The sequence below is a fragment of the Micromonospora sp. CPCC 205546 genome (assembly GCF_036902715.1).
Classification (GTDB): domain Bacteria; phylum Actinomycetota; class Actinomycetes; order Mycobacteriales; family Micromonosporaceae; genus Micromonospora.
This window is the reverse complement of sequence record NZ_JBAKHL010000040.1, coordinates 1-55,369: the sequence shown is the minus strand read 5'-3', so window position 1 is coordinate 55,369 and position 55,369 is coordinate 1. Positions and strand designations below refer to the sequence as shown.

At 75.0% G+C, this 55,369-nt stretch carries 58 protein-coding genes and 1 pseudogene (1 of these 59 cut by a window edge); 33 read left to right on the top strand and 26 right to left on the bottom strand.

Annotation, left to right across the window (positions count from 1 at the left end; genetic code table 11):
- Together V6U77_RS19375 and V6U77_RS19370 are read right to left on the bottom strand one after the other, a co-directional pair.
- Positions 1–454, bottom strand: partial view of a DUF1206 domain-containing protein gene (locus tag V6U77_RS19375; RefSeq protein ID WP_334607734.1) — the 5' portion only. 368 nt of this gene lie to the left of the window's left edge; 454 of the gene's 822 nt are visible here — the first part of the coding sequence; it begins with the start codon at positions 452–454; the stop codon falls past the left edge of the window.
- Positions 455–515: 61 nt separating this feature from the next.
- Complete coding sequence (locus V6U77_RS19370; protein ID WP_334607733.1) at positions 516–881, bottom strand: hypothetical protein; 366 nt, start codon at positions 879–881, stop codon at positions 516–518.
- 89 nt (positions 882–970) lie between these two features.
- Here V6U77_RS19370 and V6U77_RS19365 point away from each other — a divergent pair, with 89 nt between their 5' ends.
- Together V6U77_RS19365 and V6U77_RS19360 are read left to right on the top strand one after the other, a co-directional pair.
- Entirely contained in the window at positions 971–2,197 is a 1,227-nt protein-coding gene (locus V6U77_RS19365; RefSeq protein WP_334607732.1) for a cysteine desulfurase-like protein, read from the top strand.
- Entirely contained in the window at positions 2,194–2,481 is a 288-nt protein-coding gene (locus tag V6U77_RS19360) for a GNAT family N-acetyltransferase (RefSeq protein WP_334607731.1), read from the top strand. The genes V6U77_RS19365 and V6U77_RS19360 overlap by 4 nt, the downstream gene beginning before the upstream one ends.
- An 87-nt stretch (positions 2,482–2,568) precedes the next feature.
- Here the strand turns inward: V6U77_RS19360 and V6U77_RS19355 are convergent, their stop codons facing one another.
- Positions 2,569–4,065, bottom strand: coding sequence for a glycoside hydrolase family 3 protein (locus tag V6U77_RS19355; protein WP_334607729.1), 1,497 nt, complete (start codon positions 4,063–4,065; stop codon positions 2,569–2,571).
- Positions 4,066–4,243: 178 nt separating this feature from the next.
- Here V6U77_RS19355 and V6U77_RS19350 point away from each other — a divergent pair, with 178 nt between their 5' ends.
- Together V6U77_RS19350 and V6U77_RS19345 are read left to right on the top strand one after the other, a co-directional pair.
- Positions 4,244–4,366 (top strand): hypothetical protein, encoded by a 123-nt coding sequence (locus tag V6U77_RS19350; protein WP_334607728.1) that lies wholly within the window; start codon positions 4,244–4,246, stop codon positions 4,364–4,366.
- Positions 4,367–4,460: 94 nt separating this feature from the next.
- Positions 4,461–5,411, top strand: a complete 951-nt coding sequence (locus V6U77_RS19345) for a TIGR03557 family F420-dependent LLM class oxidoreductase (RefSeq protein WP_334607727.1) — start codon at positions 4,461–4,463, stop codon at positions 5,409–5,411.
- A 53-nt stretch (positions 5,412–5,464) separates the two neighbouring features.
- Here the strand turns inward: V6U77_RS19345 and V6U77_RS19340 are convergent, their stop codons facing one another.
- Complete coding sequence (locus tag V6U77_RS19340; RefSeq protein WP_334607726.1) at positions 5,465–6,274, bottom strand: hypothetical protein; 810 nt, start codon at positions 6,272–6,274, stop codon at positions 5,465–5,467.
- A gap of 121 nt (positions 6,275–6,395) precedes the next feature.
- On the opposite strand from V6U77_RS19340, the gene V6U77_RS19335 reads away from it, so the two are divergent.
- From V6U77_RS19335 to V6U77_RS19325, 3 genes are all read left to right on the top strand, one after another.
- Positions 6,396–6,674 (top strand): hypothetical protein, encoded by a 279-nt coding sequence (locus V6U77_RS19335; protein ID WP_334607725.1) that lies wholly within the window; start codon positions 6,396–6,398, stop codon positions 6,672–6,674.
- Positions 6,675–6,780: 106 nt separating this feature from the next.
- A complete protein-coding gene (locus tag V6U77_RS19330) occupies positions 6,781–8,412 on the top strand; it encodes a RecQ family ATP-dependent DNA helicase (protein WP_334607724.1) in 1,632 nt (543 codons plus the stop codon).
- Positions 8,413–8,479: 67 nt separating this feature from the next.
- The gene (locus V6U77_RS19325; RefSeq protein ID WP_334607723.1) at positions 8,480–8,983 is read left to right on the top strand and encodes a hypothetical protein; all 504 of its coding nucleotides are present in this window, start codon (positions 8,480–8,482) and stop codon (positions 8,981–8,983) included.
- A gap of 129 nt (positions 8,984–9,112) precedes the next feature.
- On the opposite strand, the gene V6U77_RS19320 is transcribed toward V6U77_RS19325, so the two are convergent.
- Positions 9,113–9,886 (bottom strand): ABC transporter permease, encoded by a 774-nt coding sequence (locus V6U77_RS19320; RefSeq protein WP_334607722.1) that lies wholly within the window; start codon positions 9,884–9,886, stop codon positions 9,113–9,115.
- Positions 9,879–10,841, bottom strand: coding sequence for an ATP-binding cassette domain-containing protein (locus V6U77_RS19315; RefSeq protein WP_334607721.1), 963 nt, complete (start codon positions 10,839–10,841; stop codon positions 9,879–9,881). Before V6U77_RS19315 ends, V6U77_RS19320 begins: the two co-directional genes overlap by 8 nt.
- A 96-nt stretch (positions 10,842–10,937) precedes the next feature.
- Here V6U77_RS19315 and V6U77_RS19310 point away from each other — a divergent pair, with 96 nt between their 5' ends.
- Positions 10,938–11,696 (top strand): TetR/AcrR family transcriptional regulator, encoded by a 759-nt coding sequence (locus V6U77_RS19310; RefSeq protein ID WP_334607720.1) that lies wholly within the window; start codon positions 10,938–10,940, stop codon positions 11,694–11,696.
- A 112-nt stretch (positions 11,697–11,808) separates the two neighbouring features.
- Positions 11,809–12,849 (top strand): helix-turn-helix domain-containing protein, encoded by a 1,041-nt coding sequence (locus V6U77_RS19305; protein WP_334607719.1) that lies wholly within the window; start codon positions 11,809–11,811, stop codon positions 12,847–12,849.
- Positions 12,850–12,989: 140 nt separating this feature from the next.
- On the opposite strand, the gene V6U77_RS19300 is transcribed toward V6U77_RS19305, so the two are convergent.
- The 8 genes and pseudogenes from V6U77_RS19300 to V6U77_RS19265 all read right to left on the bottom strand — a co-directional run bounded on the left by V6U77_RS19300 (position 12,990) and on the right by V6U77_RS19265 (position 21,657).
- Complete coding sequence (locus tag V6U77_RS19300; protein ID WP_334607718.1) at positions 12,990–13,973, bottom strand: DNA topoisomerase IB; 984 nt, start codon at positions 13,971–13,973, stop codon at positions 12,990–12,992.
- Positions 13,957–14,910: a glycosyltransferase family 9 protein gene (locus V6U77_RS19295; protein WP_334607717.1), complete on the bottom strand. Its 954-nt coding sequence runs from the start codon at positions 14,908–14,910 to the stop codon at positions 13,957–13,959. The genes V6U77_RS19300 and V6U77_RS19295 overlap by 17 nt, the downstream gene beginning before the upstream one ends.
- The gene (locus tag V6U77_RS19290; protein ID WP_334607716.1) at positions 14,907–15,608 is read right to left on the bottom strand and encodes an SDR family oxidoreductase; all 702 of its coding nucleotides are present in this window, start codon (positions 15,606–15,608) and stop codon (positions 14,907–14,909) included. The genes V6U77_RS19295 and V6U77_RS19290 overlap by 4 nt, the downstream gene beginning before the upstream one ends.
- 92 nt (positions 15,609–15,700) lie before the next feature.
- Positions 15,701–17,173 (bottom strand): annotated as a pseudogene (locus V6U77_RS19285) (PfkB family carbohydrate kinase); the annotation flags it as partial.
- On the bottom strand, positions 17,170–17,832 hold the full coding sequence (locus V6U77_RS19280) for a D-sedoheptulose-7-phosphate isomerase (protein ID WP_442934460.1): 663 nt from the start codon (positions 17,830–17,832) through the stop codon (positions 17,170–17,172). The pseudogene V6U77_RS19285 and the gene V6U77_RS19280, both read right to left, overlap by 4 nt.
- Positions 17,832–19,049 (bottom strand): glycosyltransferase, encoded by a 1,218-nt coding sequence (locus tag V6U77_RS19275; protein WP_334607715.1) that lies wholly within the window; start codon positions 19,047–19,049, stop codon positions 17,832–17,834. Before V6U77_RS19275 ends, V6U77_RS19280 begins: the two co-directional genes overlap by 1 nt.
- Positions 19,034–20,011 carry a glycosyltransferase gene (locus V6U77_RS19270; RefSeq protein ID WP_334607714.1) on the bottom strand — a complete coding sequence of 326 codons (978 nt, stop codon included), beginning with the start codon at positions 20,009–20,011 and terminating at the stop codon, positions 19,034–19,036. Before V6U77_RS19270 ends, V6U77_RS19275 begins: the two co-directional genes overlap by 16 nt.
- A complete protein-coding gene (locus V6U77_RS19265; RefSeq protein ID WP_334607746.1) occupies positions 20,008–21,657 on the bottom strand; it encodes an HAD-IIIA family hydrolase in 1,650 nt (549 codons plus the stop codon). Before V6U77_RS19265 ends, V6U77_RS19270 begins: the two co-directional genes overlap by 4 nt.
- 282 nt (positions 21,658–21,939) lie before the next feature.
- Between V6U77_RS19265 and V6U77_RS19260 the strand changes: the two genes are divergently transcribed.
- From V6U77_RS19260 to V6U77_RS19250, 3 genes are all read left to right on the top strand, one after another.
- Positions 21,940–22,368, top strand: coding sequence for an SRPBCC family protein (locus tag V6U77_RS19260; protein ID WP_334607713.1), 429 nt, complete (start codon positions 21,940–21,942; stop codon positions 22,366–22,368).
- Positions 22,365–23,366 carry an SDR family oxidoreductase gene (locus V6U77_RS19255; protein ID WP_334607712.1) on the top strand — a complete coding sequence of 334 codons (1,002 nt, stop codon included), beginning with the start codon at positions 22,365–22,367 and terminating at the stop codon, positions 23,364–23,366. The genes V6U77_RS19260 and V6U77_RS19255 overlap by 4 nt, the downstream gene beginning before the upstream one ends.
- A gap of 118 nt (positions 23,367–23,484) precedes the next feature.
- Positions 23,485–24,252, top strand: a complete 768-nt coding sequence (locus V6U77_RS19250) for a polyprenol monophosphomannose synthase (protein WP_334607711.1) — start codon at positions 23,485–23,487, stop codon at positions 24,250–24,252.
- 673 nt (positions 24,253–24,925) lie between these two features.
- On the opposite strand, the gene V6U77_RS19245 is transcribed toward V6U77_RS19250, so the two are convergent.
- Positions 24,926–26,530: a phytoene desaturase family protein gene (locus V6U77_RS19245; RefSeq protein ID WP_334607710.1), complete on the bottom strand. Its 1,605-nt coding sequence runs from the start codon at positions 26,528–26,530 to the stop codon at positions 24,926–24,928.
- A 70-nt stretch (positions 26,531–26,600) separates the two neighbouring features.
- Between V6U77_RS19245 and V6U77_RS19240 the strand changes: the two genes are divergently transcribed.
- A complete protein-coding gene (locus V6U77_RS19240) occupies positions 26,601–28,034 on the top strand; it encodes an aldehyde dehydrogenase family protein (RefSeq protein WP_334607709.1) in 1,434 nt (477 codons plus the stop codon).
- A gap of 64 nt (positions 28,035–28,098) precedes the next feature.
- On the opposite strand, the gene V6U77_RS19235 is transcribed toward V6U77_RS19240, so the two are convergent.
- Positions 28,099–28,500, bottom strand: coding sequence for a ChaB family protein (locus V6U77_RS19235; protein WP_334607708.1), 402 nt, complete (start codon positions 28,498–28,500; stop codon positions 28,099–28,101).
- 160 nt (positions 28,501–28,660) lie between these two features.
- Here V6U77_RS19235 and V6U77_RS19230 point away from each other — a divergent pair, with 160 nt between their 5' ends.
- From V6U77_RS19230 to V6U77_RS19215, 4 genes are all read left to right on the top strand, one after another.
- Positions 28,661–29,641 carry a YihY/virulence factor BrkB family protein gene (locus V6U77_RS19230; RefSeq protein WP_334607707.1) on the top strand — a complete coding sequence of 327 codons (981 nt, stop codon included), beginning with the start codon at positions 28,661–28,663 and terminating at the stop codon, positions 29,639–29,641.
- A gap of 72 nt (positions 29,642–29,713) precedes the next feature.
- Positions 29,714–30,130, top strand: coding sequence for a DUF2795 domain-containing protein (locus V6U77_RS19225; protein WP_334607706.1), 417 nt, complete (start codon positions 29,714–29,716; stop codon positions 30,128–30,130).
- Between the two features lie 52 nt (positions 30,131–30,182).
- Positions 30,183–30,644 (top strand): SRPBCC family protein, encoded by a 462-nt coding sequence (locus V6U77_RS19220; protein ID WP_151455771.1) that lies wholly within the window; start codon positions 30,183–30,185, stop codon positions 30,642–30,644.
- A gap of 94 nt (positions 30,645–30,738) precedes the next feature.
- Positions 30,739–30,999 carry a hypothetical protein gene (locus V6U77_RS19215; RefSeq protein WP_334607705.1) on the top strand — a complete coding sequence of 87 codons (261 nt, stop codon included), beginning with the start codon at positions 30,739–30,741 and terminating at the stop codon, positions 30,997–30,999.
- A gap of 42 nt (positions 31,000–31,041) precedes the next feature.
- On the opposite strand, the gene V6U77_RS19210 is transcribed toward V6U77_RS19215, so the two are convergent.
- The gene (locus tag V6U77_RS19210) at positions 31,042–32,238 is read right to left on the bottom strand and encodes an MFS transporter (protein WP_334607703.1); all 1,197 of its coding nucleotides are present in this window, start codon (positions 32,236–32,238) and stop codon (positions 31,042–31,044) included.
- Positions 32,239–32,392: 154 nt separating this feature from the next.
- Here V6U77_RS19210 and V6U77_RS19205 point away from each other — a divergent pair, with 154 nt between their 5' ends.
- Positions 32,393–32,605: a hypothetical protein gene (locus V6U77_RS19205; protein ID WP_334607702.1), complete on the top strand. Its 213-nt coding sequence runs from the start codon at positions 32,393–32,395 to the stop codon at positions 32,603–32,605.
- A 26-nt stretch (positions 32,606–32,631) separates the two neighbouring features.
- On the opposite strand, the gene V6U77_RS19200 is transcribed toward V6U77_RS19205, so the two are convergent.
- Positions 32,632–33,081 (bottom strand): hypothetical protein, encoded by a 450-nt coding sequence (locus V6U77_RS19200; protein WP_334607701.1) that lies wholly within the window; start codon positions 33,079–33,081, stop codon positions 32,632–32,634.
- Positions 33,082–33,243: 162 nt separating this feature from the next.
- On the opposite strand from V6U77_RS19200, the gene V6U77_RS19195 reads away from it, so the two are divergent.
- The gene (locus tag V6U77_RS19195; protein WP_334607700.1) at positions 33,244–33,621 is read left to right on the top strand and encodes a DUF6401 family natural product biosynthesis protein; all 378 of its coding nucleotides are present in this window, start codon (positions 33,244–33,246) and stop codon (positions 33,619–33,621) included.
- A 179-nt stretch (positions 33,622–33,800) separates the two neighbouring features.
- Here the strand turns inward: V6U77_RS19195 and V6U77_RS19190 are convergent, their stop codons facing one another.
- Entirely contained in the window at positions 33,801–34,670 is an 870-nt protein-coding gene (locus V6U77_RS19190; RefSeq protein WP_334607699.1) for a mechanosensitive ion channel family protein, read from the bottom strand.
- 188 nt (positions 34,671–34,858) lie between these two features.
- Here V6U77_RS19190 and V6U77_RS19185 point away from each other — a divergent pair, with 188 nt between their 5' ends.
- The 3 genes from V6U77_RS19185 (at position 34,859) to V6U77_RS19175 (ending at position 39,099) form a co-directional block, all read left to right on the top strand.
- A complete protein-coding gene (locus tag V6U77_RS19185) occupies positions 34,859–36,985 on the top strand; it encodes an ATP-binding SpoIIE family protein phosphatase (protein ID WP_334607698.1) in 2,127 nt (708 codons plus the stop codon).
- Between the two features lie 41 nt (positions 36,986–37,026).
- Positions 37,027–37,704 carry an HAD family hydrolase gene (locus tag V6U77_RS19180; RefSeq protein ID WP_334607697.1) on the top strand — a complete coding sequence of 226 codons (678 nt, stop codon included), beginning with the start codon at positions 37,027–37,029 and terminating at the stop codon, positions 37,702–37,704.
- Between the two features lie 105 nt (positions 37,705–37,809).
- The gene (locus V6U77_RS19175; protein WP_334607696.1) at positions 37,810–39,099 is read left to right on the top strand and encodes a cation:proton antiporter; all 1,290 of its coding nucleotides are present in this window, start codon (positions 37,810–37,812) and stop codon (positions 39,097–39,099) included.
- A 24-nt stretch (positions 39,100–39,123) separates the two neighbouring features.
- Here the strand turns inward: V6U77_RS19175 and V6U77_RS19170 are convergent, their stop codons facing one another.
- Positions 39,124–40,065 (bottom strand): NAD(P)/FAD-dependent oxidoreductase, encoded by a 942-nt coding sequence (locus V6U77_RS19170; RefSeq protein WP_334607745.1) that lies wholly within the window; start codon positions 40,063–40,065, stop codon positions 39,124–39,126.
- 105 nt (positions 40,066–40,170) lie between these two features.
- Here V6U77_RS19170 and V6U77_RS19165 point away from each other — a divergent pair, with 105 nt between their 5' ends.
- The gene (locus V6U77_RS19165; RefSeq protein ID WP_334607695.1) at positions 40,171–40,386 is read left to right on the top strand and encodes a DUF3072 domain-containing protein; all 216 of its coding nucleotides are present in this window, start codon (positions 40,171–40,173) and stop codon (positions 40,384–40,386) included.
- Here the strand turns inward: V6U77_RS19165 and V6U77_RS19160 are convergent.
- Complete coding sequence (locus V6U77_RS19160) at positions 40,380–40,895, bottom strand: metallophosphoesterase family protein (protein ID WP_334607694.1); 516 nt, start codon at positions 40,893–40,895, stop codon at positions 40,380–40,382. The genes V6U77_RS19165 and V6U77_RS19160 overlap by 7 nt on opposite strands.
- 231 nt (positions 40,896–41,126) lie before the next feature.
- On the opposite strand from V6U77_RS19160, the gene V6U77_RS19155 reads away from it, so the two are divergent.
- From V6U77_RS19155 to V6U77_RS19135, 5 genes are all read left to right on the top strand, one after another.
- Positions 41,127–42,506, top strand: a complete 1,380-nt coding sequence (locus V6U77_RS19155) for a glycoside hydrolase family 6 protein (RefSeq protein WP_334607693.1) — start codon at positions 41,127–41,129, stop codon at positions 42,504–42,506.
- A gap of 89 nt (positions 42,507–42,595) precedes the next feature.
- A complete protein-coding gene (locus tag V6U77_RS19150; RefSeq protein ID WP_442934461.1) occupies positions 42,596–43,387 on the top strand; it encodes a helix-turn-helix domain-containing protein in 792 nt (263 codons plus the stop codon).
- A 115-nt stretch (positions 43,388–43,502) separates the two neighbouring features.
- Complete coding sequence (locus V6U77_RS19145; RefSeq protein ID WP_334607691.1) at positions 43,503–44,087, top strand: general stress protein; 585 nt, start codon at positions 43,503–43,505, stop codon at positions 44,085–44,087.
- A 168-nt stretch (positions 44,088–44,255) separates the two neighbouring features.
- Positions 44,256–44,729: a MarR family winged helix-turn-helix transcriptional regulator gene (locus tag V6U77_RS19140; RefSeq protein WP_334607690.1), complete on the top strand. Its 474-nt coding sequence runs from the start codon at positions 44,256–44,258 to the stop codon at positions 44,727–44,729.
- 11 nt (positions 44,730–44,740) lie between these two features.
- Positions 44,741–45,727: a pirin family protein gene (locus V6U77_RS19135; RefSeq protein WP_334607689.1), complete on the top strand. Its 987-nt coding sequence runs from the start codon at positions 44,741–44,743 to the stop codon at positions 45,725–45,727.
- A gap of 92 nt (positions 45,728–45,819) precedes the next feature.
- Here V6U77_RS19135 and V6U77_RS19130 read toward each other — a convergent pair whose 3' ends face one another.
- Complete coding sequence (locus V6U77_RS19130) at positions 45,820–45,948, bottom strand: hypothetical protein (RefSeq protein ID WP_334607688.1); 129 nt, start codon at positions 45,946–45,948, stop codon at positions 45,820–45,822.
- Positions 45,949–46,091: 143 nt separating this feature from the next.
- Between V6U77_RS19130 and V6U77_RS19125 the strand changes: the two genes are divergently transcribed.
- Entirely contained in the window at positions 46,092–47,681 is a 1,590-nt protein-coding gene (locus tag V6U77_RS19125; protein ID WP_334607687.1) for a phospholipase D family protein, read from the top strand.
- A 4-nt stretch (positions 47,682–47,685) separates the two neighbouring features.
- Here the strand turns inward: V6U77_RS19125 and V6U77_RS19120 are convergent, their stop codons facing one another.
- The gene (locus tag V6U77_RS19120) at positions 47,686–48,408 is read right to left on the bottom strand and encodes a hypothetical protein (RefSeq protein WP_334607686.1); all 723 of its coding nucleotides are present in this window, start codon (positions 48,406–48,408) and stop codon (positions 47,686–47,688) included.
- A gap of 373 nt (positions 48,409–48,781) precedes the next feature.
- On the opposite strand from V6U77_RS19120, the gene V6U77_RS19115 reads away from it, so the two are divergent.
- Complete coding sequence (locus V6U77_RS19115; protein ID WP_334607685.1) at positions 48,782–49,609, top strand: SigB/SigF/SigG family RNA polymerase sigma factor; 828 nt, start codon at positions 48,782–48,784, stop codon at positions 49,607–49,609.
- A gap of 142 nt (positions 49,610–49,751) precedes the next feature.
- On the opposite strand, the gene V6U77_RS19110 is transcribed toward V6U77_RS19115, so the two are convergent.
- The 3 genes from V6U77_RS19110 to V6U77_RS19100 are packed head-to-tail and all read right to left on the bottom strand — an operon-like array spanning position 49,752 to position 52,524.
- Complete coding sequence (locus V6U77_RS19110; protein ID WP_334607684.1) at positions 49,752–50,342, bottom strand: GNAT family N-acetyltransferase; 591 nt, start codon at positions 50,340–50,342, stop codon at positions 49,752–49,754.
- Complete coding sequence (locus V6U77_RS19105) at positions 50,339–51,853, bottom strand: APC family permease (protein ID WP_334607683.1); 1,515 nt, start codon at positions 51,851–51,853, stop codon at positions 50,339–50,341. The genes V6U77_RS19110 and V6U77_RS19105 overlap by 4 nt, the downstream gene beginning before the upstream one ends.
- Before the next feature lie 44 nt (positions 51,854–51,897).
- Positions 51,898–52,524 (bottom strand): GOLPH3/VPS74 family protein, encoded by a 627-nt coding sequence (locus V6U77_RS19100; RefSeq protein ID WP_334607682.1) that lies wholly within the window; start codon positions 52,522–52,524, stop codon positions 51,898–51,900.
- A 141-nt stretch (positions 52,525–52,665) separates the two neighbouring features.
- On the opposite strand from V6U77_RS19100, the gene V6U77_RS19095 reads away from it, so the two are divergent.
- From V6U77_RS19095 to V6U77_RS19085, 3 genes are all read left to right on the top strand, one after another.
- Positions 52,666–53,508: a helix-turn-helix domain-containing protein gene (locus V6U77_RS19095; protein ID WP_334607681.1), complete on the top strand. Its 843-nt coding sequence runs from the start codon at positions 52,666–52,668 to the stop codon at positions 53,506–53,508.
- A 39-nt stretch (positions 53,509–53,547) separates the two neighbouring features.
- A complete protein-coding gene (locus tag V6U77_RS19090; RefSeq protein WP_334607680.1) occupies positions 53,548–53,748 on the top strand; it encodes a DUF397 domain-containing protein in 201 nt (66 codons plus the stop codon).
- Between the two features lie 28 nt (positions 53,749–53,776).
- A partial coding sequence (locus tag V6U77_RS19085; protein ID WP_334607679.1) for a helicase-related protein occupies positions 53,777–55,369 on the top strand: 1,593 nt, incomplete at its 3' end.

Genomic DNA, 55,369 nt, shown 5'->3' with positions numbered 1-55,369 from the left:
CACCGGAGGACTCCATGAGCTTGCCGGTCAGCGCCTCCTGCTGGTCCGCGCTGTTGGAGCCGGCGTCCTTGAAGACCTTGAAGGCCGTCCAGGCGAAGTAGAGGTAGACGACGGTGCGTCCCGCCGACGCGATCCGCTCCCAGACGCGCTCCTTGCCGCGCTCGGCGCGGTGCCCGACGGCCGCCTCCAGCGCCTGCCAGATCGCCATGGCGAGCAGGCCGACCGCGATGGCGATGACGAGGAACTTGCCCAGCGGCTGGGCGGCGATGGTGCGCAGCGCGCCGGACTGGTCGCCGTCGTCGCCGGCCTTGCCGAACGCGATCTGCAACGCCAGCCAGGCGAACAGGAGGTGCACGATGCCGTAGCCGATGAAACCGACTCTGGCCAACAGTTCGAGCCACCTGCTGTTCGCCGTACGGGAGGCGGTGGCTTCGGCGTTCCGGGTGAGTGACATGGCGCCACAATCACCGAATACGAAGATTTCCAAACGTCGGCCACCGCCGCCCGGGGCCAGGTCAGTTGCCCGGGTTCCTCGATACCCTGATCTTGACCTCCTGGTCGGTGACGCTGTCCAACGTCACCGCGAAGCCGCCGACCTCGGTGGCCTGCTGGCCCATCGTCAGCGACAGCTGCTCGCCGGCCACCTCGACGGTCACCTGGTCGCCCTGCGCGCCGATCAGCTTGGCCTCCACGCCGAGGATGGTGGCGCTGGCGTCCACGCCGCGGTCGAAGGTGACCGTGCAGGCGTCGAGGCCGCAGTCCGTGCGGGCGCCCTCGGAGCTGCAACCGGCGAGCACGGCGACGCCGAGCGCCAGGCCGGCCAACAGGCCGGCGACCCGGCGGGTGGGGGTCAGCGGGGAAGCAACACGTCGGTTCGTCACCCCGTCAAGGGTACGAGACACCGGCCACTGCGGCAGCGCGTGATCATCCGCGCAGGTGGGCGCCCGTGGCGGGGGTTAGGGTCCCGGGCATGCCGTTCGACATCGCCCGCACCCGGGCCGCCTACCCCGCCCTCGCCGAGGGCTTCGTCCACCTCGACGGTGCCGGGGGCACCCAGACCGCCGGACCGGTCGTCGACGCGGTCGCCGCCGCCATGCGCGCGGCGGTGGGCAACCGCAGCGCCGCGTTCGTGCCCGGCCAACGGTCGTTGGAGATGGTGGCCGCCGCCCGCTCGGCCGTGGCCGACCTGCTCGGCGGCGAGCCCGCCGGGGTCGTGCTGGGCCCCAGCGCCACGGCGCTGACGTACACGCTGGCCCGGACCCTGGGTGCGCAGTGGCGCCCCGGGGACGAGGTCGTGGTGTCGCGGCTCGACCACGACGCGAACGTGCGCCCCTGGGTGCAGGCTGCCGAGGCGGCCGGCGCCACGGTGCGCTGGGCCGAGTTCGACCGGGACACCGCGGAGCTGCCGGCGGCCCGCTACGCCGAGCTGGTTGGCGAGCGGACCCGGCTGGTCGCGGTGACCGCGGGCAGCAACGCGACCGGCACCGTCCCGGACGTGGCGGCGATCGCCGCGACCGCGCACGCCGCCGGCGCGCTGGTCTGCGTCGACGGGGTGCACTCGGTGCCGCACGGCCCCACCGACGTCGCCGCGCTGGGCGCCGACTTTCTGGTCACCAGCGCCTACAAGTGGTCCGGGCCGCACCTGGCCGCGATGGTGGCCGCCCCGGCGACGTGGGAGCGGCTGCGCCCGGCGAAACTGCTGCCCTCCTCCGACGCGGTGCCCGACCGCTTCGAGTACGGCACCCCGAGCTTCCCCCTGCTGGCCGGCGTGGCCGCCGCCGTCGACCACCTGGCCGGGCTGGACCCGACGGCCACCGGGAGCCGCCGCGAGCGGCTGACCGCCGGGCTGGGCGCCGCGCAGGCGTACGAGGAGTCGCTGCTGCGGCGGCTGCTCGCCGGGCTGGCCGCGCTGCCCGGCGTCACGGTGCTCGGCTCCCCCGCCCGGCGCTGCCCGACGGTCTCCTTCCGGCTGGCCGGGCTCTCGCCGCAGCGGACCCAGGAGGAGCTGGGCGCGGCCGGCTTCTGCCTCTCCGCCGGCGACTACTACGCGTACGAGTACTTCCAGGCGATGGGGCTGCGCGACAGCGGCGGGGCGGTGCGCGCCAGCCTGTACCACTACAACACCGCCGACGAGGTGGACCGGTTGCTCGGCGAACTGGACCGGCTCGCCGCCGGCGGGGGGAGAATGACCGGGTGAGCACCCTGGTCGAGGAGAACCCCGCCAAGAAGCGGTTCGAGATCCTGGTCGACGACGCGCTGGCCGGGTTCACCGCGTACCTGCCGCGCGGCGAGGTGCTGGTCTTCACCCACACCGAGATCGACCCGAGGTTCCAGAACATGGGCGTGGGCGCGGCGCTGGTGCGGGGCACCCTCGACCAGCTCCGCGAGCGCGGCACGACGGTGGTGCCGCGCTGCCCGTTCATGGCGGCCTTCATCGACCGTCACCTCGAGTACGCCGACCTGGTCACCCCCGAGCCATGACCCGGAGGCGCCGGGGCGCTGCGGCACCCGTCGACGCGTGAGGACGCCGGGGCGCCGCCGGAGCGGGCCGAGGAGGCGCGGGAGCGCTCAGCGGCCCGCCAGCAGCCCGGCGGCGGCGTGGGCGGCGGCCCGGGTGGCGCCGTGGGTGGCGACGTGCACCGCGCCGGTGACCAGCTCGGGCACGCCCAGCTCGACCACGACCGCGTCCGGGCGGGCGGCCAGCGCGCGGGTCACGGACGCCCGCATCCATTCGTGCCGGTGCAGGTCGCGCACCACCAGCACCACGCACCGGCCGGCGGCCCCGGCGGTCGGGTCGGCGGGCACGTCGGCCTCGGCGTAGCGGACGGTGGTGGTGCCGGCGAGCAGGTCGGCCAGCGGGGCGGCGATCCCCCACGGGGTCTCCGGGCCGATCGCGATGTTGCGGGGCGGCTCGAACTCGACCACGTGCGCGGGGCCGGCCAGCGGCAGCGCGCCGGCGCCGGTGGGCCCGGTGGTGACCCGCAGTGCCCGGCGGGCGGCGGCCAGCCCGACGGTCGAGCCGGCGGCGGTCGGGCGCCGCCGGGGCGGCCGGTCGGCCCTGGCCGCCACCGTCCAGGCGGCGAGCTGCCCCACCCGCTTGGCCGCCTCGGTGAGGCGTTCCTCCGGCAGCTCGCCGGAGACGACCGCGGCGACGATGGCGTCGCGCAGCAGCCGGGCCGACTCCTCGTCGGCGCGCTCCCCACCCACGCAGATCGCGTCGGCTCCGGCGGCCAGGGCGCGCACCGCCGTGCCCGCGAAGCCGTAGCGGTCGGCGACCGCCCGCATCTCCACCGCGTCGGTGACCACGACGCCGGAGAAGCCCAGCTCGTCGCGGAGCAGCCCGCCCAGGATCCGGCCGCTGAGGGTGGCCGGCAGCTCGGGGTCCAGCGCCGGCACCAGCAGGTGACCGGTCATCACGGCCTGCACCCCGGCGGCCACGGCGGCCCGGAAGGGGGCCAGCTCCACGGCGTCGAGGCGGGCCCGGTCGGCGGTGATCCGCGGCAGGTCGTGGTGCGAGTCGACCTGGGTGTCGCCGTGCCCGGGGAAGTGCTTGGCGCAGGCGGCGACGCCGCCGGCCTGCAGGCCGCGCACCCAGGCGGCGGTGTGCCGGGCGACCAGCGCCGGTTCGGCGCCGAAGGCGCGTACGCCGATCACCGGGTTGCCCGGGTTGGAGTTGACGTCCGCGTCGGGGGCGTAGTTGAGGGTGACGCCCAGCGTGGCGAGGTCGCCGCCCAGGTCGCGGGCGACGTCCTCGGTCAGCGCCGGGTCGTCCACCGCGCCGAGGGCGAAGTTGCCGGGCCGGGAGCTGCCCCGGGCGGACTCGATGCGGGTCACGTCGCCGGCCTCCTCGTCGATGGCGACGACGACGTCGGGGCGTTCGGCGCGCAGGGTGGCGGTGAGGGCGGCCACCTGCTCCGGGTGGACCACGTTGCGGGCGAAGAGCACCACCGAGCCGAGGCCCTCGCCGAGCCAGCGGCAGACCCAGGGCGGTGGGGTGGTGCCGACGAATCCCGGCTGCAGGACGGCGGCGGCCAGGGCCGCCAGGCTTCCGTCGCGCCCGCTCACGCCGGTCCGCCCGCGTGGTGGCTGATGTGTCGCTCGCTCATGCGGTCGTCGTACCCCCGTCTTCTCCGCGCCCGGCGGCCCGCCACCGGCGGCGGTGCTGACATGGTCACACCGCGCGAGGAAATAGTCAATAAACCTTACAGTTGCCGTGCGGCGCGGAGCTGGGGACAGTTCGGGGATGGATCCCCTGCTGCTGGCCGACGCCACGACCCCGGCCGACATCCCCGGCGTACGCCTGCTCGGCCTGGTCGTCGGCGGCCTGTTGCTGCTCGCCGCGATCCGGGCGATGTTCCGGCGCTGAGCACGCGTCCCGGCGCCGACGCCCGCGGTTCGACCGCGGCCACCGGGGTACCGCCTGCCTCGTTGGAGGAGGTACGACACCGCGAGGGGGAACGATGAGGATCGGCTATTTTCTGTCCACCGAGGAGTACACGCCCGCCGAGTTGCTGGAGCAGGCGCGCGGCGCCGAGCGGGCCGGCTTCGAGGCGCTCTGGATCTCCGACCACTACCACCCGTGGACCGACGCGCAGGGGCAGAGTCCCTTCGTCTGGTCGGTGATCGGCGCGCTCAGCCAGGTCTGCCGGCTCCCGGTCACCACCGCCGTGACCTGCCCGACCGTGCGCATCCACCCGGCCGTCGTGGCGCAGGCGGCGGCCACCAGCGCGGTCATGCACTCCGGGCGGTTCGTGCTCGGGGTGGGCAGTGGCGAGGCGCTCAACGAGCACATCCTCGGCGACGCCTGGCCGCAGACCGACGTGCGGCTGGAGATGCTCGAGGAGGCCGTCGAGGTGATGCGCGAGCTGTGGCGGGGCGGCTTCGTCAACCACCACGGCAAGCACTACACCGTCGAGCACGCCCGGATCTACACGCTGCCCGACACTCCCCCGCCGGTCTACATCTCGGGCTTCGGGCCCAAGGCCGTCGACCTGGCCGCGCGCATCGGCGACGGCTTCGTCAACACCTCGCCCGACGCCGAACTCGTCCGGCGGTTCCGGGAGAACGGCGGCGGCGACAAGCCGTGCCAGGCCGGCTTCAAGGCGGCGTACGCGCAGACCGAGGAGGAGGGCGTGCGGATCGCGTACGAGCGCTGGCCGAACGCGGGGGTGCCGGGCGAGCTGTCCCAGGTGCTGCCCTCGCCACGGCACTTCGAGCAGGCCGCCGAGCTGGTCCGCCCGGAGATGATGAAGGACGCGTTCGTCTGCGGGCGGGATGTCGAGCCGCACCTGGCGAAGATCGAGGAGTACGCCAAGGCCGGCTTCGACGAGGTCTACGTGGCCAACACCGGCCCGAACTGGCAGGGCCTGCTCGACCTCTACCAGCGCGAGGTGTTCCCCCGCGTGCGCTGACCGTGCCGTCCCCGGGCGCCCCGGCCGGTGGGGCTGCCCGGGCTCAGCGCGGGCTAGCCGACCCTGCCGGCACGTGGGCTGGTTCCAGCGCGGCAGCCCTCCGGCACCGGCGTGGCGGTCAGCGTCCGTGGCTTCGCGAGAACGATCGGCCCCACCACCAGGAGCACGAGCCACAGTGGCACCAGGCGGGGGGCGATCGACAGCCAGACGGGCCACACCGGCTCGGCGAGCATGTCCGCGGCCAGGTCCCTACCGGTCAGGGCGACGCCCGGGAGCAGGGCGACCGTCACCAGCGTGCCGATGAGCCGGGGCACGGGCGCAGGTCGTCGCGCCACCAGCCAGAACAGCGCGGCACCGGTGGCGGCGCCGAGAAGGACGCCAGCGAGGGTGACGGCGAGGAACCCGTCCGGAGCAGCCGGCGCGACGCTCAGCACCGACCCGTTCGCCTGGTGCTTGAGCGTGATCGTCAGCCCCTCCCGCTCGGCCCGCCAGCCGTCGCACGGGACGCCCGGCACGCGACCCAGGCCCTGCCACCCCGACGATGCGGCATTGCGCCGGAGTTGGTCCGAGAGCGCGCAGTCGGCGCGGTCGCCGTAGTGGAACTCCGCCTGAGCCGAACCGAAGTCGTCAGCGGCGAGGAAGACGCCGTACCGGTAGCCGGAGACGAACGACGAGCCGGTTCGCCCGGTCTCCGGGAGCAGCTCCGTCGCCACGCCCTGCGCGCGGTCGGGGCCGAGCGGCACGGTGCCGCGGCCGCCGTACCACGAGCCGACGGCCAGGCCGACCGTCCCGAGCAGCACCGCACCGAGCAGCAGCATCGCGACGTGCCGCAGTCGAGGTCCCGTCTGCCCATTCCCTGTCACAGTGCGGCAGCGTAGCTGTCGCGCCGGCAAGCGGCAGCCCTGTGACGTACGGCCCCTCGGGATCTTCCAGAGGGGTCACGATGATGCCCAGCCCCGCCCTGAGGACCGAGAAGGAGAAGCCGTGACCAGTGAGCCGAAGCCGGGCATCGCGCCCGAGGACCAGTCGCCCCGCTACGCCGGTGATCCCATCCTGTTGACGGTCGACGGGCACGACTTCCGGGTTCGGGTACGCACCGGGGAGCCCCGCACGTACGACTTCGACTGGCTCAGCGGGCCGCACGACTACGGCTTCGGCCTCTCCGGGGCCGCCGGCGCCCCGATGAGCCGGGCCGCGATGGAGGAGGCCATCCGCGGCTTCCTCGCCGGGATCGACCCCGCCACCGGCTACCTGGCGCAGTGACGGCAGCTGGCGGCAACCCTGCCGTCGGCCACCAGGCGCGCCGGGTCGCCGGCGTCACCCGGCCGGCGGTTTCGCCGCTGATCACGGCGGGTACCTCCGGCCCTCGATGAAACTGTCCACGCACTCCACGACACTGCGCCGCGCGGCCAAGAGCCTCTTCGGCTGGACGGCGCTGCGGCCCCACCAGTTGGCCGCCATGCGGGCGGTCATGAAGCGCCGCGACGCCCTGGTGGTGCTGCCCACCGGCGCCGGCAAGTCGGCGATCTACCAGATCCCGGCCAGCCTGATCCCCGGCCCGACCGTGGTGATCTCGCCGCTGCTCGCCCTGCAGCAGGACCAGATCGCGGCGCTCAACGAGCGGCAACGACCGGAGCTGCGCGCGGTGCGGATCAGCTCGGACGAGTCGGCCGCCCAGCAGGCGGAGGCGATCGCCGAGATCCGCGACGGGCGCGCGGAGTTCCTCTTCATCACCCCGGAGCAGCTCGCCAACCCCGACCGGATGGCCGAGGTGAAGTCGCTGAAGCCGGCGCTGGTGGCGATCGACGAGGCACACTGCATCTCCGCCTGGGGGCACGACTTCCGCCCCGACTACCTGGCGCTGGGCCACCTCATCGACGGCATCGGCCGGCCGCCGGTGGTGGCGCTGACCGCCACCGCCTCCCCGCCCGTACGCGACGACATCATCGCCCGGCTGCGGCTGACCGAGCCCGAGGTGGTGGTCTCCGGGCTGGATCGGCCGAACCTGTTCCTCGAGGTGGCGCACTGCCCGACGGAGGACTACCGGTGGCGGCGGCTGATCGCCCTGCTGCGCGACGACACCCGCCCCGGCATCATCTACGTGCCCACCCGGCGCTCCGCCGAGGAACTCGCGGCCCGGCTCACCGACGCCGGCTACCCGGCCCAGTACTACCACGGCGGGATGGCCGCCGGGGCCCGCGCCGAGCTGCACGAGGCGTTCCTCGCCGACCAGGTGCCGATCATGGTGGCCACCTCGGCCTTCGGCATGGGCATCGACAAGCCGAACATCGCCTGGGTGGTCCACATGGCGCTGCCGGACTCGCCGGACAGCTACTTCCAGGAGATCGGGCGGGCCGGCCGCGACGGCGCCCCGGCCCGGGTGCTGCTGCTGTGGCAGGCCGAGGACGTCGGGCTGCAACGCTTCTTCAGCGGCGGCCTGCCGGACGCCGACGAGCTGCGCGACCTCTCCGCGCTGCTGCGCAAGAAGGCGCGCAACAAGAAGGAGCTGCGCGAGGTCACGGGGCTGGGCCCGCGCAAGCTCGGCCAGTACCTCGCCCTGCTGGAGCAGGTGGGCGCGGCCGAGCCGAGGGCGAAGCAGCGCATCGGCGCCCCCCGCTACTCCCCCGCGCCCGTCGACGCCGCCGCGGCGGCCCTGGCGGAGGCCGAGCGGCAGCAGACCGTGACGCGGTCGCGCACCGACATGATGCGGGCCTTCGCCGAGACCACGGCCTGCCGGGGGCAGACGCTGCTGGCGTACTTCGGCGAGCAGATGACCCAGATCTGCGGGCACTGCGACAACTGCCACGCGGGCACCAGCACTCCCGACGACGGCGCCGTCGGCCCCTTCCCCGTGCACAGCCAGGTCCGGCACCCGGAGTGGGGGCACGGCCTGGTGCTGAGCTACGAGGAGGACCGGATGACGGTTCTGTTCGACGAGGTGGGGTACAAGACGCTGTCCGTCAGCGTGGTGTCCGAACAGGGCCTGCTGACCCTCGACTAGCCTGAGCCGGGCACCCCTGGCGGGGCCGTGGACGACGAGCGACACCAGTGCGGAAAGGGGTTTTGCCGTGATCGAGCAGCCGGCGTACACCGGATTCGGTTTCTCCGACGAGGAGTGGGGGCTGCTGGTCGGTCTGCCGCAGTCGGTGCTGACCGCGGCGAGCGCCGCCGAGTCCGACGGCACCCGACGAACGATGGCCGAGAACGCGGCCGGGCTGGAGACCATCGCCGCGGGCCGGGAGTCGGCCAGCCCCCTGGTCGCGGCCGTGGCCGGTGAGATCGTCTCGCGGGTGGGCGACCCGGAGGCCGGTGAGGAGATGCCGGTCATCGCGCCGTCCGACCCGCGCGCCTATCTGGAGGACGTGCTGGGCCGGGCCAGGGAGGCGGCGGTGCTGTTGGCCGCCCGCACCGACGAGGGCGAGGCCGGCGCCTACAAGCACTGGCTGGTGGACATCGCCGAGCAGGTGGTGGGCGCGGCGTCCAGCGGCGGCATCCTCGGCCTCGGCGGCGACGTCGTCAGCGACTCGGAGCGGCGCTTCCGCGACCGGCTCTCGCAGGTGCTCAACGACTGACGCGGATGACGACGACGGCGGTACCGGACCTCGTCCGGTGCCGCCGTCGCGTGTCCCGGCGGGTCGATCGTGACCGCGTGCCGACGACCAGACCGTGCTCGGGCGGTGGGCGCGGTGGGGCGCTGGCGGTCAGGCCACGCGGCGGCGGAACAGCGCGGCGGTCAGCGGCACCGACACGGCCAGGACGCCGAGGCACCAGGCCACCGCCAGGGCCGGTGCGGTGCCCGTCGGGGTGCCCAGCAGCAGGGCGCGCAGCGTCTCGATGACGGGCGTGACGGGCTGGTGGTCGGCGAAGCCGCGGATCCAGGCGGGCATCGTCTCCACCGGCACGAAGGCGCTGCTCGGATACGGCAGGAACATCGCCAGGAAGGTGAAGCCGCTGGCGGCCTCCGGGGTGCGGGCCAGCAGGCCGAACGCCGCGGAGAGCCAGGACACGGCGAGCAGGAAGAGCAGCAGCACCCCGAACGCGGCCAGCCAGCGCAGCGGATCCACGGCCGGTCGGAAACCGATGGCGACGGCGAGGGCCAGCACCAGCACGGTGGAGACCGTGTTGCGGGCGATGCTGGCGGCGACGTGCCCGCCGAGGATCGCGGTGGCGCTGACGTCCATCGTGCGGAACCGCTCCATGATCCCGTTGGTCAGGTCGGTGGTCACGCTGACGGCGGTGGTGGCCGCGCCGAAGCTGGCGCAGAGCAGCAGGACGCCGGGCACCACGTAGGTGACGTACCGGGTGCCGGTGTCGATCGCGCCGCCGAAGAGGTAAACGAAGAGCAGCATCAGCAGCACCGGCAGCAGCAGCGAGGTCAGCAGCGCGTCGACGTTGCGTCGGGACAGCCGTACGCAGCGCGCCACCATGACGAGGGCCTCGCCGGCACGGGTGGGCCGCAGGGTCAGCTCAGACACCGGCCGCCTCCCGCCGGGCGGTCACCGGGTCGCCGGTGAGGGTGAGGAAGACGTCGTCCAGGGTCGCCTCGCGGACGGTGAACCGGGCGAGCCCCCGCCGGTCGGGGTCGGCCTCGTCGAGCAGGTGGCGGATCTCCGGCGCGCCGCCCTCGGTGGCGACCGCCAGCTCCAGGCGGGCCGGGTCGCGGTGCGTGACCCGCCCGCCCAGGCGGTGCGCCGCCTCGGCGAAACTCCGCGCGTCGCACAGCGTCAGCTCCAGCCGGTGGGCGCCGAACCGGCGCTTGAGCTCGCCCGCGCTGCCCTCGGCGGCCAGCCGGCCCCCGTGCAGCACCGCGATCCGGTCGGCGAGGCGGTCGGCCTCCTCCAGGTACTGCGTGGTGAGCAGCACCGTCACCCCGGCGCCGGCCAGCTCGGCGACCACCTCCCACAGCCCTTGCCGGCTGCGCGGGTCGAGACCGGTCGTCGGCTCGTCGAGGAAGATCACGGACGGCTCGCCGACCAGGCTGGCCGCGAGATCGAGGCGGCGGCGCATCCCGCCGGAGTAGGTCACCACCCGTCGCCCGCCGGCGGCGACCAGGTCGAAGCGCTCCAGCAGGTCCGCGGCGCGGCGCCGGGCGGCGGTGGGGGGCAGCCCGGCCAGCCGGGCCATCATGTGCAGGTTCTCCGCGCCCGTCTGCTGGTCGTCGAGTGCCGCGTGCTGGCCGGCGAGGCTGATCACCCGCCGCACCCGGCTCCGGTCGCGGACCACGTCGTGGCCGCCCACCCGGGCCACGCCACCGTCGGGCGCGGTCAGCGTGGCCAGGATCCGGACGGTCGTGGTCTTGCCCGCCCCGTTGGGTCCGAGCAGGGCGTACACGCTGCCCCGGGCGACCCGCATGCTCAGGCCGTCGAGCACGGTCACCCCGCCGTAGCGCTTGCGCAGGTCGGCGGTCTGCACCGCTGCGGTGTCCGTCACCTCTCACCTCCATGCTCTGCGTACGTCATACGCTGTTCTGCGTGAACCATACGCAGAAGATAGGATGGTGGTCAACACGCGCACCGGGGGTGAGGATTGAGCGACGCCGACGTCGAGCTGCCGGAGGGCATCGAGCTCGCCTGGGGGCTGCGGGAACGGCCCGGCAAGGGTCCCCGGCGCAGCCTCACCATCCGGCGGGTGGTGGCCGCCGGCATCAGGGTGGCCGAGGCCGACGGGCTCGCGGCGGTGTCGATGAGCCGGGTCGCCGGCGAGCTGGGCGTGGCGACCATGTCGCTTTACCGCTACGTCTCCGCCAAGAGCGACCTGCTGGACCTCATGGCCGACGCCGCGTACGGGGACCCGCCCGCGCCACGCGGCCCGGACGAGGGCTGGCGGCCGGCGCTCGCCCGCTGGGCGCTGGCCAACGTGACGGCCATCCACCGCCACCCGTGGATCCGGCAGGTCCCGATCAGCGGCCCGCCGTTGGGGCCCAACCAGGTGCGCTGGATGGAGCAGGGACTGGCCGCCCTGCGTGGCACCGGCCTGCGCGGCATCGAACGGCTCTCGACGATCATGCTGCTCAGCGGGTACGCCCGGAACTGGGCCACGCTCACCGCCGACCTCGACGAGGCCGCGGCGCGCGAACAGATCGACCCCGACGACGCCGGGGCGCGCTACTGGCACCAGCTCGCCCTGCTGACCCGCGACGGCCCCTATCCGGCGATCCGGGAGCTGTTGGCGGAGAGCGCCGAGGGACGGCCGGACGAGGTGTTCGACACGGAGTGGCAGTTCGGCCTCGACCGGATCCTCGACGGCGTCGAGGCGCTGATCCGCGGCCGGTCGGCCACGAGCTGAGCCGGCGCTCCCCCGCCGCGCACCAGCCCTCGTCGGCCGGGGACGCCCCGGGCGGACGCAGCGCCCACGATGGACAATGGTCACCGGACCGGCGCGAGGACGGGGGAAGCGGATGCTGCCGCAGAGCACCGTCGACACCGAGCAGGTGCCGGCGCCCGAACGCTTCGACATGTGGCTCGACCTGGTGGCGCGCACGGCGTCGCCGCTGCGGATCCGCACGGAGCACGCGCACGACTTCACCGCCCGGGCCGAGATCGTCGAGCTCGGCCCGATCCAGGTCGTCAACTACCGGTACCCGTCGTTGGAGGGCGTCCGGACGCCCAGGCTGGCGCGCGAGTCGGCCCCGGAGATCTACACGCTGGCGCTCACCGTCAACGGCGACGGCGCGGCCAGCCAGGCCGGCCGCAGCGCCGTGCTGGGGCCGGAGGAGTTCATCTTCTACGACGGGTCGCGGCCGCACGGGGTGCGGCACCTCGGCGACGACGAGGGTCGCGAGCCGGCCCGCTCCGTCGTCGCGATCATCCCGCACGCCGCGCTGCCGCTGCCGCCGGACCGGCTGGCACCCCTGCTCGGCGGGCGGATGTCGGGCAGCGAGGGGATCGGGGCGCTGCTGGCCCAGTTCCTCCTGCAGATCTCCCGCCATCCCGAGCAGTACCATGCCGCCGACACCGGCCGCCTCGGCACCGTCGGGCTCGACCTGGTGTCCACCATGCTGGGTCGGCACCTGTTGGCCGAGGACTCGGTGCCGACCGGGGTGCGCCGACGCGCCCTCGTCACCCAGATGCGGGCGTACATCCAGCGGCACCTCGGGGACGCGACGCTGAGCCCGCAGGTCGTGGCGGACGCGCACCACGTGTCGCTGCGCACCCTGCACCGGCTCTTCGAGGCCGAGGAGGTGACGGTCGCGTCGTACATCCGCGAGCTGCGGCTGGCGCGGTGCCGGCACGACCTCACCGACCCGGGCCTGTGCCGCCACCCGATCCAGGCGATCGGGGCCCGCTGGGGCTTTCCCGACAAGGCGCACTTCAGCCGGGTGTTCCGCAAGGCGCACGGCGTCGGGCCGCAGGCGTGGCGGGTCGCCGGCCTGGCGGAGGAAGCGGCACGGGAAGTCAACCCGGCGGCGTCGACGGTCAACCCGACCGGGGCAGACTGAGCGCACAGGTGGCCGATCCTCTCCCGCCGCGGCGCGGTCGGGATCGGAGCACCAACGGGGGCCGTGGCGAGGCGCCCGCCGTCACGGGGGCGGCGGGCGGCCGCCCGGTGACCGCCCGCGCCCGGTCGCCCGGGGTCGCCTCAGGCGTCCTCGAGCAGCTCGAGCACGATCCGCTCGGCCTTCTCGCGTGGCGTCGCGGGGTCGACCGGGGCGACCACGCCGTCGTGGAAGAGGTCGACCACCCGCGGGTCGACGTAGGACGTGCGGGCGACGGTCGGGGTGTTGCCGAGCAGCTCCGCGACGTCGCGCATCACCGCCGCGACCGCCCTCTTGCGCGCGGTTACCGAGCGCGGCGAGCCCGCCGTCGCCAGTTCGGTCGCCGCCAGCACCGTGGCGTGCCAGGTCCGGAAGTCCTTCGCCGTCATCTCCCCACCGCTGGCGTCGCGCAGGTAGTCGTTGACCTCGTCGCTGCGTACGTCGCGCCAGTCCCCGCCGTCGCGGTAGCCGAACAGCCGGTCGGCCGAGCGCCGGCGGCGGCGCAGGTTGACCAGCACCCGGCACAGCTCCGGGTCCTCGATGCGGCGCACCTGCTCGATGCCGCCCTTCGCGGGGAACTCGAACACCACGCAGCCGCCCCGGGACCGGGCGTGCTCCGGGCGCAGGGTCGACACGCCGAACGTGGGATCGTCGCCGACCGCGTACTGGTCGCTGCCGACCCGGAACGTCCCCATGTCCAGCAGCCGGGTCACCGTCGCCAGCACCCGGTCGCGGTGCAGCCCCCGGCCGGCCAGGTCCCGCCCGACCCGCTCGCGCAGCACCGGCAGCCGCCGGGCCACCTCCAACACGTGGTCGAACTTCGCCTCGTCGCGCTTCTCGCGCCACTTCGGGTGGTAGAGGTACTGCTTGCGCCCCGCCGCGTCGATGCCGGTGGCCTGGATGTGCCCGTTCGGATACGGGCAGATCCACACGTCGCGCCAGGCCGGCGGGATCACCAGCTCGCGCAGCCGGCCGAGCTGGTCCGGGTCGCGGACCGGCCGCCCGGACGGATCGAGGAAGAGCCAGCCCCGACCGCGCCGGCGTCGCCCGTACCCCGGCCTGCCCGGATCGCTACGTCGCAGCCGCACCGGAGACCCGCACCGTCCGTTCCACGTCGTCCACGGCGGCCATCACCTCGTCGACCCCGACGGCCGCCAACGTCGGATGGCTTCCTACCCCGTCCCACCTGGGCCAATCCTGCTCACCGCGCCACAGTGCCCGGTGCTCCGAGCGGCCCGGCGGCGGCCCCCACAGCGCCGGGGAGACCGGCCCGAAGAGCACCACCGACGGGGTGCGGTAGCCGGTCGCCAGGTGCGCCACGCCCGTGTCCCCGCTGACCACCAACCGGGCGTACGCCACCAGCGCGGCCAGCCGACCCAGGTCCGTGCGGCCGGCGAGCACCGCGTCGGGCGGCAGCCCCGCGTCGGCCGCGATCCGTCGCGCCGTCGCCCGCTCGTCGCGGCTGCCGGTCAGCACCACCCGGTGACCCCGGGCGGCCAGTTCCCGGGCCAGCGCGGCGAACCGTCCGGGCGGCCACCGCTTCGCGGGGACCTTGGCGCCCGGGTGCAGCACGGTCGCGCCCGTCGGGACGCCGCCGGGGGCCGGACGCCGCAGGTCCAGGTCGGTGCGGTCGGCGGAGATGCCGTACCAGTCGAGCAGCCGGCACCAGCGGTCGACCTCGTGTTCGTCGGCGCGCCAGCTCGGGCCGTCGTGGTGACCGGCCTCGGGGTTGGCGTAGGCGAGCAGCCGGCCGGGGCGGGTGCCGGCGAGCAGCCGGTGGGACTCGGGGCCCCGGCCGTGCAGGTTGACGGCGGCGTGCGGCGCCGGCGGGGTGGGCGCGGGGCTGCCGAGCCCGTCCGTGGGCACCAGCCGGTCCACGCCGCCGACCAGGTCGAGCAGCGGCGCCAGCCAGCCGGGCGCCGCGAGCACGAGTTCCCGGTCCGGGTAAGCGGCGCGCAGGGCGCGCAGGGCCGGGGTGGCGGTGACGAGGTCGCCGACGCCGAGGGCGCGCAGGGCGAGGATCACGGGTAGGAGGTCTCCTGGTCGGCGCAGACCACCATCTCGCGTACGGCGCAGCCGGCGGGTTGGGCCAGCGCGAACATCACGGCGGCGGCGGTGTCGGCGGGATCGTTCAGAACGGCGTCGGGACCGGGCTTGTACGCGGCGTCGCGCTCGTCGAAGAACGCCGTACGCATGCCGCCCGGGACGAGCAGCGTCACGCCGACCCTGCCGGCCAGCTCGGCGGCGAGGGCCCGGGTGAAGCCGACGACCCCGAACTTCGCGGCGCAGTACGCGGTCGCGTCGGCGACGGCCTTCACCCCGAGCGTGGAGGCGACGGTGACGATGCTTCCCCGGGACGTCTCCAGGAAGGGCAGGGCGGCCCGCACCACGGCTGCGGTGGCGAGCAGGTCCACCGCCACGATCCGGTCCCAGGTCTCGCCGGGCACGTCCGCCAGCTTCCCCGGCACGTCCATCCCCGCCGCGGTGACCACCGCGTCCAGCCCGCCCGAGCGCTCGGCGAGCTGCCGGGTGGCGGCCTCGGCGGCACGGGTGTCGGCCAGGTCGCACTCCACCCACGGCACCCCGTCGGCGGGCGCCTGCCGGTCCAGCACCAGCGGCCGCCCGCCGGCCCGGGCCACGGCCGCGACCACGGCGGCGCCCAGGCCGCTCGATCCGCCGGTGACCAGCACGGTGCGCCCCGCGCCGGGCGTCGCGCCGTTCACCGGGTGCCCTCCGCCGTGCCCGGTCGGCCCACGGCGGGCCGGGCGACCCGCGCCCGGCTCCGTCCGCGCTCGCCGGCCGGTGCGCCGCCGGGGGCGGGACCGGGCGGCGGTGCGCAGGCGGGCGGCACGGTGTCGGTGAGCGGCGGAGCGACGGTGCCGGTCGAGCGGGCGGCGGCGATCAGCCCGGTGGTGGAGCGGCCGTCCAGGTACGGCACCACCACGGCGTTGCCGCCCCACCGGCGCAGGACGTCCGCCTCCGGCAGGGCCGGCTCGCCACCGTCACCGGCGTAGTCGCCGCCCTTGACCCAGACGTCGGGCCGCAGCCACGACAGGGCCGCGTGCGGGGTGGGCTCGTCGAAGATCATGACCGCGTCGACGCAGCTCAGCGCCGCGAGCAGGCGGGCCCGGTCGCCCTGCGGGATCACCGGCCGGTCCGGGCCCTTCAGCCCCGCCACGCTCGTGTCGGAGTTGAGGCAGACCACCAGGCAGTCGCCGAGCTGGCGGGCGGCCTGCAACGTCGCCACGTGCCCGGCGTGCAGCAGGTCGAAGCAGCCGCCGGTGGCCACCACCGTGCCGCCGGCCGTGCGTACCGTCGACACCACGCCGGCGGCCGCGGCCACGCCGACGCGCTCGCCGCCGGGGCTGCAGACCGCCGGGGGCAGCGGACGCACCGACCGCGGCAGTGCCGTGGCCACTCCCCCGCCGGCCACGTACGCCGACGCCTCGGCCACCGCCTCCTGCACCGCCTCGGAGACCAGCGCCCCCCGCGCCAGGGCGAGGCTGGCGGTGGCCGCGAACCGGTCACCGGCGCCGCAGGTGTCGCCCTCGGCGGTGGCCGGGGCGGGCACCACCATCGGCGTCGCCCCGGCGTGGCAGAGCAGCGCGCCGTCCCCGCCCAGGGTCACCGCGACCGCGCCGGCGCGCCAGCGCTGGCGCAGTCCCTGCGCACCCCGCGACGCCGTCGCCAGCCGGGTCGCGCCCGGCGCGACCGTCACCAGCTCCCGCACCTCGGACTCGTTGGGGGTCACCAGGTGCACCCCCGCGACGGCCGCCGGCCCCCGGGGGTGCGGATCCCAGACCACCGGCGCCCGGGTGGCGGCCAGGGCCGCCCGCAGCGCGGGCTGCCGGGTGACGCCCCGCCCGTAGTCGCTGACCAGCACGACGGAGGCGCGGTCGATCACGCGCAGCACCGCCTCCGAGGGCTCGCCCGGCGCGCCGTCCGCGCCGCCCCGGTCGTGGCGCAGCAGCACCCGGCCCCGGGCGCGCAACCGGACCTTCTCCGGCGTACCGCCGCGCAGCCCGAGGGGATAGACCTGCACGCCCGCGTCGGTGAGCAACGAGCTGAGCCGGGCACCGCCCGCGTCGTCCGCCAACGCGGTGACCAGCACCACGTCGGCGCCCTGCGCGGCGGCGAAGACCGCGGCCAGCCCCGCGCCGCCGGGCCGGTCCACGTGCGCCGTCTCGTCGAGCACCGGCACCGGCGAGTCCGGGCAGAGCCGGTTCACCACCCCCTCGACGTCCCGGTCGAGCAGGGTGTCACCGACCACCACGACGGGTCCCCTCACGCTTCCCTCCTCATGATGTCCCGGGCCTGCCGACCCGCACCGTCGTCGAGCACCACCTCGACCCCGGTCCGTACCGGCGCGGCGGGCGCCACCGGCAGCGCCCGCTCGACGTACTCGCAGAGGAGGTGGCTGGCCACGAGATGCAGCTCCTGGACGACCTGGCTGTCGGGTGAGCCGACGGCGAGGGCGTCGTGGCACAGCTCCGCCAGGGGGTTGGGGGCGGGACCGGTCAGCGCCCAGCAGGTGAGCCCGCCGTCGCGCCCGGCGCGGGCCGCGGCGAGCAGGTTGGCGCTGGTGCCGCTGGTCGACAGCAGCAGCAGGACGTCGCCGTCGCGGCCGTGGGCGCGGACCTGACGGGCGAAGACCTCGTCGTAGCCGTAGTCGTTGCCGATCGCGGTCATCGCGGAGGTCTCCGCGTGCAGCGCGATGGCGGACAGGGGCTGGCGGTCGTCACGCAGCTTGCCGACGAGCTCGGCGGTGAGGTGCTGGGCCTCGGCGGCACTACCACCGTTGCCGGCCACCAGCAGCCGGCCGCCCCCGACCAGCCGGCGCGCGAGGGCCTCGCCCCACCGGGCCAGCAGCGTCTCGTGCCGCCGGAAGGGCACCAGCGCCGCCGCCAGGTTCGTCAGGTGCGCGTCCAGGGGCGTGGCCGCCGTCATCAGGCCACCACCCCGGTCGGCCGACGGACGGCCGCCACGTCGCCGTAGACCTCCACCAGCCGCTCCGCCGTGGCCGCCCAGGAGTACCGCCGCCGGGCCCGTTCCCGCGCCGCCGCGGCGTACGCGAAGCGGCGGATCCGGTCGTCGAGCAGCCCCTGGATCGCGGCACCCAGCGCACGCGGGTCGCGGGCGGGCACCAGATCGCCGGTGACGCCCTCGACCACGGTGTCCTTGATCCCGCCGACGGCGGTGCCCACCACGGGCACGCCGCAGGCCATCGCCTCCAGCGGGGTGAGTCCGAACGGCTCGTACCAGGGGGCGGCCACCAGGACGTCCGCCGAGCGGTACCAGCGGCCCATCTCCTCGCGGGGCACCGCCCCGAGCAGTCGTACCCGGTCGGCCACCCCGCAGGTGACCGCGAGGGCGCGCAGCCGGCGCGCGTACGGGTCGGTCTCCAGCAGGCCGGCGGGCGGCCCGCCGACCACCACGCACTCGGCCCCGGGCACGTACGCCATGGCCCGAACGACGGTCTGGAAGCCCTTGCGCTCGACCAGCCGGCCGACGGTCAGGATCCGCGGCCGGCCCTCCTCGCGCTCGGCGCTCGGCCCCAGCGGGGCGAAGGTGCGCAGGTTCACGCCGGACGGCACGACCGTGATCCGGGACCGGGGCACCCCCATCCGGACCAGCTCGCCGACCTCGTCGCGGCACTGGGCGACGACCCGGTCGACGGCCCGGCCCAGCTCCCGTTCGTAGCCGATCCGGCGGGCCGGGCTGGTGTCCTGCACGCCCTGGTGCCGACGCTTGACCACCCCCAGGGCGTGGTACGTCTGCACCACCGGCACCCCGGTCTGCCGGCTGGCGGCCAGCGCGGCGAGTCCGCTCATCCAGAAGTGCGCGTGGATCACCTCGGGCAGCCAGTCGCCGCCCCGCCACCGGTCGACCAGCCAGCGGCTGAACTCCTTCATGTGCGGCAGCAGGGCGTCCTTGGCGACCGGCTCGGCCGGCCCCGCCGGTACGTGCACCACGTCGTAGCCGTCCGGGCTGCGTACCGTGACCGGCAGGTCCACCGCGTCGCGGCGGGTGTAGACCCGCACGTCGTGTCCGGCGGCCGCGAGGGCGGCGGAGAGCTCGGCGACATGCGTGTTCTGGCCGCCGGCGTCCTCGCCGCCCAGGACGGCGAGCGGGCTGGCGTGCTCCGAGATCATCGCGATGCGCATACTTCCTCCTCCAGCAGCCGGTCCCAGTCGGCGAGGAAACGGTCGAGGCCGTAGCGGTCCCGGGCGGCGACGCGGGCGCGCTCCCCCGCCCGACGGGCCTGCGCCGGTTCGTCGACGAACCGGCGGGCGGCGTCGAGCAGGGTGTCGAGCCGGGTGGACAGCGCTCCCGCGCCGGGCGGCACCGCCATCGCCGCCTCGGTGGCGGCGAGCGCGACGACCGGCATCCCGATGGCCATCGCCTCGATCAGGCTCAGCCCGAGGGAGGTCCACCGGCACAGGTGCAGGTACGCCCGCCGCCGCCCCAACTCGGCGTGCATCCGGTGCTGGGGGAGGTCGTCGTGGCTGGTGATCCGGTCGGCCGGCAGCCCCAGGTGCTCGGCCAGCCCGGCCACCTTCATGCCGAAGACGTCCAGCGGGGCGATCTCGGCGAAGCGGGGCAGCAGGTCGGTGCCGGTGACCCGCCAGCGGCGTACCGGCTCGTTGACCACCACCGCGAGCCGGTCGAGTTCGCCCGTGTACTCGGCGGCCGGGGCGACGATGCCGTGGTCGACCACGGTGGTGCGGGTGGCGCCGGTGTCCCAGAACAGCTCGTTGAAGCCGGTCACGTGGGCGATCAGCAGGTCGTCGCGGTCGGCCATGGGATGGCGGCTGTCGGGGACGTGCCCGTCCTTGGGGGTGTTGTGCTCGACGTAGACGGCGGGCACGTCGCGGCCGGGCCGCCGGCCGAGCCACCGCTCGGCGAGGTCGATCTCCTCGGGGCGCTGCAGGACCACCAGGTCGACGTCGGCCGTGCGCAACTGCTCGGGGGTCACCTCGACGGCCGCGTCGGGCCACGGGTAGGTGCGGGCGCGCCCGAGGCCGTAGGGGCCCCGGTCCGGGGTGACGGGCACCAGGTACCGGTGCTTGCCGTGCACGAACGACGTGGTCCACGAGCCGTGCACGTGCCAGAGCAGCAGGTTCATCCGCCGCTCCCGCCGGTGCCGGCCCGCGCGGGCACGCCGCTTCCCCGGCCGCCCGGCGGCGCGGGCCGCACCGGTGGGGCCGCCGGTGGCGTGACCCCGAGCAACCGCAGCGCGTCGAGGACCTGACCGGGTTCGACGCCGCCGAGGCAGGGGTGCCCGGGCACCGGGCAGCGTGCCGCCCGGGTGTCCCGGCAGGGAGCCTCCGGGTCGCCCAGCCGCACGGTGGGCACCCGCCACGGCCCCCACTGCCCGAACGGGACCGTGGGGGCGAACAGGCTGACCACCGGCACCCCGTGGGCGGCGGCGAGGTGGGCGGGGCCGGTGTTGCCGACCACGACCGCGCCGGCGCCGGCGACCGTCGCGGCCAGCGCGGCGAGGGACGTACGCCCGCCCAGGTCGACGGCGTGCGCGCCGGCCACCCGCGCGGTCAGCTCCCGCTCGTCGGGGCCGCCGGTGACCACCACCCGGTGGCCGGCGGCGGTCAGCGCCCGGGCGATGCGCGCGGCCAGCTCCGGTGGGCAGCCGCGGGCCTGCGCCGCCGAGCCGGGGTGCAGCACCACGTAGCCCGGTGCGCCGGCCTCGGGCGGGGCCGCCGGCACCGGGCGCAGTCGCAGGGCGGGCCCGTCGTGCTCGGCGAGGGCGAAGCCGGCGGCGGCGGCGAGCGAGAGCGCGCGTTCCGGTTCGGGTACGCCGGGCGGCACGCGGTGGCGCACGTCGAGCAGGCTGCCGGGGTAGTCGTCACTGATGGCACTGACCCGCCGGACGCCGGCCAGGCGCAGCAGCAGGGCCAGGGGCAGCGGCGACTGGTGGAAGCTCGTGAAGACGACCGCCTCGGCGGCGCCCACGGCGGCGAGGCGGTCGGCGAGCCGACGCATGTCGGCGGGGTCGACCGGGTCGGGCGCGGGATCGATCCAGGGCAACCGGTGTTCCACGATCTCGTCGACACCCGGCAGGAGTTCCGCCGCGGCGCGCCCCCGGGGACCGCAGAGCAGCACCACCCGCTCGGCGGCGGCGGCGACGGCGCGGATGCCCGGTCCGGTGACCAGGACGTCCCCCGCCGAGTCGGCGCGTACCACCAGCACCGTTCCCACCCGCCGCCCGGGACGGGCGCGGGCGTACCCGTAGGTGTGTGGGTCGACCGCCGCCCGGCGGCGCAGGATCTCGGCCACCGCCGCCGACAGATCGGGGGCGACCTGCGGCGCGGCGGCCACCTCCTGCGCGCGGGTGACCGGCGTCGGCACCAGGATCGCGGCGGCTCCCGCGGCCGACGCGGCGGTCATGTCCCGCCCGATGTCCCCCACCAGCACGCACCGGGCCGGCACGGTGCCCAGCTCCCGCGCCGCCGCGCGCACCAGCCCCGGGGCCGGCTTGCGGCACCCGCACGCGTCGCCGTCGTCGTGCGGGCACACCAGCCACGCGTCGAACGGCCCCAGCAGCCGCTCGACCCGCTCGTGCACCGCCCGCAGCTGCGCCTCGGTGAACAGTCCCCGGGCCAGGCCGGACTGGTTCGTCACCACCGCCAACCGCAGGCCCGCCGCCCGCAGCCGGTCCAGGGCGTCCCGTGCCCCCGGCATCGGCCGCACCTTGTCGGGATCGCCGTTGTACGGCACGTCCTCGATCAGCGTGCCGTCGCGGTCCAGCAGCACGGCGTCGAACAGGACGGGGCCGGACGCGGCCTCGTCAGCGCCGGCAAAAACCCGGGCTGACCTGCGCTGATCCGGCTCCACCTGGTCCTGTCGCACAGCCGGCGGGTTCCCGGCGCCCCGGGGAGTAAACGTCGTCTTGAACGCCCCGCCACGGCGTGCGCCGACGGCGCCGACACGCCGTCCGAGCTGCCGTTACCCGTCGCCCGGGAGAAGCTAACCCGCCGGCACCGTTAGCCCCCGCGGTGCTCGGGGTATGGGAGCGCTGTGGCGATTGTGGAGAAAGTGATCGAGGCCTCCCCGGAGCAGGTCTGGGCGGTCCTGGCGGACGGGTGGACGTACAGCGACTGGGTCGTGGGCACGGTGCACGTACGCGACGTGGACGACGCCTGGCCCCGGGTGGGCAGCCAACTGCACCACAAGGCAGGCCCGTGGCCGTTCTCCCTGCACGACTCCTCGACGGTGCTGACCTGTGAGCCGCCACGCCGGTTGGTCATCCGCGCCGGCCTCTGGCCCGCCGGGGAGGCCCTCGTGGTGTTCACCCTCGAGGCGGTCGGCACGGACGCGACCCGGGTACGCCTGGGCGAGGACTTCGCCGCCGGCCCGCTGCGTTGGGTGCGCAACAAGGTCAACGACCTGGTGCTGCACCAGCGCAACAAGGAGACCCTGACCCGGCTGGCCGACATCGCGATGCGCCAGAAGGGGGACGGATGACGCAGACCGTGGTCGTCACCGGGGCGAGCGCCGGCGTGGGACGGGCGGTCGCCCGCCGCTACGCCGAGCGGGGCGCACGGCTCGCGCTGCTCGCCCGGGGCGAGGCCGGGCTGGCCGCCGCCGAGCGGGACTGCCGGGAGCTGGGTGCCTCGGACGTACGCACGTACCGGGTGGACGTGGCCGACGCCGCTGCGGTGCAGCAGGCCGCCGACGACGTGGTGCACCGCTTCGGCGGCATCGACGTCTGGGTGAACAACGCGATGGTCTCCGTCTTCGCGCCGGCGTGGGAGATCCCGGCCGCCGAGTTCCGACGCGTCACCGAGGTCAACTACCTCGGCACCGTGCACGGCACCCTCGCCGCGCTGCGGCACATGCGGGCCCGGAAGCGGGGGGCGATCGTGCAGGTCGGCTCCGCCCTGGCCTACCGCGGGATCCCGCTGCAGTCGGCGTACTGCGCCAGCAAGCACGCCATCCAGGGCTTCAACGACTCGCTGCGGGCGGAGCTGCTGCACGACTGCCCCGGCGTGAAGCTGTCGATGGTGCAGCTGCCGGCGATCAACACCCCGCAGTTCTCCTGGGTACGCACCCGGTTGCCCCGGCACCCCCAGCCGGTGCCGCCGATCTTCGCGCCCGAGGTTGCGGCGAAGGCGATCATCTGGGCGGCCGACCACGGGCCGCGGGAGCTGAACGTGGGCGGACCGACCTGGCGGGCCCGGCTCGGCGACGTCCTCGCGCCCGGCCTGCTCGACCGGAAGCTGGCCCGCGACGGCTACGACAGCCAGCAGACCGAGACCCCGATCGATCCGGCCGCCTGGCGGGACAACCTCGACCGGCCGGGGGACGACGAACGGGACCGGGGCGCGGAGGGCGTCTTCACCGACCGGGCCCGCGGTCGCTCGGCCGCCCTGTGGATCGGTACGCACAAGCCGGCCGTCTCCGGCGTCGCCCTGGCCGGGCTGACGGTGGTCCTCACCGCGCTGGCCCGTCGCCTCCGCTGACTGCCGTCCGTCCTCGTCGTGGCGCGAGGACGGGCCGGTAGGGGTGGCCTTTTCGACCCGGATGTGGCAACTGGCTACGCTCTCGGGGAGCCCTGTCCGCCGACCGAGGATGTCCGACATGATCGAACCCGTGCAGTTGCCCGTGCCGTGGCGGGACGCACGTCTGACCGTCGTCGTGCCCACCTACAACGAGGCGGGCAACCTCCCGGTGCTGGTCGAGCGGCTGCTGGCCCTGCCGCTGCCGGGCCTGAAGATCCTGGTCGCCGACGACAACTCGCCGGACGGCACGGGTGAGGTGGCGGACAAGCTGGCCGTCGAGCACCCCGACCGCGTCGAGGTCGTGCACCGGGCCGGCAAGGAGGGCCTGGGCCGGGCGTACGTGGACGGCATCGGGCGTGCCCTCGACGGCGGCGCCGAGTACGTGGCGCAGATGGACGCCGACCTGTCGCACCCGCCGGAGGCGCTGCCGGGCATGCTCGGCGCGCTGCTCTCCACCCAGGCCGGTGTGGTGATCGGCTCCCGGTACGTGCCGGGCGGCGAACTGGACGAGAACTGGCCGCTCTACCGGCGTGCGCTCAGCGGTTGGGCCAACCTCTACGTGCACACGCTGCTGCGGGTCCGGATCCGCGACCTCACCGCCGGCTTCAAGATCTGGCGGGCGGACGCGCTGCGCGACATCGGCCTGGAGCGGGTGCAGTCCAACGGCTACAGCTTCCAGGTGGAGATGCACTACCTGGCCACGAAGCTGGGGCACACCATCCTGGAGGTGCCGATCCGCTTCGAGGAGCGGCGCGACGGCGCGTCCAAGATGACCACCGCGACCAAGATCGAGAGCGCGCTGATGCCGTTCAAGCTGCGCAGCAAGCACCGCAACATCGAACGCTGAACCAGGCCCGCCCCGGGTCCCGCCTGGCGCTGCCCTCCCGCCCCGCCCGGCCCTGCTTCGATCGCCCCGTCGCCTCGCCCTGTCTTCTCGTCCGCCCCCGCCGGCCCCACGCGCCGCCTCGACTTCCGGGCCGTACCCCTGGCTGCGCCTCGTTCGCCTCGGCGGGCCGGCGGGCGGTCGACGGCGGCGCCGGGCGGACCCGGCAGGGGCCGCGGCAGGCACGGCGGCCGGTGGGGCCGGGCGGTCGGCGATGCCTCGGGGCGCCATCCGGCCGGACCGCCCGGCCACCGCACCAACGGCTACCGAGTGTGACATCACCCTGAGTCACCTCTGACTCAAGCACCGAACTGGCACCGCCCGCCCTTTGCTCTGCAGCCATACACGCACCAGCCCACCTACCTGCGGTTTTTCGAACGGCGGCGGGATCGCATGGCCAACCGTCGACCACGCCGAGCGACCGTTGCGTATGTGGCTGCAGAGCAAAGGGCGAGACAGAGGCTTCCGTCGCGCCCGAGGCTCATCACCCTGCGCAACAGTTGTGCCCACGACAAGCGGCCGGCGGGACGGCGTCACCGCCTGTCCGCCGCAGGCGGCAGCGCGCCGGCGCACCAGCCGGTGGCGCGCTCGCAGCGGACGAGGATCGGCCGGGCGAGGATCCGGCCCGCCCCGGCGGTCAGCGGTAGACGGCGCGGTGCGCGGCGTCGATGCCGGCCGCGTACAGCGGGCCGGTGAGGGCACGGTCACGGGCCAGGGCGGCGCGGGCGGCGTTCGCGCCGGGGGCGCCGTGCACGCCGCCGCCCGGGTGCGCCGACGCGCTGGCCAGGAAGAGCCGGTCCACCGGGGTGTCCGCGCGGCCCAGGCCGGGGATCGGGCGCAGGAACAGCTGCTGGTACGCGGCCGCCGTGCCGCCGCCGAGCGCGCCGCCGACCAGGCTCGGGTCGCCCGCCTCCAGGTCGGCCGGCCCGGCCACGTGCCGCCCGACGACCAGGCTGCGGAAGCCCGGCGCGGCCTCCTCCAGCACCTGCTCCATCCGCTCGACGTGCGCGGCGATCTCCTCGGCCCGCCACTGCCGCCGGAACGGCAGATGGGTGTACGACCAGAGCGACTCCGTGCCCGGCGGCGAGTGGCTCGGATCGGCCACCGACATCTGACCCAGCAGCAGGAACGGGTCGCGCGGGATCTCCCTACGGGCCAGCGCCGCGGAGTAGCTGGTGAGTCCGTCCAGGTCCGCGCCCAGGTGCACCGTACCGGCGGTCGCGACCGAGCGGTTGGTCCACGGCACGGGGGCCGACAGCGCCCAGTCCACCTTGAGCGTCGAGCCGTCCCAACGGAAGTGGGCCAGGTCCTCGACCAGCCGGGGCGGCAGCGCCGCCGCGCCGACCAGGTCCAGGTAGAGGGCGGGCGCGGGGACGTCGGCGAGCACCGCGCGGCGGGCCCGCCAGAGGGAGCCGCCGACGGTACGCACGCCCATCGCCCGGCCGCGCGCCGTCAGCACCCGGTCGACGTGTGCGCCGTAGAGGATCCGGCCGCCGCGCTCGGTCAGCCGGGCCACCAGCGCGTCGGTGATCTTCTGTGCGCCGCCGTCGGGCACCGGCCAGCCGACCTGCTGACCTAGCATGGCGAGCAGCCAGCCGTACACGCCCGAACCGGCCTCCTCGGGCGACAGGTCGGTGTGCAGGGCGCAGCCGGCCAGCAACGCCGGGCCCCCCTCGCCCTCGAAGAGCTCGTCGCCGAGCTTGCGCACCGGCACCACCAGCCGCCGGGCCAGGCGGAGCGCCCCCGACACCCGCAGCCGGCGCAGCAGGGTCAGGCCCCCGCGCACCGGCGGGAACGGCGTGGTGATGGCCTCCAGCATCGGCTCGGCCACCTGGCGCCAGTCGTCGTACGCGTGCAGCCAGCGCTTGCCGTCGCCCGGCGCGAACGCCTCCAGCGAGGCCGCGGTGGCCTCCGGGTCGCGGTTGAGCACCGCCGCCCGCCCGTCGGGCAGCAGGTGGGCCAGCACGTCCGGGGAGTGCCGCCAGCGCAGCCCGTACCGGTTGAGCCCCAGCCCGCGCAGCACGGGCGAGGCGTAGCCGAGGGGGTAGAAGGAGCTGTAGAGGTCGCTCAGGTAGCCGGGGGCGGTCACCTCGGCGGAGCGCACGGCACCACCGGGGGCGGCCGTGGCCTCCAGCACCAGGACGTCCCAGCCTGCGTCGGCCAGCAGGTTGGCGGCGACCAGGCCGTTGTGGCCGGCTCCGACGACGACGGCGTCCGCGCTCTCCGCGCCGGGGGAACTCATCCGATCCGCCTACCCGGCCAGCAACCGGGCGAAACGCGTTTGCCGCGCCGGGGCCGGGGCATGCACTGCCATGTACACGGTTGCGCAGCTCATAGGCGGAGTGTGGGGCGCGGGCGGCGAGGGTGGTGAGCTGGTCGTACACGATCCGGCCGACGGCTCCCCGGTCAGCTCGGCGCCGGTGGCGACGGCCGACGAGGTCGGCAAGGCGGTGGAGGCGACGCGCGGCGCCGCCGCGGAGTGGGCGGCGACCGCCCCCGCCGAACGGGCGGCGGCCCTGCACCGGGCGGCGGACGCCGTGGCGGCGGCGGCCGACGACCTGGCCCGGGCGACGACGGCCGAGATGGGCAAGCCCCTGTCGGACGCCCGCGGCGGTGTGCAGGCGGGCATCGGCACCCTGCGGCAGTACGCGGAGCTGGCCCCCGTGCGCGGCGGGCGGAGCCTGCACGGCGGCGCCCACGCCCTCGACTTCATGACGCCGCAGCCGCGCGGGGTGGTCGCCGCGATCACCCCGTGGAACGACCCGGTGGCGGTCTCCTGCGGGCTGCTGGGCGCGGCCCTGGTCACCGGCAACGTGGTGCTGCACAAGCCGAGCGAGCGCGCCCCGGCGACCGGCTGGCTGCTGGCGAGGGCGCTGGACTCCGCGCTGCCGCCCGGGGTGCTGTCGCTGCTGACGGGAGGCCCGGAGGTCGGCGCGGCGCTGGCCGCGCAGGAGGTGGACGTCGTCGCCCACGTCGGCTCCACCGCCACCGGGCGGGCCATCGCGGCCGCGGCGGCCCGGACCGGGGCCAAGGTGCTGCTGGAGAACGGCGGCAGCGACCCGCTCGTCGTGGACGGCGACGTCGACCCGGTGTGGGCGGCCGGGCAGGCGGCCCTCGGCGCGTTCGCCAACGCGGGGCAGATCTGCGTCGCGGTGGAGCGGATCTACGTGCACCGCGACGTCGCGGAGGACTTCACGCAGGCGCTGGTGGAGCGGGCCACGCAGCTGCGGACGGGCCCGGGCGGCGACCCGCGCACCGAGCTGGGGCCGCTGGTGGACCGGCGGCACCGCGACCACGTGCACGGGCAGGTGACCGCGGCGGTGGCGCAGGGCGCGCGGATCCGCGCCGGGGGCACGCTGCCCGACGGGCCGGGGGCGTTCTATCCGGCGACCGTGCTGAGCGACTGCCGCCACGACATGACGGTGGTCCGCGAGGAGACGTTCGGTCCGGTCGCCGCGATCGTCGTCGTCGACTCGTTCTCCGAGGCGCTGCGGTGCGCCGCCGACTCCCCGTACGGGCTGGCCGCGACGGTGCTGACCGGCTCGATGAGCCACGCCCAGCGCGCCTGGCGGGAGCTGCCGGTGGGCACCGTGAAGGTCAACGCGGTGTTCGGCGGGGCCCCGGGCGGCGCCGCGCACCCGCGCCGGGCCAGCGGGCACGGCTTCGGCTACGGGCCGGAACTGCTGGACGAGTTCACCGCGACGAAGGCGGTGCACATCGAGGCGCCCGGCGGCGGCCACTGGTGAGACACGCGCAGAGGCTGTCCGGGCCGGACAGCCTCTGCGTACGCGTACCCGATGGGCGGCGGCCTCAGCGGCCGCGGGCCTTGGCGGTCTGGCGGTTGTTCGCCTTCTCGATCGCCTTGACCAGTTCCGGCTTCGTCATCGTCGACCGACCGGGCACGTCCAGCTTGCGGGCCACCTTCATCAGGTGGTCCTTGGTGGCGTTGGCGTCCACCCCGCCGGCCGTAGACGCCCTACGCTCCGGTCCGCCGCCGGCCGCCTGGCGGTCGCTCGGCCCCTTGCGGCCCTTGGGCTCCCAGTGGTCGCCCACCTTCTCGAACTCGTGCTTGACGGCGGCGAAGGCGGTGCGGTGCGCCCGCTCCCCCTCGCCGTAGGTCTCCACGGCCGAGTCGTGCGTCTTCTCCCAGGTGCGCTGCGCCTTCTTGGGGGAACGTCGCAGCGTGCTGGGCAGTACCTCGCGCCCGGGCATCTCGTCCTCCTCCGCGTCGATGGGTTCTCCTTGACCGTTCCCCCGCCCCCGGCCGACAAACCGGGACGCCGGGTTTGTCGATTTCCGGCCGGGGGTACCGGCGGGCCAGGCGACGCCGGAGGCACCGGGGCGTCCGGGGACCGGGGCACAGGGAGCGGGCATGACGACGACGGAACCCGGCGCGGCGGTCACCGGGGAGCGGCGACCACGCATCCCCCGCCGGGTACGCCAGCTGAGCTGGTCGACCTGGCGCGGGGTGCTCGTCCGTAGCGTGCGCAACTTCGTCAAGGACAACTGCGCGGACTGGGCCGCCGCGCTGACCTACTACGGGGTGCTCGCGCTCTTCCCGTCCACGATCGTGGTGGTCGCCCTCGTCGGGCTGGTGTCCAACGGCGAGCAGACCGTCGACACCGTGCTCGACCTGGCCCGGGACATGGGTGCCGGCTCGGTGGTGGCCAACGAGGGCTTCGTCGGCGTGGTCCGGGGCGTGGTCGACCAGAACGACTCGGCCAGCGTGCTGCTGAGCTTCGGTCTGCTCGGTGCCCTCTGGTCGGCCTCCGGCTTCATCGGGGCGTTCACCCGGGCCTCCAACGCCGTCTACGGCGTCGAGGAGGGGCGGCCGATCTGGAAGCTGCGGCCGGTGCAGATCGGCCTGGCGGCGATCTCGCTGGTGCTGCTGGCGGTCGTCGCCACCGGGCTGATCGTCAGCGGCCCGGTCACCGACGCCGTGGGCGACCTGGTGAACGCCGGCGGGCTGGCCCGTACGGCGTGGAGCGTCGCCAAGTGGCCGGTGCTCGCGCTGATCATGATGGTGCTGCTGAGCCTGCTGTTCTGGATCGCGCCGAACGTCCGCCAGCCCCGGTTCCGCTGGCTCACCCCGGGCGGCGCGGTCGCCCTGGTCGCCTGGGCCCTCGCCTCGTTCGGCTTCGGCCTGTACGTCGCCAACTTCGGCTCGTACGACGCCACGTACGGCAGCCTCGGGGCGGTGATCGCGTTCCTGGTCTGGCTCTACCTGTCCAACTCGGCGCTGATGCTCGGGGTGCAGATCAACGCGGAGCTTCAGCGCGGCCGGGTGCTCCAGTCCGGCGAGTCGGACGCCGAGGAGCCGGTGCTGCCCCCGAAGACGCCCGCCGCCACGTGACCCGCGCGGGTTTACCGGCCGCACCGCCCCCGCGCCTGTTTACCGCCCGTGCCACCGGGTAGCGCAGAGGGCATGGAACGTGGCAGCAGCAAGCACGGACCGAGGGTCGACGAGCAGATGAGCCGGGAGGTCAGCGGCCTCGTGCAGGGGCCGGGGACCGGCGGCTCGCGGGTCGACGAGGCCCGGGTGCCCGAGCCGGCCGGTGAGGACCAGCCGGAGGCGACCACGGCCCCGGCCGGCGAACTGCGTACGGGCGCGCCCAAGGGGATGAGTTCCGAGGACGTCGAGCGGCGCAGCCGGCTCGGCCGGTTCATCACGATGGCCGCCCTGCCCGGTGACCGGGAGGCGCTGATCGCCAACGCGCGCGACAACGAGGCGCCGGCGGACATCGTCGCCGAACTGGAGCGGCTGCCCGAGGGGACCCGCTACCAGACGATCTCCGAGGTGTGGGCGGCGCTCGGCCACAAGAACGAGACGACCCGCTGGTGACCGGATCCCCGCACGATCCGGTTCGTCACCCGCGGATGAAGGAGGATGGCTGATGAGTGGCGTTACCGAACACGTGGACGTCTCCGTCCCGGTGCGCACCGCGTACGACCAGTGGACCCAGTTCGAGGACTTCCCCCACTTCATGGAGGGGGTGCAGGAGGTCCGGCAACTGACGGACACCATGACCCACTGGACGGTGGAGATCGCCGGGGTGAAGCGGGAGTTCGACGCGGAGATCACCGAGCAGCTTCCCGACGAGCGGGTCGCCTGGCGTTCGACGGGCGGCACCCAGCAGGCCGGCGTGGTGACCTTCCACCGCCTGGACCCGGACACCACGCGGGTCACGCTCCAGCTCGAGTTCGAGCCGCACGGCGTGGTCGAGCAGGCCGGCGACAAGCTCGGCGTCGTCGACCGGCGCGCGAAGGGCGACCTGGAGCGGTTCAAGCAGTTCATCGAGCGGCGCGGTCAGGAGACCGGTGCCTGGCGCGGCAAGGTGGACCGCCCGCAGCCCTGATCCCCCGCCCCCCGGGCACGTACGTCCGATGGCCGCCGGTCGCCCCGGCGGCCATCGTCGTTTGCGGGCACCGGGCCGGGGTACCGCGACAGGTATGACGGACGACGACAAGGTGTGGCGGGACGAGGAACGGACTCCCCTGCGGGAACTGGACCGGGCCGTGGCGCGGTCGACCCTGGACGGCCAGGCCGACGACGTGACGGGGAACGACGCCGGCGAGGAGGCCGCCTTCGGGCACGGCCCGGAGGCGGTGGACCGCGGCGGGCAGGCCGCCGGGGCGGGCCGGGAGCCGACCGACCCGGAGCGCGCGTACCGGCCCTCGACGACGGGGCGGACCGGGCCCGACACGATGTGAGCCACGCGGCGCGCGGACCGGGCCGGTCCGCGCGCCGCGCCGTCAGCCGGGGGCCGGGGCCGGGCGGCGGGTGGTGGCGGCGTGCAGGGCGATCAGACCCAGCGCGAGCACGACCAGCGCCGGCCCGAGCAGCTCCACCGAGGTGTTGCCGAGCAGCACCCCGATCCCGGCCGGCACCAGCGCGGCGCCCAGCCCCGCCGCGCCGATCTGGAGCCCGATGGCGCGGTCCGCGTGCGCCGCACCGACCCGGTCGGCGGTGGTGAGGGTGAGCAGCGGGAACACCGGAGCGGCGGCGAAGCCGACGACGAACAGCCCGGCCACGGCCACCCAGGCCGGCGCGGGCAGCGCGATCAGCACGGCTCCGGCCGCCATCGCCACCAGGCTGCCCCGCAGCACCGCGGCGGCGCTCAGCCGCTCGGCGACGACACCCTGCACGACGCGCCCGACGAACAGGCTCCCCCAGTAGCCCGAGACACAGACCCCGGCGACGGCCGGACCGAGCCCGCGTCCCTCGGTCAGCAGCAGGAACGCCCAGAGGCCGGCGGCCACCTCGATGGCCACGTAGACGACGAAGGCCGACGCGCCGAGCCAGACCGCCGGTAGGCGGAGCGTCTCGCGTACCGGCACGGCGACGGCGGTCGTTTCCGGCGCGGACCCCGCGGGCCCACCCGCCGGGGCGCGCTCCCGCCAGGCCCGCACGGTCAGCGCGAACGCGGCGGCCAACACGAGCTGGGCCCCCGCCACCAGGCCGTAGCCCCAGCGCCAGGAGAGGCCGGCACTGAGCGCACCGGTCATGATCAGCGGCCCGAGGGCCACCCCGAGGCCGAAGAACGCGTGCATCCAGTTCATGTGCCGGGGGCCGAAGGCGCCGGCAGCGTACGCGTTGAGGCCGGAGTCGATCGCGCCCGAGCCCAGCCCGAGCACCAGCGCGCAGCCCACCATCAGGGCGAGCCCCGGGGCCGACGCGTAGCCGGTGAGCGCGAGGCTGGCCAGCAGCGTGCTGCCCGCGAGCAGCCAGCCGACGCCGAGCCGGGCCAGCGTGAAGCCGGCCAGCACGCTGGAGGTCAGGTAGCCCGCGGTGCCGGCGGTGAGCACGAGGCCGACCGCCTCGGTGGGCACGCCGAAGTCGGCCCGGATCGAGGGCCAGCCCACCCCGATCAGTCCGTCGGGCAGGCCGAGGCTGACGAAGGCGAGGTAGGCCAGCAGGAGCAGCGAGGCGCGGGGCGGAGCGGTGGACACGGAGGACCATCCTGCCCGCCGTCGGCCACGGCGCCACCCGGCCTCCCCCGGTGGGACGAAGATTACGGTCCGGGTGGTCGGGAAAACGGACAGCTCATCCAGAATCGGCCGTTCGGCTGACGGCAACGCCCGGGTCGCGCGCAAGACTTTCGGGATGCATCAGGGCTCCGGCTTCCTCTCCACGCGTCAGCGCCGCCTGGCATGGCTCGGCTTCCTCCTCGCCGCGTTGCAGGCCCCCGTCTCCGCCAAGTTCGCCTCGGACGACTCCTGGTTGTTCAGCCTGTGCGTCGCGCTGATGGTGGCTACCGTGATCATCGCCGACGACGCGGCCCGGCGCCGCCCGGCGGACGCCCGCTCCATCGAGTGACGCGACGACGCCTCGGCGGCGCGGGGTCAGCCCTCACCGTCGGGGCGCGCCTCGTGACCGGGGCGGCCACGGCTGCGCCGGCGCTCCTTCATCTCCGCCTCGTAGAGGTGCCGACGGCCGCCGACCAGTTCCTCCCGGGCGGTCCGGTCGAGGTCGCGGAAGAGGGCGTAGTAGCCGTCGTCGAAGTCCTCGACGATCTGGAACGTCCACCGCCCGGCGATGACGTTGCGGCCCAGCAGATCGGTGTCGATGCGGTCGGCGATGCGGTCGTGCCCGGCGGCGCGGAACATCTCCACGGCGTCGTCGAGCATCAGGTCGGCGTGCCCCACCAACTGGTGCAGCGAGTAGAGGTGGCCGCGGACCCGCTCGACGCACTCCAGCGCCTCGCTGAGCTTGCCGAGCGCCGCCACCGTCTCGTCGCTGACCCCGGCGGGCCTGCGGTGCCGCTCGTCCGGCGCGTCGTCGTGTCGTCCCATCCGTTCCTCCGGGTGTCGGCTGTGCCCGTACGGGCGGTTCTTCTCCTGCCCCGCCCGCGTCGGATCAATCCCCCACGCCTCCCGCTGACCGTTCGGGGGAGGGCGAAAAACCCGCGAGTGGCCGAGGTCGACGGGGCTGCCGGCCGGATAGCCTCGGTCACCATGCGCGTGCCGTTCACCCGGGCCGAGGCCCGTTCCGCCGTCACTTCGGCGCGAGCCACCCTCGCCCTCCTGTCCACCTCCGTCGGCGCGGAGGGGCTGGCCGCCGCCGCCGCGCGGCCGGGCCTGCTCGCCCTGGTCGACCAGCACGCCGCCGCGGTGCGGGAGAGCCTGGACGGCGACCGCCGGCCGCTGAGCGCCGCCGCGCTCGCCGGCTACGCGGAGGGCGTTCGCGCGGCCGCGCTGGAGCACGGCTGGCAGCCGCCGGCCGCGCCGGTGGACTGGTCCGCGCCGGACTGGCTGCTCACGCGGCTGCTCGCGGTCTGCGCACTGACCCGCTCGCTCGGGGCCCCGGCGGCCGCTCCGCTCCCGCTGGCCTGAACCGCGCCCCTCCAGGCCGCACCGGCCGCCACCGGCCGGGCTCCCGCTGGTCTGGACCGACGCCCCGGGACGGCGTGCCGACCGGCACGGGCCGGGCGTTCCGCGACCCCGGCCGGACATGCCGGAGGGGCGCCCGCGGTTGCGCGGACACCCCTCCGAAGTTGCGCCTCACGGCCCGGTCAGCGGCGGAACTGCTGGGTCTCGTCGCCCACGTTCCCTGACTGGTAGGTGCCGCGCCCGCCAGTCGTCGCGGACTCCTGCCCGCGCGGCATGACCTCGGTACGCTCGGCCGCCGCCCGCCGGTCGGCCATCTGTCGGCCGACGTCGCTCTGACCGGCGTCCCGGGCCCGGCGGTGCTCCTGCACCGCCCGCGACTCCTCGGCCATCCGGTTCAGCCAGCCCTCCCAGCGGTTCTGCATCGGCCGCACCAGACCGCCGCCGACGCCGATGATCAGGATGCCGGCCACCGTGGCGAGCACCGCGATCAGCACCGGCGTGGTCACCGTGGTGGCGATGCCCACCTGGTTCAGCGCGGCGATCACACCCAGCGCGAGGATGAAGACCGCCACCAGGTCGGCCAGGATCTTGCCGTACGCGAGCCCGCCCAGCGCCCCGGTGACCAGATCCCGGACGGCGTTGGCGATCGCGGCGGCAACGACCACGATGACGATCGCCACGAAGGCGCGGGGCAGCCAGGCGACCACGCCGCTGATCAGGTCACTGATCGCGTTGGGTCCCCACACCCCGAAGGCGAACTGCAGGGTGAACAGCAGCACCGCGTAGTACGCCAGCTTCGCCAGGATGTCGCTGGCGTCGTACTTGGTGCGTTCGAGCGCGCGCTTGATGCCGCCCCGTTCCACCGCCTTGTCGAAGCCGACCCGTTCCAGCGCCGTGTCGACGATCTTGAGCACGGCTTTGGCGATGAGCCATCCGACCACGAGGATCGCGATGAACGCGATGGCCCGCGGTATGAACAGCAGCACCGACCTCCACATGTCGGCCACGGCGTCGCCGATGTCGACCTGCCTGACCGCGAGGCTTTCCGGCATGATGTCCCTCCTGTCGCATGGACTGCGCCGCGCGCTTACCCGGTCACCGACGCTGCACGCCGTGCCGGTCCCCGAGTTTTTCCCGACATGTCACCGCAGAAAGGCCCTGACCTGCCCGAACGTCCGTCCTTTGCGACGCGCGGGCCATGATCGGAAAGGGTGAACGCGCCTCCGGCTAGGCTGCGGTCATGCCAGGAACGGTCGGACGGGTCCCGCACCCACCAGCCCCGGTCTCGGGAACGCCCTCCGCGTCGGCCACGGCGGCCGCCGTCCTGCGCCACGACTGGGACGACACCCCCCTCGGCCCGTGGCGGGCGTGGGACCCGGCGGTCCGCGCCGCCGCCGAACTGCTCCTCGCCTCGCCCGTCCCGATGGCCCTCACCCTGGGCGACGAGCATCTGCTCGTCTACAACGACGCGTACGCGGAGCTGATCGGCGACCGGCACCCCGAGGCGGTGGGCCGGCCGGCGGCCGAGGTGCTCGCGGAGTCCTGGCACCTGCCCGGCGTCGGGGACGCCATCGAGCACACCTACCGCTCGGGGGAGCCGTTCCTGGAGAAGGAGACCACCCTCCCGCTGCACCGCCGTCCCGGCCTGGTCGAGCAGTCGGTCTTCACCCGGGGCTACTCCCCCGTACGCGACAGCTCCGGTCGGATCGTCGGCGTGCTGACGGTGGCCGCGGAGACCACCCAGGTCACCCAGCAGTTGCAGAGCCTCAGCGACTTCGCCGCGGCGCTCGCGGGCACTCTCACCCTCGACGACGTGGCCCGGGTCGCGCTGCGCTACGCGATCACCGCGTTCGACGCCGACCGGGTCTCGTTCGCCGTCGACGAGGGCGGCGGCGGCTGGCGGCTGGTGCGGCGCGTGCGTGGCGAGCTGATGGACGAGGCCGACGAGCGTCTCCCCCCGCTGTGGCGGCGCATCCCGCCGGAGGGGGAAGGGCCGGTGGTGGCCGCCGCCCGCAGCGGCGTGCCGCACTTCGTCGACGACGGTCAGCCGCTGCGCGAGTTCGCGGTGGACCGGCACGACCAGAAGGTCCGCTCGCTCGCGGCGGTGCCGCTGCGGGCCTCGGTGGTGCGCGGCGGTCTGACGGTCGGCTACCAGGGTCCGCACGTCTGGTCGGCCGCCCGGCGCGCGCTGCTGGCCACCTCGGCCGAGCTGGTCGGGCAGGCCGCCGAGCGGGCCCGCCGGTTCGAGACCCAGCACGGCACGGCCCAGCTCCTGCAACGCAGCATGCTGCCGGAGCACCTGCCCGACCTGCCCCGGATGCGCATCGCCGCCCGCTACGACCCCGGCGTGGACGGCAACGCCGCCGGCGGGGACTTCTACGACGCCTTCCTGCTGCCCGACGGCGGCCTGGGCATCGTGCTCGGCGACGTCGCCGGGCACGACGTGCAGGCCGCGGCCCGGATGGGCCAGGTCCGCGCCGCGCTGCGGGCCCTGGCGCTGACCGATCCGCGTCCGGACGCCGTGCTGGCGGGGCTCGACCGGCTGGTCACCAGCCTGGGCGCGGAGGGCGACACGCACGAGCTCTTCGTGACGGTGGTCTTCGGGGTCGTCGACACCGACCGACAGCGGCTCACACTGGCCAGCGCCGGTCACCCGGCCCCGCTGATCCGCCGGTGCGCCCCCGGCGGCGAGCCCGTCGCCGAATACCTCGACGTGCCCGCGGGCGCCCCGCTGGGCCTGGGCTGCCGCCCACCGACCGTCACGGTGCGCTTCGCGCCCGGCGACACGCTGCTGCTGTTCAGCGACGGCGTGGTGGAGCGACGCTGGCAGGACCTGACCACCGGCCTGGACGCCCTGGCCGACGCCGTCGCCGGCGCGGGCAGCGGCGATCCCCGCGCGCTGTGCGCGGTGGCCACCGCGGCGGTGCCCGGCGCCACCGAGGACGACGTCGCCGTGCTGGCGGTGGAGCACGCGCTGCGGCCGTCCCGGTCGGCGAGCATGGAGGTGCCCGCCGAGCCGACCGCGCCGAGCCGGGTGCGCCACTGGATGACCGGGCAGCTCACGGAGTGGCAGGTGCCCGAGTCGATCATCGGCGCGGCGGTGCTGTGCACCAGCGAGCTGACCACCAACGCCCTGCTGCACGCGGGCACCGCCGCCCGGGTGGAGATCGACCTCAGCCCGGAACGGCTGCTGGTGTCGGTCGCCGACTCGGGCACCCGGGGAACGGTGACCCGCGCGCAGACCGACACGCTCAGCAGCCGGGGCCGGGGGCTCGGGTTGATCGAGGAGCTGAGCGACGCGTGGGGGACGGACCCGACCGTACGGGGCTCCACGGTCTGGTTCGAGATCCTGATCCCGCCCGCGTGAACGGTGGCGTCAGCCCGGTCCCGAAGGGGTAGGAGGACGACATGCCCACCGACAAGCCCGCCGGTGTCCTCTTCGACGTGGACGGCACCCTGGTCGACACCACCTACCTGCACACCGTCAGCTGGTGGGAGGCGCTGCGCCAGACCGACCGGCCCATGCCCATGGCGACCATCCACCGCGCCATCGGGATGGGCTCGGACAAGCTGCTCGACCACCTCCTCGGCCCGGAGCGCGACCGCAGCGCGGACCAGAAGCTGCGCGACGCCCACGACACCCTCTTCGCCGAGTACTGGGAGCGGCTGGTCCCGCTGCCCCGCGCCGCCGAGCTGCTGCGCGCCTGCGCGGAGCGGGGGCTGCGGGTGGTGCTGGCCACCTCCGCCGCCGAGCACGAGGTGGGCGCGCTGCGCCGGGCGCTGGCCGCCGACGACGTGATCCACACCGTCACCTGTTCGGCGGACGCGCGGGAGAGCAAGCCGGCGCCGGACATCCTGGTCGCCGCGCTGGAGCAGTCCGGCCTCGCCGCCGAACGCGTGGTGTTCGTCGGCGACTCGGTGTGGGACGTCGCCGCCGCCGGCGAGCTGGACATCCCCTGCGTCGGTCTGACCTGCGGCGGCACCGGCCGGGGCGAGCTGGCCGGGGCCGGGGCGGTCGCCGTCTACGAGGACCCCGCCGCGCTGCTCGCCGTCCTTGACGACTCCCCGGTCACCGGCCCACGCTGACCCGCCCCGGTTCCGTCGCTCCGAACAGGAATACGAGAAGTCTTCCGGGGGCAAGGACTTGCACCACCTGCCCGCACGCCGTGGGCGAGGCGGAGAGGTGGGGTCGTGGAGCCGGTAGACGTGGCGTTCGCGGTGGTCGGTCTCGGCGCGCTGCTGGCGGGGATCCTTCCCCGGGTGCTGGAACGCCGGCCGCTGTCCATGCCGATCGCCTTCCTCGGGCTGGGCATGGTGGTCTTCCTGCTCCCGGTCGGGCTGCCGAACCCCGATCCGCTCGCGTACCCCGACGTGGCCACCCACCTCACCGAGATCGGCGTCATCGTGGCGCTGATGGGCGCCGGCCTGAAGATCGACCGGCCGTTGAGCTGGTCCCGCTGGTCGTCGACGTGGCGGCTGCTGGCCGTCGCCATGCCGCTGTGCATCGCGGCGGTGGCGCTGCTCGGCTGGTGGTGGGCCGGTCTGGTGCCGGCCGCCGCGCTGCTGCTGGCGGCGGCCCTGGCCCCCACCGACCCGGTGCTCGCCGCCGACGTGCAGGTCGGCGAGCCCACCGACGTCGAGGACTCCGAGGACGAGGTCCGCTTCGCGCTCACCTCCGAGGCCGGCCTCAACGACGGGTTGGCCTTCCCCTTCGTGTACGCGGCCATCGCCATCGCCACCACCAGCCTGGCCCCCGGCGACTGGCTGGGCCACTGGGTCGGCGTGGACCTGCTCTGGAAGCTGACGGCCGGGGTGGCGGGCGGGTGGCTCATCGGCTGGCTGCTCGGCAAGCTCTTCTTCCGGGCCCCGAGCAAGCTTCGGCTGGCCCGGCACTCCGAGGGCTTCCTCGCGCTGGCCGCGACCTTCCTGGCGTACGGGCTGGTGGAACTCGTGAGCGGGTACGGCTTCCTGGCGGTCTTCGTGGCCGCGCGGGCGATCCGGGCCGCCGAACGTACCCACGAGTTCCACGCCGTGCTGCACGACTTCGCCGAGCAGGTCGAGCGGCTGCTCACCGTGCTGTTGCTGCTGCTCTTCGGCGGCGCCGTGGTGGGCGGCCTGCTGGGCCCGCTGACCTGGCCGGCCGCCGCGGTCGGGCTGGCGCTGGTCTTCGTGGTCCGCCCGCTGGTGGGCTGGCTGTCGCTGCGCGGGGCACCCGGCCGGCCGGCCGAGCACTGGGTGATCGCCCTGTTCGGCATCCGGGGCGTCGGCTCGTTCTTCTACGTCGCGTACGCGACCGCGAAGACCGACTTCCCCCAGGCGGACCTGATCTGGGCGACGGTCGGCCTCGTGGTGATCGTCTCGGTGGTGCTGCACGGCGTCGCGGCGACCCCGGTGATGCAGTTGCTCGACCGGGCGGGGCAACGCACCTCCGACCCGTCGGAGCGCGGCCGGGCCGGCCAACCCGTCGCCGCCGGAGGCTGACCCCGCGCGGGCGGGGCGCTCTCCTCACGCCCCGCGCAGGCGGGCGACGAGGGCCCGGCCGAGATCGCGGCCCGAGAGCCAGGCGCTCTGCACCCGGGGCTTGCCGAAGGCGTCGCCGGCCAGCCCGACGCCGTCGGCGTCGAGGTGGTACGTCCCACCCGGCCCGGCGGTCGGCTTCGCGTAGGTCCAGCGGTGCACGTGCACGTGCTCGGCCGGCTCGGGCAGCCCCAGCAGGTCGCGGACGGCTTCCTCGATCGCCGGGCCGGCCGCGGTGGGCTGGGCCAGGTGGCCGGCGGCGAACTCGGGCGTGGTGTGGGCGACCAGCACCGGCGCGTCGTCGCCGCGGCGGTCGCCGTCGTCGCAGAGGAGGTTCAGCAGCGGGTGGTCGTTGACGAAGGCACCACGGAAGGCCGGCCAGCGACGGGTCGGGAAACGCAGCACCCCGGCCAGCGACGGCGACCAGCGCTGGGCCTGCGTGGCCCGGGTGGCGGCGGTCAGGGCCGGGTCGAGCAGCAGGGCCGCCTGCGGCCCCGGCATGGCGAGCACCACCGCCTCGCAGGGCGCCCCGTCCACCACCGGCCCCGGCTCGACGCCGAGCACGAGCCGGTTCACGGTCACCGGCAGCTCCCGGGCCAGGTGCTCCACGAGCGAGCGCAGCCCCCGGGGCGCCGCCCAGCGCATCGGGCCGGGCACCTCGCGCCGCCCGTCGACGCCGTACGCGACGAAGGTGTCGGTCCACTCGCGGGCCAGGCCGGCCGAGCGCCACTCGTGGGCCACCCCGGCGAAGTCCGGATCGTCGACCGTGAAGTAGGCGGCGCCGGTGTCGGCCGGCCGTCCGTCGAAGCGCCGGCTGGCCATCCGGCCCCCGGGCACCCGGGCGCGCTCCCGGATCTGCACCGGGATGCCGGCGCGGGCCAGCTCCGTCGCGCAGGCCACCCCGGCGATGCCCGCGCCGACCACCACCACACCCGTCCCGTCCCGCGCAGCCATCCGTCGATCGTATGACCGTCGGCCGCATGGAAAGGCGCCGTCCGGGGTATTGGCACGTCTGTTCGAAGGAAGGTGGAGACCATGACGGACCGCATCAGCAGCCAGGCCAACCCGCAGGGCGCCATCAAGGACCCGGACGAGTGGGTCACCGGCGAGGAGCCGCCGACCGCCGCCCAGGAGTCCTACCTGGCGACCCTGGCCCGGGAGGCCGGCGAGGAACCGCCGGAGGGACTGACGAAGGCCGAGGCCTCGAAGCGGATCGACGAGCTCCAGGAGGAGACCGGCCGCGGTCAGTGAACCGTCCGGCGGCGCGGTGGCAGGCGGTGCAGTTCGACCTCGTCGAGTTGCCCCGCCGCCACCCGCGCCGTCAGGTAGGTGGCGTGGGGCTGCGCCCGGCGGTCGGTGGGCGAGCCGGGGTTGAGCAGCCGCAGGCCGCCGGGGGCCACGCTGTCCCAGGGGATGTGCGAGTGGCCGAAGACCAGCACGTCGGCGTCGGGGAAGCGGGCCGCGCAGCGGCTCTCCCGCCCGGCCTTCGGGCCGGTCTCGTGCACGACGGCGACCCGTAGCCCGTCGAGTTCGACCCGGGCGACCTCGGGCAGCCGGGCGCGCAGCGCCGGTCCGTCGTTGTTGCCGTGGACCGCGACGAGGCGGCGCGACCGCGCGGCCAGGGCGTCCAGCAGCGCCTCGTCCACCCAGTCCCCGGCGTGCAGCACCACGTCTGCGGCGTCGACCGCCGCCCAGAGCGGCTCCGGCAGGTCCCGCGCCCGCTTCGGCACGTGCGTGTCGGCAGTGATCACCAGGCGCATGCCCCCATTCTCCACCCGGCGACCGGCGTCCCGCGCCGCACGCGCGGGGCGCTCCGCGGACGCCTGCTGCCCCCGGCGCGAGACCGCCCGCCGCGACGTCGAGGCCGCCCGGCAGCGCGGCCACCACCCCGAAAAGGTCGGCGCCCTTCACATCACCGCGATCGGCACGTATTTTGACGGCGATGCATGGGAGCGCTTCCAGAGGTGCTCCTCGATGGAATGGGAGATCCCGTGAGAAGCAGACCCGCACTCGCCGCGGCCAGCGCCGCCGCGGCGCTCGCCGTCGCCACCACCGTCGCCGTCGGCATCGTCCGAGCGCCCGCCGCGGCCGCCGCCGACTCGGCCTTCTACGTCGACCCGGCCACCGCCGCGGCGGCCTGGGTCGCGGCCAACCCCGGCGACCCTCGGGCCGCCGTCATCTCCGACCGGATCGCGAACGTCCCCCAGGGCCGCTGGTTCACCCGCACCAACACCTCGACCGTACGGTCCGAGGTCGACGCCCTGGTCGGGGCGGCGGCCGCCGCCGGCAAGGTGCCGATCCTCGTCGTCTACAACATCCCCAACCGCGACTGCAGCGGCGCGAGCGGCGGCGGCGCCCCCGACCACGCCACCTACCGGCAGTGGGTCGACCAGGTCGCGGCCGGTCTGGCCGGACGACCGGCGAGCATCGTCCTGGAACCGGACGTGCTGCCGCTCATGACGAGCTGCCAGAACGCGGCCCAGCAGGCCGAGACGAGGGCCTCGATGGCGTACGCCGGCAAGAAGCTCAAGGCGGGCTCGGCCGCCGCGAAGGTCTACTTCGACATCGGGCACTCCGCGTGGCTCTCCCCCGGCGAGGCCGCCTCCCGGCTGCTCGGCGCGGACGTCGCCAACAGCGCGGACGGCATCTCGCTCAACGTCTCCAACTACCGGCGCACCGCCGACGAGGTCGCCTACGCCAAGGCGGTGATCGCGGCGACCGGGGTGTCCCGGCTCAGGGCGGTCGTCGACACCAGCCGCAACGGCAACGGGCCCGCCGGCTCCGAGTGGTGCGACCCGGCCGGGCGGGCCGTCGGCACCCCGAGCACCACCGCCACCGGGGACTCCGCCATCGACGCATACCTGTGGGTGAAACTCCCCGGCGAGGCCGACGGGTGCATCGCGCCCGCCGGCCAGTTCGTGCCGCAGCGGGCGTACGACCTGGCCGTGGCCGCCGGCCCGGCCCCCACCACCGCGCCGCCGACCACCGCCCCGCCCACGACGGCGCCGCCGACCACTCCCCCGCCGACCACGGCCCCACCGACCACTCCCCCGCCGGCCGGCGGCTGCGCGGTCTCGTACACCCCGAACTCGTGGTCCGGCGGCTTCACCGCCGAACTGCGGGTGACCAACCACGGCGCCGCGCTCGCCGGCTGGACGCTCACGTTCGCCCCCGGCGCCGGGGTCCGGCTGACCAACGGCTGGAACGGCGACTGGAGCCAGTCGGGCGACCGGATCACCGCGCGCAACGCCGCGTGGAACGCCGGCCTGCCCGCGGGCGGCACGGTCTCGCTCGGCTTCCAGGGCACCTGGCCGGGCGGCGCCCTGCCCACCCCGACCGGGTTCGCCCTCAACGGCACCGCCTGCTCCTGACCGCCGCGCCCCGCCCGCCCGCGCTCGCGGGCGGGCGGGCGGGGCGACACAGCCGGCACACCGCCTAGGATCGGCGTGTGGGGGCGGCGGTGGCGAAGCGGCAGGCACCGGTCGGGGCGCTGCTGCGGCAGTGGCGCAGACGGCGCGGGCTCAGCCAGCTCGCCCTCGCGGTCGGGGCGGAGGTCTCCACCCGGCACCTCAGCTTCGTGGAGACCGGGCGCTCCGCACCGAGCCGGGAGATGGTCCTGCGGCTGGCCGAGCATCTCGACGTGCCGCTGCGCGAGCGCAACCGGCTGCTGCTGGCCGCCGGGTACGCTCCCGTCTACTCCCAGGCCCCGCTGGACTCCCCCGAGCTGCGGCGGGTCCTCGACGCGGTACGCCGGGTCCTGCGGGCGCACGAGCCGTATCCGGCGGTGGCGGTGGACCGGCGCTGGAACCTGGTCGCCGGCAACGCCGCCCTGGCGCTGCTCACCGAGGGCGCCGCCGCACACCTGCTCCGGCCGCCGGCCAACGCGCTGCGGCTGACCCTGCACCCCGAGGGCATGGCGCCCCGGATCGCCAACCTCGCCGAATGGCGGGCCCACCTGTTGGGCCGACTGCGCCGCAACCTGGCGCTGACCGCCGACGCCGAGCTGACCGCGCTCCACGACGAGCTGCGCGGCTATCCGGGCGGGCCGGCCGAGCCGGACGCCGGCCTGCCCCGCGCCGGGGACGTGGTGGTGCCCCTGCGGCTGCACCACCCGACCGGCGAGCTGGCCTTCCTCAGCACCGTCTCGACCTTCGGCACCCCGCTCGACGTCACCGTCGAGGAGCTCTCCGTCGAGTCCTTCTTCCCGGCCGACGATGCCACCGCCGCGTACCTGCGCGCGGCCGTCGGCTGAGCGCGTCGCCGCCCGGCCGACCGCGCGCCCCGCCATCGGGGCGGGCATCCGCCGTCGTGGTGGCGTTACCCCCGGACGGCGGCGGGAACGCGGGCGTTCGACGAAGGAGGAACTCATGACCACACCGTCGGGTCCCACCTCGGCATGGCGGCCCGGGATGCCGGGCGGCGACACCCTCCCGTCCGGTCCCGCCGGCCGGCCGAGCGCCCCCGGTCAGGACGGGCACGGCCCGGAGACCGGCCCGCCCACCGTGACGATCGGGTCGTACCCGGACTATCCGTCCGCCCAGCGGGTCGTCGACTACCTGGCGGACAACCGGTTCCCCGTCGAGCACAGCGCCATCGTCGGCACGAACCTCACCCTGGTCGAGACCGTGCTCGGCCGGATGACGACCGGCCGGGCGGCCCTGGCCGGCGCCGGTACGGGTGCCTGGTTCGGGCTCTTCATCGGCCTGCTGTTCGGCATCTTCACGACCGGCAACTGGATCGCCGTGATCCTGGTCGGGCTGCTCGTCGGTGCGGTCTGGGGAGCGGCGTTCGGCGCGGTCGCCCACGCGATGACCGGCGGCCGGCGCGACTTCACCTCGGCCAGCTCGCTGCGTGCCGGCCAGTACGCGGTGATCGTCGACGCGCAGTTCGCCGAGCAGGCCCGTCAGCTGCTCGGCCGGATGCACACGACGGCCTCGCCGCCCGCCCGCTGAGAGATCGGCGCGACCGGGGCCGCCGACCTGCGCACGGCGCCTCGGTCGCCGTCGCGCGCCCGGCTCTCGCAGACACCTGATTCAAAGTTGCAGGACGCCTTCCACAGGCGGTCGATGACCGCACTCACGAGCACTAGTTAAATTTTGAATAAGTGCTACTGTCGTGGCGTGACCGAGAGCCTGGACACCGCCCGACTCGCCGCCTGGCGCGCCTACATCGAGGCGAGCCAGCGGCTCTACACGCGCCTGGAGGACGACCTGCGCGCCGACAGCGCGCTCAGCTTCGCCGACTACCACGTGCTCGTCCTGCTCTCCGAGGCGCCGGGCCAGCGGCTGCGGATGGGAGAGTTGGCGAGCCGCCTGGTCTTCTCGCCGAGCCGGCTGACGTACCAGATCACCACCATGCAGCGACGTGGCCTGGTGGCCCGGGAGTCCTGTCCGGACGACCGCCGCGGCAGCGAGGCCGTGCTCACCGCCGCCGGGCTGCTGGCCCTGCGCGAGGCCGCCCCGCACCACCTGCGGTCGGTGCGGGCCCACCTGATGGACGACCTCGACGACGCCGAGGTCGCCTGCCTCACCCGGATCTTCGAGCGACTCGGCCAGCGCCTGCGCGCGGACCGCGACGCCCACCCCCACAGCTAGGGAGTACCCCGATGCCCGCCATCACCGTCGACAACGTGCTCGTCCTGCCCCGCCTGCCCCGGCTCGACGAGTCCACCGCGTTCCGTCCGGTCCGCCGGCTGACCACCGCGCCCAGCGGCTACGAGGGCGAGGGCTTCCCGGTCCGCCGGGCGTTCGCCGGCGTGCCGGTCGGCGAGCTGGACCCGTTCATCCACCTGGACCAGATGGGCGAGGTGGACTACGCCCCGGGCGAGCCCCGGGGCACGGCCTGGCATCCGCACCGCGGCTTCGAGACGGTCACCTACATGATCGACGGGATCATGGACCACCAGGACTCGCAGGGCGGCGGCGGCACCATCACCGACGGCGACACCCAGTGGATGACGGCCGCGAGCGGGCTGCTGCACATCGAGGCGCCGCCGGAACACCTCGTGCTCAGCGGCGGGCTGTTCCACGGCACCCAGCTCTGGGTCAACCTGCCCCGGGCCGCGAAGATGGACCCGCCCCGCTACCAGGACATCCGCGGCCGGGAGGCGGCCCTGCTGACCACGCCCGACGGCGGCGCGCTGATCCGGGTGATCGCCGGCGAGATCGCCGGGCACCGGGGGCCGGGCTCCACCCACACGCCGATCACCATCACGCACGTGACCGTGCAACCCGGCGCGCGGGTGGACCTGCCGTGGCGACCGGACTTCAACGCCCTGGTCTACGTGCTGGGCGGGCGGGGCACGGTGGGCACCGACGGGCGGCCGGTGCACACGGGCCAGCTCGCCGTGCACGGCCCCGGCGACGCGCTGACCTTCGCCGCGGACGCCAGCCAGGACGGCCGCACCCCGGAGCTGGACCTCTACATCATGGGCGGCGAGCCCATCCGGGAGCCGGTGGCGCACTACGGCCCGTTCGTCATGAACACCCGCGACGAGCTGCTGCAGGCGTTCGAGGACTTCAAGGCCGGCCGGCTCGGTGTCGTCCCCACGCAGCGGGTGCCGCACACCGACGGCCCGACCCCCAGGTCCTGAGGCCCGCGCGGCCGGTGGGCGCCCCGGCACCTTCCGGGGCGCCACCGGCGCGGGCACCTTCCGGGGCGCCACGGGCGCGGCGGGACGCGGCGTCAGGAGACGGCGAATATGCCCGCGACGCCCAGGATCACCATGAGCAACACGGTCACCAGCGCACCCCGCTCACTCTCGACCGCCTGCTCGCGGTGCTCGGTCACGGAGTTCGTCGTCTCGCCGGGCATGGTGGTGCCTCCTCGGTGTTCGCGTCGTGATCGGGCGGAGTGTCAGGGGACGTCGTCCCGGGTCACCGGCTCGCCGGTCGGGATGCGCACCCGCGACACGGGTCCTACCGTGAGGACGTTGTCGACCTCGGGGGGCTGGAACGGTGGCACCGCGCAACTGGTTCCTCAGCGCAGCCGAACGCGCCAACCCGGTCTCGGAGTTACCCGCCTGGACCGGTGGAAACCTTGCCGAGCCGTTAATTCACGGTGACGCGTACTTCGACCGGCTGGTCGACGAGGTGGAGGCCCTGGAGTCCGGCGACCACCTCTTCTTCACTGACTGGCGGGGCGACCCGGACCAGCGGTTGCGCCCGGACGGGCCGACCGTGGCGCAGCTGTTCGCGCGCGCCGCGCAGCGGGGCGTGCTGGTCAAGGGCCTGATCTGGCGCTCTCACCTCGACCTCCTGGCCTACTCGGAGGCGGAGAACCGCACCCTGAGCGAGACGGTCTCCGCCGCCGGTGGTGAGGTGCTGCTCGACCAGCGGGTCCGCCGGGGCGGCTCGCACCACCAGAAGCTGGTGGTGCTGCGCCACCTCCGGGCGCCGCAACGGGACGTCGCCTTCGCCGGCGGGATCGACCTGTGCCACAGCCGGCGCGACGACGCCGCGCACCGGGGCGACCCGCAGGCGGTGCGGATGTCCGCCCGCTACGGGGACCGCCCGCCCTGGCACGACGTGCAGCTCGCGGTGCGGGGGCCGGTGGTGGGCGCGTTGGACACCACGTTCCGGGAGCGGTGGACCGACCCGATGCCGTTGGACTCGGAGAACCCGCTCGCCTACCTGCGGGACCGGCTGCGCGGGGCGGACCTGCGGCCCGACCCGCTGCCGCCGCAGCCGCCCGACCCGCCGTCCTGCGGTCCGCACCACGTGCAGGTGCTGCGCACCTACCCGGCGGTGCGGCCCCGCTACCCGTTCGCCCCGGACGGCGAGCGCACGGTGGCCCGCGGCTACACCAAGGCGGTCCGGCGGGCCCGGCGGCTGATCTACCTGGAGGACCAGTACCTGTGGTCCACCGAGGTCGCCGACCTGTTCGCCCGCGCGCTGCGGGACAACCCCGGCCTGCACCTGGTGGCCGTGGTGCCCCGCTACCCGGACGTGGACGGCCGGCTGGCGCTGCCGCCGAACACGGTCGGCCGCGAGCAGGCGCTGTCGCTCTGCGAGCGGGCCGCCCCGGAGCGGGTGCACGTCTTCGACGTGGAGAACCACGCCGGCGATCCGGTGTACGTGCACGCCAAGGTCTGCGTGGTCGACGACGTGTGGGCCAGTGTGGGCAGCGACAACTTCAACCGCCGGTCCTGGACGCACGACAGCGAGCTGTCCTGCGCGGTGCTCGACGACACCCGCGACGAACGGGTGCCCACGGATCCGGCCGGCCTCGGCGACGGCGCCCGGGTCTTCGCCCGGGAGCTGCGGCTGCGGCTGTGGCGCGAGCACCTGGACCGCGACCCCGACGGCGGCGAGGACGCCGACCTGGTCGACCCCGACGACGCCGTGGCGGCGGTCACCGCCTGCGCCGACGCGCTGCGCCGGTGGTACGACGGCGGGTGCGCCGGCCCCCGGCCACCGGGCCGCCTGCTGCCGCACCGCGCGCAACGGCTGCCCTGGTACACCCGGGCCTGGGCACTGCCGGCGTACCGGCTGGTCTACGACCCCGACGGCCGGCCGCTGCGGGCCCGGCGGACCGGCACGTGGTGAGCGCTCAGGCGGGCACGGACAGCGCGTCGACCCGACCGGGCGCGGCCTGGGCGCTGTCCGCGTGGACCGTCAGCCCACCGGGGTAGGCGAACGAGGCGCGCGGCGAGTAGAAGCCGAACCCGATCGTCAACGGGTTCTCCGGGCGCAGCGCGTAGATCGGGTGCGTCGGCTCCAGGAACTCCACCGACTCGATCACGAACGGGTCGACCGGTTCGGCGACGTACGGGTAGACCGAGCTGAGCAACTGTCCGTCGCGGGTGGTGAAGTAGCGGTGGTGGCCGCTGCTGAACGTCCCGCCCGTCTCGCCGACCTGGCAGCGCGCGCGGATCACCGGCACGCCGTCGATCTCCGTCTCGGCGACGATCTCCTCGCCGTGGCGCACGATGCGGGTGCGACCGGCGACGGCCGGCGCCCCCCGCGTCGCCGCGTAGGCGCGTACCCGGTCGCTGCAGGTCACGTAGTGCGTCCACCAGCCGCCGGGGTTCAGCCCGCCCGGCGCGTCCACCCCGGCCAGCACCACCCCGAGGTAGGCCAGCGAGTACGCGCCGAAGCCGGAGGTCTGGCTGTCGTCGTCGACCACGTACTGGTTCATGAAGACCAACCGGTCGGGGGACGGACGCAGCCCGTGCGGGACCAGCGCCGCGACCGCGTCCGGGTCCGCCGGCAGCCAGCCGAAGAAGAGCATGCGGCTGTTGACGACGAGATGGGGAGCGGCGGGGTCGAGCACGGCACCTCCGGATCGGGGCAGGTATCCGCACGCTACGGCCCGTCCCACGACGGGACAACGACGGATGGCCGACTTTCGACGCCGGTCATCCGGGGCGGCCGTGACCGCTCGGCGGCCGACCCGGGCCGACCGTATGGGGATTCTTCGATGTCTGGTCGGGCCGGCTGGCCGTGCGCCCGAGGTAAGCCGGCTCACATCCCACGGGGTTTTGTCGTTTTAGCACCCTTCATGAACGAAAATTACTTAAGTACATCGTACTTTCGGCTAGATTTCGTCAGACCGATCGGGCTAAGGTGACTCCCGAACGGACATCTGAACTTAAACCTAAGCGTCACGTCTTTCATCCGCGGACGAGGTGCAGGGAGGACCACCCATGACCGCGCCAACGATCACCGAGAAGGCGGCCACAACAGCGCCGAGCACCACGCCGAAGCTCGACCCGCGTGCGCTCACCGACAGCGCCGCCGATCTGCTCAACGCGATGGCCGCGCTGCCGGCCGGCCACCCGTCCCGCGCCGCGCTGCGCGACAGGGCGATCGAGGCCTGGCTGCCGCTCGCCAACCACCTCGCCCACCGCTACAGCGGCCGGGGCGAGCCCACCGACGACCTGGCCCAGACCGCCGCGGTCGGCCTGATCAAGGCGATCGACAAGTTCGACCCGTCGCGCGGCGTCGACTTCGCCGGCTACGCGATCCCCACCATCATCGGCGAGCTCAAGCGGCACTTCCGCGACCGCACCTGGGACATCCGGGTGCCGCGTCGCCTCCAGGAGCTGCGGCTGGCCATCTCCGACGCCAACAGCACGCTGCTGCAGACGCTCGGCCGTTCGCCCACGGTCGCCGACATCGCCGCGCACCTCAAGCTCACCGAGGAAGAGGTCCTGGAGGGCCTGGAGGGTGCCCGCGCCTACAACGCGGTCTCGCTCTCCACGCCGACCGGCGACGGCGACCGCGCGACCGAGCTGGGCGACATGCTCGGCGGCGAGGACGGCGAGTTCGAGCTGGCCGAGCTGCGGGTCGCCCTCGGCCCGGCGCTGTCCACCCTCGACGAGCGGGAGCAGAAGATCCTCACGCTGCGGTTCTACGGCAACCTGACGCAGTCGCAGATCGCCGAGCAGATCGGCGTCTCGCAGATGCACGTCTCCCGGCTGCTGGCCCGCGCGCTGACCAAGCTGCGGGGGCAGCTCGACGGCACGTACTAGGGGGTGCCGGCCGGGAACGTCGGTCGAGACGGCACGACGTGGACGGCAGTGACGACGAAGGCCTCCGGTCGTGGAGCGGAACCGTTCAGGAACCGCTCCGCCGACCAGGAGGCCTTCGTATCGCCATGACCGTCCTGTTCGTTCAGCGGGCGGGCTCGCGCCACATGGGCCAGAACGGCGTGCCGTCGGGCAGGTGGAACGGCTCGTCGACCTGGTAGCCGTGCCGTGCGTACAGGTCGCGGCCGATCTCGCTGGCCGCCTCCAGGTAGCCGGGCACCCCCTCGGCGTCGAGAACGGCGTGGTGGTGCCGCAGCAGCGCGCTGCCCAGCCCCTGCCCCTGCCGCTCCGGGGCGACGGCGAGGAACGCCAGGTGGTGGTGGTCGGAGTGCGGGTGATGGGCCTCGAAGAGCTTGTCCAGGTGCGCGAACCGGTCGGTCCACTCCCCGCAGGCCGCGGCCAGCCGGGCGTCGTAGTGCTCGGGCGGCGGGGCCGGTTCGCCCACGGACGGGAACCAGACCGCCACCGCCGCCCGGTCCGCCGTCGCGTGGACGAGGCCGTGCCGCATCGCGTGGTCCACCAGGATCGCGAAGTTCCCGGCCAGCACGGACTGCCGCCGCCCGGCGTCGGGCACCAGCCAGCGGGGAGCGTCGAGAACCATGAACGCCTCGGCGATCCGGCCGGCCACCAGCGACGTGTCCTGCGGTCCGAGCCGATCGACCCGTACGCCGCTCACCGCCGCACCCCCATCTCGCTCGGGACGCGCGGCGTCGTCGGCACCGTCGTCGCCACGCTCTCCGCGCCCAGACCGATCCGGGCGTACGTGTCGGGGCGGCTGCCGCGCAGCACCAGCCCCCACAGCACACCGAGCAACGCGGCGACCGGGTAGACCGCCGGGACCGCCCAGCGCAGGGGCGAGTCCGGTGCCACCCCGAGCAGGTCGGCGAAGTTCGCCACCGCCAGGGTGACGATCACGGCGAGGGCCACGGCGGCGAGGCCGGGGGCGACGGCGCGACGCCACAGTGTCTCGTCCACCCGGCCGCGGGCGAAGAACGCGATCACCGCGACCGAGGTGGTGGCGATCAGCAGCAGCACCCCGAAGCCGCCGGCCGTGCCGACCCAGTAGAACAGCTGCACCACCGGGTCCCAGCCGTTGAACGCGTACAGCACGATCACCACCAGCCCGAGCGCGCTCTGCGCGAGGGAGGCCGCCCGGGGCGACCCGGTGCGCGGCGAGGTCTGCCCGAACACGGCCGGCAGCACCCGCTCCCGGCCGAGCGCGAAGGCGTACCGGGCGGTGGTGTTGTGGAAGGAGATCATCGCGGCGAGCACCGAGGTCAGGAAGAGCGCCTGGCCGATGGTGACGGCGGTGCCCCCGAGGTGCGCCTCGGCGAGGTTGAAGATCAGCCCGATGCTCTGCTCGCCCGCCTCGGCGGCGATCCGGTCCGGTCCCACGGCGACGGTCATGCTCCAGGACGACAGCGCGTAGATCCCCGCGATGATGGCGATGGAGAGGTAGGTGGCCAACCGCACCGTCCGCCGCGGGTCCTTGCTCTCCTCGCTGAACACCACGGCGGACTCGAAGCCGACGAAGCCCAGGATGGCCAGCACCAGCACCGCGCCGGCGCCGGGCACGACGAGGTTCCCCGGTGACAGGGCGGCGAAGCTGACGTCCCCACCGGCCGGGTGGGTCAGCTGTCCGAGGTCGAACACGACGATGACGACCATCTCGGCGACCAGCAGTGCCGCCAGCACCAGACCGTTGAGGTCGACGCGGAGCAGACCGAGCACGCCGACCGTCGCCCAGGCGACCAGCGCCACCAGCCACCACGCGGGAGCCACCCCGAACAGGCGGCCCAGCACCGGCTCGGCCGCGGCGCCGATGGTGCCGTAGAGGCCCACCTGGAGGGCGTTGTACGCGATCAGCGCCACCCAGGCCGCGCCGACGCCGGCCGGGCGGCCCAGGCCCCGCGCGACGTAGGCGTAGAACGCGCCGGCGTTGGTCATCCGCCGGGCCATGGCCACGTAGCCGATGGAGAAGAGGGCGAGCACGGCGGCCACCGTCAGGAAGGCCACCGGGATGCCGAGCACCCCGACGACGCCGTAGCCGGTGGTGACGACGCCGGCCACCACGGTCAGTGGGGCGGCGGCCGAGAGGACGAAGAAGATCACCGACGGCACGCCGAGCCGGCCGCGCGCCAGGGCCTCGGAGACGTTGCTCGATCGGCCGAGCGTGGGTGTCGACATACGCGTACTCCGGTTCGAGGGAGGGAGGGTGGGAGGGGACCCGGTCAGCCGACGCCGCGCAGCACGGCGGCGCCGACCGCGGCCTCGGTGTGCGCCACGAGCTCCCGCAGCGGCGGGGGCAGCGCCGGGACGAGCACGCCCAGCCGGTGGTGCGCCCGGGGGCCGGCGCTCCACAGCACCTCGCGGCTGAGCCCGGCGGCGACGACCAGACCCAGCAGCGTCCCGTCGGGCACGGTCGGCGGTTCCGGCCGGTCGAGCAGGGCGCGCAGCCGGGTAGCCGGCCAGGCCACGGCGTTGAGGTCGATCGGCAGGTAGCTCACCGTGGTGCGGAGCAGTCGCCGGTTCTCCTGCCGGCGCAGCACGCCCGCCCTGACCAGCCGATCCCCCACGGAGGTGGTGGCGGTCTGCGCCAGGAAGCTCAACCAGGTGCGCACCGGGTGCTGCTGCGTCTCGCCGACCAGCTGGTCGAGCACGGTGTGTGCCAGCGCGTCCGCCGGCGGACGGCGGTCGACCACCGTGACCAGTCCGGAGGAGACGGTGACGTGTCCGTAGAGGACCAGCTCACCGAGCAGACCCGCGGCGAGGCCGAGGCCGGTCGCGGTCGGGTGCAGCTTGGCCTTGCCCCGGCTGTCGTTGTGGGTGATCAGGAAGAACTCGTCGGCGATGAGCAACCGGTCCTCCCACTCGCGTTGTCCACAGTGATCGCAACCGGGCAAGGATGCACCGGCCGTGACTGCAACGCAACTCCCGTTTGTGGAAGTTGCACTCCGTGCAGGCGCGACCTGCGGATCTTCCCGTGACAGACTCGGAGGGTGACCGCGAGCCCCACCGTCCGCCGCCGCCGCATCGCCCGGGAACTCCGCCAGTTGCGCGAACGCGCGGGCATGACCCTGGACGTCGCCGCCCGGCAACTGGACATGTCCAAGAGCAACCTGTCCCGCATCGAGAACGCCCAGATCGGCATCAAGCCGCGCGACGTCCGGGCCGCGCTGGCGCTGTACGAGGTGACCGGGGCCGACGCCGAGGCGCTGATCGAGATAGCCCGCGGGGCGCAGCAGCGCGGCTGGTGGCAGAAGTACAGCGACGTGCTGCCGGAGTGGTTCGAGTTCTACGTCGGGCTGGAGGCCGAGGCGGCGACCCTGCGCACGTACGAGGTCGAGGCGGTGCCCGGCCTGCTGCAGACGGAGGCGTACGCGCGGGAGGTCTTCCGGCGCACCGCGGGCGAGGACGGGATCGAGCGCAAGGTCGCCGCGCGGCTGCACCGGCAGAACGTGCTGCACGGCGACGATCCGGTCGAGTTGTCCGTGGTGCTCAACGAGGCGGTGCTCTGCCGCCCGGTGGGTGGCGGCGCCGTGATGGCCGACCAGATGGCCCACCTGGCGAAGATCTCTCAGCTACCGAACGTGACACTGCAGGTACTTCCGTTCTCGGCCGGCGGGCACCCGGCGATGAACGCGCCGTACGTCGTGCTGACGTTCGCCGACACCGCGGACGCCGCCGTGGTCTACCTGGAAAACCTCACGATGGGACTGGCTCTGGAGGAGGCCGGACAGGTGCGCGGGTATAGCCTTGTGCACGAGGAGATGTGCCGGCTGGCACTCGGTCCGGAGGCGTCCCTTGCCCGCCTGACGGAAGCTTCTCGTCACTTTGCGTGACCGCTGACGCGGCGCGCCGGCACAGACGGGGGTACCGCGATGAGCGCGCTCGACCTGACCCTGGCCCAGTGGCGCACCAGCAGCCGCAGCGTGGGCAACGGCAACTGCGTGGAGGTCGCCGCCGTCGGGGACCGGGTCGCCGTCCGGGACAGCAAGGACCGGCCGGGCCCGGTGCTGGCCTTCCCCGCGCCGGCCTGGCACGCCTTCGTCGACGGCATCGACGGGGTACGCCCCGACTGAGCCACCCGGGGCGGTGCGAGACTGGGCCGTGCTCTCGGACGTCCCCCTCGACCTGCCCGTACGGCCCGTGCTGCCGGAGCTGGTCGCGGCGCTGCGCGCCACCGGCGCCGGGGTGCTGGTCGCCCCGCCCGGGACCGGCAAGACGACCCTCGCCCCGCTGGCCGTGGCCGACGAGGTCACCGGCCGCGTGCTGGTCGCCCAGCCGCGCCGGGTGGCCGCCCGCGCGGCGGCGCGCCGGATGGCCGCCCTGCTCGGCGAGCCGCTCGGCGAGCGGATCGGGTACGCCGTGCGCGGCGAGCGCCGCAGCGGGCCGCGGACCCGCGTCGAGGTGGTCACCACCGGGCTGCTGGTGCGGCGGCTGCACCGCGATCCCGAGCTGGCCGGCACCGGCGCGGTGCTGCTCGACGAGTGCCACGAGCGGCAGCTCGACGCCGACCTGGCGCTCGCGTTCGCGGTGGAGGCCCGCGCCGCCCTGCGCCCCGACCTCTGGCTGCTGGCGATGTCGGCCACCCCCGAGGCGGACCGGTTCGCCGCGCTGCTCGGCGGCGGGGGCGGCCCCGCGCCCATCGTGCGGGCGTCCTCGGCCCTGCACCCGGTGGCCCGGATCTGGGCGCCGCCGCCCCGGCCGGTGACCGCGCCCGGGGCCGGCCCGGTCGACCGGGGACTGCTCGACCACGTGGCGGCGACGGTGCGCCGGGCGCTGCGCGAGCGCGACGGGGACGTGCTGGTCTTCCTGCCCGGGGCCGGCGAGATCGCCGCGGTCGCCGGGCGGCTGGCCGACCTGCGTGACACCGTCGCCGTCCTGCCGCTGCACGGGCGCCAGCGCGGCGCCGACCAGGACGCGGCGCTGCGCCCGGCCGACCGGCGGCGGGTGGTGCTGGCCACGGCGGTGGCGGAGAGCAGCCTGACCGTGCCGGGCGTGCGGGTGGTGGTGGACGCCGGGCTCTCCCGGGTCGCCCGGATGGACCTGGCCCGTGGCCTGGGCGCGCTGGTCACCGTCGCGGTGTCCCGGGCGGCGGCCACCCAACGGGCCGGCCGCGCGGGCCGGGAGGCGCCGGGGCACGTCTACCGCTGCTGGTCGGCGGTCACCCACGAGCGGCTGGCCGCGCAGCCGGAGCCGGAGATCGGCACCGCCGACCTGACCGGCTTCGCCCTGGAGCTGGCCGCCTGGGGGTCGCCGGACGGCACCGGGCTGGCCCTGCCCGATCCGCCCCCGGCGGCGTCGATGACCGTCGCCCGCGACACCCTCACCACCCTCGGCGCGCTCGACGCGCAGGGCCGGATCACCGACCGGGGCCGGGCGATCGCCTCGGTCGGGGCGCACCCCCGGCTGGCCCGGGCGCTGCTCGACGGGGCGGCACGGGTGGGCGCGGAGCGGGCGGCGGAGCTGGTGGCCGTACTCGCCGAGGACTCCGTCGCCGGGCCGGGCGACGACCTGACCGCCGCCTGGCGCCGGCTGCGCGCGGGCGCGGACCCGGGCGCCACCGCCCGCTGGCGAGCGGAGGTACGCCGGCTGCGCGCCGCCCTGCCCGACGCGGCGCCGGCGGGGCGGGCCGGCCGGGCACGCCCGACCCACGGTTCCGGCCCGGGGAGGACGGACCGCACTGGGGGGCCGCGGCCC

Bases quoted from the DNA above. Each gene is read 5' to 3' on its own strand.
- V6U77_RS19280 (WP_442934460.1), bottom strand. From the start codon at position 17,832: ATGACGGCGGCCACGCCCCTGGACGCGCACCTGACGAACCTGGCGGCG.
- V6U77_RS19330 (WP_334607724.1), top strand. From the start codon at position 6,781: ATGAAACTGTCCACGCACTCCACGACACTGCGCCGCGCGGCCAAGAGC.
- V6U77_RS19165 (WP_334607695.1), top strand. From the start codon at position 40,171: ATGACGGACCGCATCAGCAGCCAGGCCAACCCGCAGGGCGCCATCAAG.
- V6U77_RS19275 (WP_334607715.1), bottom strand. From the start codon at position 19,049: ATGCGCATCGCGATGATCTCGGAGCACGCCAGCCCGCTCGCCGTCCTG.
- V6U77_RS19130 (WP_334607688.1), bottom strand. From the start codon at position 45,948: ATGCCCGGCGAGACGACGAACTCCGTGACCGAGCACCGCGAGCAGGCG.
- V6U77_RS19160 (WP_334607694.1), bottom strand. From the start codon at position 40,895: ATGCGCCTGGTGATCACTGCCGACACGCACGTGCCGAAGCGGGCGCGG.
- V6U77_RS19105 (WP_334607683.1), bottom strand. From the start codon at position 51,853: ATGTCGACACCCACGCTCGGCCGATCGAGCAACGTCTCCGAGGCCCTG.
- V6U77_RS19115 (WP_334607685.1), top strand. From the start codon at position 48,782: ATGACCGCGCCAACGATCACCGAGAAGGCGGCCACAACAGCGCCGAGC.
- V6U77_RS19195 (WP_334607700.1), top strand. From the start codon at position 33,244: ATGCGCGTGCCGTTCACCCGGGCCGAGGCCCGTTCCGCCGTCACTTCG.
- V6U77_RS19230 (WP_334607707.1), top strand. From the start codon at position 28,661: ATGACGACGACGGAACCCGGCGCGGCGGTCACCGGGGAGCGGCGACCA.
- V6U77_RS19235 (WP_334607708.1), bottom strand. From the start codon at position 28,500: ATGCCCGGGCGCGAGGTACTGCCCAGCACGCTGCGACGTTCCCCCAAG.
- V6U77_RS19350 (WP_334607728.1), top strand. From the start codon at position 4,244: ATGGATCCCCTGCTGCTGGCCGACGCCACGACCCCGGCCGACATCCCC.
- V6U77_RS19270 (WP_334607714.1), bottom strand. From the start codon at position 20,011: ATGAACCTGCTGCTCTGGCACGTGCACGGCTCGTGGACCACGTCGTTC.
- V6U77_RS19185 (WP_334607698.1), top strand. From the start codon at position 34,859: ATGCCAGGAACGGTCGGACGGGTCCCGCACCCACCAGCCCCGGTCTCG.
- V6U77_RS19215 (WP_334607705.1), top strand. From the start codon at position 30,739: ATGACGGACGACGACAAGGTGTGGCGGGACGAGGAACGGACTCCCCTG.
- V6U77_RS19250 (WP_334607711.1), top strand. From the start codon at position 23,485: ATGATCGAACCCGTGCAGTTGCCCGTGCCGTGGCGGGACGCACGTCTG.
- V6U77_RS19305 (WP_334607719.1), top strand. From the start codon at position 11,809: ATGCTGCCGCAGAGCACCGTCGACACCGAGCAGGTGCCGGCGCCCGAA.
- V6U77_RS19135 (WP_334607689.1), top strand. From the start codon at position 44,741: ATGCCCGCCATCACCGTCGACAACGTGCTCGTCCTGCCCCGCCTGCCC.
- V6U77_RS19255 (WP_334607712.1), top strand. From the start codon at position 22,365: ATGACGCAGACCGTGGTCGTCACCGGGGCGAGCGCCGGCGTGGGACGG.
- V6U77_RS19200 (WP_334607701.1), bottom strand. From the start codon at position 33,081: ATGGGACGACACGACGACGCGCCGGACGAGCGGCACCGCAGGCCCGCC.
- V6U77_RS19365 (WP_334607732.1), top strand. From the start codon at position 971: ATGCCGTTCGACATCGCCCGCACCCGGGCCGCCTACCCCGCCCTCGCC.
- V6U77_RS19190 (WP_334607699.1), bottom strand. From the start codon at position 34,670: ATGCCGGAAAGCCTCGCGGTCAGGCAGGTCGACATCGGCGACGCCGTG.
- V6U77_RS19225 (WP_334607706.1), top strand. From the start codon at position 29,714: ATGGAACGTGGCAGCAGCAAGCACGGACCGAGGGTCGACGAGCAGATG.
- V6U77_RS19205 (WP_334607702.1), top strand. From the start codon at position 32,393: ATGCATCAGGGCTCCGGCTTCCTCTCCACGCGTCAGCGCCGCCTGGCA.
- V6U77_RS19180 (WP_334607697.1), top strand. From the start codon at position 37,027: ATGCCCACCGACAAGCCCGCCGGTGTCCTCTTCGACGTGGACGGCACC.
- V6U77_RS19345 (WP_334607727.1), top strand. From the start codon at position 4,461: ATGAGGATCGGCTATTTTCTGTCCACCGAGGAGTACACGCCCGCCGAG.
- V6U77_RS19220 (WP_151455771.1), top strand. From the start codon at position 30,183: ATGAGTGGCGTTACCGAACACGTGGACGTCTCCGTCCCGGTGCGCACC.
- V6U77_RS19145 (WP_334607691.1), top strand. From the start codon at position 43,503: ATGACCACACCGTCGGGTCCCACCTCGGCATGGCGGCCCGGGATGCCG.
- V6U77_RS19240 (WP_334607709.1), top strand. From the start codon at position 26,601: ATGTACACGGTTGCGCAGCTCATAGGCGGAGTGTGGGGCGCGGGCGGC.
- V6U77_RS19245 (WP_334607710.1), bottom strand. From the start codon at position 26,530: ATGAGTTCCCCCGGCGCGGAGAGCGCGGACGCCGTCGTCGTCGGAGCC.
- V6U77_RS19090 (WP_334607680.1), top strand. From the start codon at position 53,548: ATGAGCGCGCTCGACCTGACCCTGGCCCAGTGGCGCACCAGCAGCCGC.